Annotated in this window: 49 protein-coding genes (2 of these 49 cut by a window edge); 23 read left to right on the forward strand and 26 right to left on the reverse strand. The window is 68.3% G+C overall.

Features of this window, described 5'->3' with window-relative positions; all coding sequences use genetic code 11:
* The 7 genes from DAT35_RS42275 to DAT35_RS42305 form a co-directional block, all read right to left on the reverse strand.
* Positions 1–1,025, reverse strand: partial view of a beta-ketoacyl synthase N-terminal-like domain-containing protein gene (locus DAT35_RS42275; RefSeq protein WP_108075098.1) — the 5' portion only. 7 nt of this gene lie to the left of the window's left edge; only the first 1,025 of its 1,032 coding nucleotides appear in the window; its start codon is at positions 1,023–1,025; its stop codon lies beyond the left edge, outside the window.
* A 35-nt stretch (positions 1,026–1,060) separates the two neighbouring features.
* Complete coding sequence (locus DAT35_RS42280) at positions 1,061–2,092, reverse strand: DUF2169 domain-containing protein (protein WP_108074988.1); 1,032 nt, start codon at positions 2,090–2,092, stop codon at positions 1,061–1,063.
* A gap of 15 nt (positions 2,093–2,107) precedes the next feature.
* A complete protein-coding gene (locus tag DAT35_RS42285; protein WP_108074989.1) occupies positions 2,108–3,406 on the reverse strand; it encodes a TIGR02270 family protein in 1,299 nt (432 codons plus the stop codon).
* Positions 3,407–3,409: 3 nt separating this feature from the next.
* Complete coding sequence (locus DAT35_RS42290) at positions 3,410–3,940, reverse strand: DUF6484 domain-containing protein (protein WP_108074990.1); 531 nt, start codon at positions 3,938–3,940, stop codon at positions 3,410–3,412.
* A gap of 17 nt (positions 3,941–3,957) precedes the next feature.
* Positions 3,958–6,222 (reverse strand): type VI secretion system Vgr family protein, encoded by a 2,265-nt coding sequence (locus tag DAT35_RS42295; protein ID WP_108074991.1) that lies wholly within the window; start codon positions 6,220–6,222, stop codon positions 3,958–3,960.
* 153 nt (positions 6,223–6,375) lie between these two features.
* Positions 6,376–7,443, reverse strand: coding sequence for a C45 family peptidase (locus DAT35_RS42300; protein ID WP_108074992.1), 1,068 nt, complete (start codon positions 7,441–7,443; stop codon positions 6,376–6,378).
* Positions 7,444–7,506: 63 nt separating this feature from the next.
* On the reverse strand, positions 7,507–8,265 hold the full coding sequence (locus DAT35_RS42305) for a helix-turn-helix domain-containing protein (RefSeq protein WP_108074993.1): 759 nt from the start codon (positions 8,263–8,265) through the stop codon (positions 7,507–7,509).
* A 29-nt stretch (positions 8,266–8,294) separates the two neighbouring features.
* Here DAT35_RS42305 and DAT35_RS42310 point away from each other — a divergent pair, with 29 nt between their 5' ends.
* From DAT35_RS42310 to DAT35_RS42320, 3 genes are all read left to right on the forward strand, one after another.
* Complete coding sequence (locus DAT35_RS42310) at positions 8,295–9,101, forward strand: methylase (protein ID WP_108074994.1); 807 nt, start codon at positions 8,295–8,297, stop codon at positions 9,099–9,101.
* Positions 9,102–9,176: 75 nt separating this feature from the next.
* Positions 9,177–11,843 carry a TonB family protein gene (locus DAT35_RS42315; RefSeq protein WP_108074995.1) on the forward strand — a complete coding sequence of 889 codons (2,667 nt, stop codon included), beginning with the start codon at positions 9,177–9,179 and terminating at the stop codon, positions 11,841–11,843.
* A 3-nt stretch (positions 11,844–11,846) separates the two neighbouring features.
* Positions 11,847–12,761, forward strand: a complete 915-nt coding sequence (locus tag DAT35_RS42320) for a hypothetical protein (RefSeq protein ID WP_108074996.1) — start codon at positions 11,847–11,849, stop codon at positions 12,759–12,761.
* 10 nt (positions 12,762–12,771) lie between these two features.
* Here DAT35_RS42320 and DAT35_RS42325 read toward each other — a convergent pair whose 3' ends face one another.
* The 5 genes from DAT35_RS42325 to DAT35_RS42345 form a co-directional block, all read right to left on the reverse strand.
* Positions 12,772–14,115, reverse strand: coding sequence for a hypothetical protein (locus DAT35_RS42325; RefSeq protein WP_108074997.1), 1,344 nt, complete (start codon positions 14,113–14,115; stop codon positions 12,772–12,774).
* A 44-nt stretch (positions 14,116–14,159) separates the two neighbouring features.
* A complete protein-coding gene (locus DAT35_RS42330; RefSeq protein ID WP_199243166.1) occupies positions 14,160–14,888 on the reverse strand; it encodes a cysteine hydrolase family protein in 729 nt (242 codons plus the stop codon).
* Positions 14,889–15,007: 119 nt separating this feature from the next.
* On the reverse strand, positions 15,008–15,193 hold the full coding sequence (locus DAT35_RS42335) for a hypothetical protein (RefSeq protein WP_146210107.1): 186 nt from the start codon (positions 15,191–15,193) through the stop codon (positions 15,008–15,010).
* 117 nt (positions 15,194–15,310) lie between these two features.
* Complete coding sequence (locus DAT35_RS42340; RefSeq protein ID WP_108074999.1) at positions 15,311–16,411, reverse strand: glycerate kinase; 1,101 nt, start codon at positions 16,409–16,411, stop codon at positions 15,311–15,313.
* Positions 16,408–16,911, reverse strand: coding sequence for a YkgJ family cysteine cluster protein (locus DAT35_RS42345; RefSeq protein ID WP_108075000.1), 504 nt, complete (start codon positions 16,909–16,911; stop codon positions 16,408–16,410). The genes DAT35_RS42340 and DAT35_RS42345 overlap by 4 nt, the downstream gene beginning before the upstream one ends.
* A gap of 171 nt (positions 16,912–17,082) precedes the next feature.
* On the opposite strand from DAT35_RS42345, the gene DAT35_RS61970 reads away from it, so the two are divergent.
* Together DAT35_RS61970 and DAT35_RS42350 are read left to right on the forward strand one after the other, a co-directional pair.
* Entirely contained in the window at positions 17,083–17,211 is a 129-nt protein-coding gene (locus DAT35_RS61970) for a hypothetical protein (protein ID WP_255415245.1), read from the forward strand.
* 78 nt (positions 17,212–17,289) lie between these two features.
* On the forward strand, positions 17,290–18,996 hold the full coding sequence (locus DAT35_RS42350; protein WP_233262031.1) for an ATP-binding protein: 1,707 nt from the start codon (positions 17,290–17,292) through the stop codon (positions 18,994–18,996).
* A gap of 54 nt (positions 18,997–19,050) precedes the next feature.
* Here DAT35_RS42350 and DAT35_RS42355 read toward each other — a convergent pair whose 3' ends face one another.
* The gene (locus DAT35_RS42355; protein WP_108075002.1) at positions 19,051–20,340 is read right to left on the reverse strand and encodes a class I SAM-dependent rRNA methyltransferase; all 1,290 of its coding nucleotides are present in this window, start codon (positions 20,338–20,340) and stop codon (positions 19,051–19,053) included.
* 28 nt (positions 20,341–20,368) lie between these two features.
* On the opposite strand from DAT35_RS42355, the gene DAT35_RS42360 reads away from it, so the two are divergent.
* The gene (locus DAT35_RS42360) at positions 20,369–20,881 is read left to right on the forward strand and encodes a hypothetical protein (protein WP_108075100.1); all 513 of its coding nucleotides are present in this window, start codon (positions 20,369–20,371) and stop codon (positions 20,879–20,881) included.
* A 55-nt stretch (positions 20,882–20,936) separates the two neighbouring features.
* On the forward strand, positions 20,937–21,476 hold the full coding sequence (locus DAT35_RS42365) for an FxsA family protein (protein WP_108075003.1): 540 nt from the start codon (positions 20,937–20,939) through the stop codon (positions 21,474–21,476).
* A 21-nt stretch (positions 21,477–21,497) separates the two neighbouring features.
* On the opposite strand, the gene DAT35_RS42370 is transcribed toward DAT35_RS42365, so the two are convergent.
* Together DAT35_RS42370 and DAT35_RS42375 are read right to left on the reverse strand one after the other, a co-directional pair.
* Positions 21,498–22,205, reverse strand: a complete 708-nt coding sequence (locus DAT35_RS42370) for a hypothetical protein (protein WP_108075004.1) — start codon at positions 22,203–22,205, stop codon at positions 21,498–21,500.
* 38 nt (positions 22,206–22,243) lie between these two features.
* Positions 22,244–23,488 (reverse strand): serine hydrolase, encoded by a 1,245-nt coding sequence (locus DAT35_RS42375; protein ID WP_108075005.1) that lies wholly within the window; start codon positions 23,486–23,488, stop codon positions 22,244–22,246.
* 217 nt (positions 23,489–23,705) lie between these two features.
* Between DAT35_RS42375 and DAT35_RS42380 the strand changes: the two genes are divergently transcribed.
* From DAT35_RS42380 to DAT35_RS42395, 4 genes are all read left to right on the forward strand, one after another.
* A complete protein-coding gene (locus tag DAT35_RS42380; RefSeq protein ID WP_108075006.1) occupies positions 23,706–25,532 on the forward strand; it encodes a DUF4231 domain-containing protein in 1,827 nt (608 codons plus the stop codon).
* Positions 25,498–26,520 carry a toll/interleukin-1 receptor domain-containing protein gene (locus DAT35_RS42385; RefSeq protein ID WP_108075007.1) on the forward strand — a complete coding sequence of 341 codons (1,023 nt, stop codon included), beginning with the start codon at positions 25,498–25,500 and terminating at the stop codon, positions 26,518–26,520. The genes DAT35_RS42380 and DAT35_RS42385 overlap by 35 nt, the downstream gene beginning before the upstream one ends.
* Before the next feature lie 144 nt (positions 26,521–26,664).
* Positions 26,665–27,147: a heme-degrading domain-containing protein gene (locus tag DAT35_RS42390; protein WP_108075008.1), complete on the forward strand. Its 483-nt coding sequence runs from the start codon at positions 26,665–26,667 to the stop codon at positions 27,145–27,147.
* Between the two features lie 82 nt (positions 27,148–27,229).
* The gene (locus DAT35_RS42395) at positions 27,230–28,219 is read left to right on the forward strand and encodes a CPBP family intramembrane glutamic endopeptidase (RefSeq protein ID WP_108075009.1); all 990 of its coding nucleotides are present in this window, start codon (positions 27,230–27,232) and stop codon (positions 28,217–28,219) included.
* A 33-nt stretch (positions 28,220–28,252) separates the two neighbouring features.
* Here the strand turns inward: DAT35_RS42395 and DAT35_RS61345 are convergent, their stop codons facing one another.
* Positions 28,253–29,638 (reverse strand): FecR domain-containing protein, encoded by a 1,386-nt coding sequence (locus DAT35_RS61345; RefSeq protein ID WP_108075010.1) that lies wholly within the window; start codon positions 29,636–29,638, stop codon positions 28,253–28,255.
* Entirely contained in the window at positions 29,625–30,371 is a 747-nt protein-coding gene (locus DAT35_RS42405) for an RNA polymerase sigma factor (RefSeq protein WP_233262032.1), read from the reverse strand. The genes DAT35_RS61345 and DAT35_RS42405 overlap by 14 nt, the downstream gene beginning before the upstream one ends.
* Positions 30,372–30,586: 215 nt before the next feature.
* Between DAT35_RS42405 and DAT35_RS42410 the strand changes: the two genes are divergently transcribed.
* Complete coding sequence (locus tag DAT35_RS42410; RefSeq protein ID WP_108075011.1) at positions 30,587–31,393, forward strand: hypothetical protein; 807 nt, start codon at positions 30,587–30,589, stop codon at positions 31,391–31,393.
* Between the two features lie 9 nt (positions 31,394–31,402).
* On the opposite strand, the gene DAT35_RS42415 is transcribed toward DAT35_RS42410, so the two are convergent.
* On the reverse strand, positions 31,403–32,389 hold the full coding sequence (locus DAT35_RS42415) for a class I SAM-dependent methyltransferase (RefSeq protein WP_108075012.1): 987 nt from the start codon (positions 32,387–32,389) through the stop codon (positions 31,403–31,405).
* Between the two features lie 133 nt (positions 32,390–32,522).
* On the opposite strand from DAT35_RS42415, the gene DAT35_RS42420 reads away from it, so the two are divergent.
* A complete protein-coding gene (locus DAT35_RS42420) occupies positions 32,523–33,665 on the forward strand; it encodes a cystathionine gamma-synthase (protein WP_108075013.1) in 1,143 nt (380 codons plus the stop codon).
* Positions 33,666–33,779: 114 nt separating this feature from the next.
* On the opposite strand, the gene DAT35_RS42425 is transcribed toward DAT35_RS42420, so the two are convergent.
* The 3 genes from DAT35_RS42425 to DAT35_RS42435 form a co-directional block, all read right to left on the reverse strand.
* Positions 33,780–35,120: a hypothetical protein gene (locus DAT35_RS42425; protein WP_108075014.1), complete on the reverse strand. Its 1,341-nt coding sequence runs from the start codon at positions 35,118–35,120 to the stop codon at positions 33,780–33,782.
* Positions 35,117–37,366, reverse strand: coding sequence for a hypothetical protein (locus DAT35_RS42430; RefSeq protein WP_108075015.1), 2,250 nt, complete (start codon positions 37,364–37,366; stop codon positions 35,117–35,119). The genes DAT35_RS42425 and DAT35_RS42430 overlap by 4 nt, the downstream gene beginning before the upstream one ends.
* 74 nt (positions 37,367–37,440) lie before the next feature.
* Positions 37,441–37,755: a hypothetical protein gene (locus DAT35_RS42435; RefSeq protein WP_146210108.1), complete on the reverse strand. Its 315-nt coding sequence runs from the start codon at positions 37,753–37,755 to the stop codon at positions 37,441–37,443.
* A 226-nt stretch (positions 37,756–37,981) separates the two neighbouring features.
* Here DAT35_RS42435 and DAT35_RS42440 point away from each other — a divergent pair, with 226 nt between their 5' ends.
* From DAT35_RS42440 to DAT35_RS42455, 4 genes are all read left to right on the forward strand, one after another.
* Positions 37,982–38,674, forward strand: coding sequence for a YcnI family protein (locus tag DAT35_RS42440; protein ID WP_108075017.1), 693 nt, complete (start codon positions 37,982–37,984; stop codon positions 38,672–38,674).
* On the forward strand, positions 38,674–38,871 hold the full coding sequence (locus DAT35_RS42445) for a hypothetical protein (protein ID WP_108075018.1): 198 nt from the start codon (positions 38,674–38,676) through the stop codon (positions 38,869–38,871). The genes DAT35_RS42440 and DAT35_RS42445 overlap by 1 nt, the downstream gene beginning before the upstream one ends.
* A 26-nt stretch (positions 38,872–38,897) precedes the next feature.
* Positions 38,898–40,025 carry an MbnH family di-heme enzyme gene (locus DAT35_RS42450; protein ID WP_369946324.1) on the forward strand — a complete coding sequence of 376 codons (1,128 nt, stop codon included), beginning with the start codon at positions 38,898–38,900 and terminating at the stop codon, positions 40,023–40,025.
* Positions 40,026–40,175: 150 nt separating this feature from the next.
* A complete protein-coding gene (locus tag DAT35_RS42455) occupies positions 40,176–42,008 on the forward strand; it encodes a DNRLRE domain-containing protein (protein WP_233262033.1) in 1,833 nt (610 codons plus the stop codon).
* 18 nt (positions 42,009–42,026) lie between these two features.
* On the opposite strand, the gene DAT35_RS42460 is transcribed toward DAT35_RS42455, so the two are convergent.
* Positions 42,027–42,680, reverse strand: a complete 654-nt coding sequence (locus tag DAT35_RS42460; protein ID WP_233262040.1) for a DUF3575 domain-containing protein — start codon at positions 42,678–42,680, stop codon at positions 42,027–42,029.
* A 264-nt stretch (positions 42,681–42,944) separates the two neighbouring features.
* On the opposite strand from DAT35_RS42460, the gene DAT35_RS42465 reads away from it, so the two are divergent.
* A complete protein-coding gene (locus tag DAT35_RS42465; protein WP_108075022.1) occupies positions 42,945–43,400 on the forward strand; it encodes a VOC family protein in 456 nt (151 codons plus the stop codon).
* Positions 43,401–43,416: 16 nt separating this feature from the next.
* Here DAT35_RS42465 and DAT35_RS42470 read toward each other — a convergent pair whose 3' ends face one another.
* Together DAT35_RS42470 and DAT35_RS42475 are read right to left on the reverse strand one after the other, a co-directional pair.
* The gene (locus DAT35_RS42470; protein ID WP_108075023.1) at positions 43,417–44,985 is read right to left on the reverse strand and encodes a DUF4403 family protein; all 1,569 of its coding nucleotides are present in this window, start codon (positions 44,983–44,985) and stop codon (positions 43,417–43,419) included.
* Positions 44,986–45,145: 160 nt separating this feature from the next.
* Positions 45,146–46,510 (reverse strand): pyridoxal-phosphate dependent enzyme, encoded by a 1,365-nt coding sequence (locus DAT35_RS42475; RefSeq protein ID WP_108075024.1) that lies wholly within the window; start codon positions 46,508–46,510, stop codon positions 45,146–45,148.
* Between the two features lie 302 nt (positions 46,511–46,812).
* Between DAT35_RS42475 and DAT35_RS42480 the strand changes: the two genes are divergently transcribed.
* Positions 46,813–47,850, forward strand: a complete 1,038-nt coding sequence (locus DAT35_RS42480) for an aminoglycoside phosphotransferase family protein (protein WP_108075025.1) — start codon at positions 46,813–46,815, stop codon at positions 47,848–47,850.
* Positions 47,851–47,872: 22 nt separating this feature from the next.
* Positions 47,873–48,901 carry a sugar phosphate nucleotidyltransferase gene (locus tag DAT35_RS42485; RefSeq protein ID WP_108075026.1) on the forward strand — a complete coding sequence of 343 codons (1,029 nt, stop codon included), beginning with the start codon at positions 47,873–47,875 and terminating at the stop codon, positions 48,899–48,901.
* A gap of 3 nt (positions 48,902–48,904) precedes the next feature.
* On the opposite strand, the gene DAT35_RS42490 is transcribed toward DAT35_RS42485, so the two are convergent.
* A complete protein-coding gene (locus DAT35_RS42490; RefSeq protein WP_108075027.1) occupies positions 48,905–49,669 on the reverse strand; it encodes a Stp1/IreP family PP2C-type Ser/Thr phosphatase in 765 nt (254 codons plus the stop codon).
* Positions 49,670–49,793: 124 nt separating this feature from the next.
* On the reverse strand, positions 49,794–50,150 hold the full coding sequence (locus DAT35_RS42495) for a DUF192 domain-containing protein (protein WP_108075028.1): 357 nt from the start codon (positions 50,148–50,150) through the stop codon (positions 49,794–49,796).
* An 18-nt stretch (positions 50,151–50,168) separates the two neighbouring features.
* On the opposite strand from DAT35_RS42495, the gene DAT35_RS42500 reads away from it, so the two are divergent.
* From DAT35_RS42500 to DAT35_RS42510, 3 genes are all read left to right on the forward strand, one after another.
* Entirely contained in the window at positions 50,169–50,672 is a 504-nt protein-coding gene (locus DAT35_RS42500) for a tRNA (cytidine(34)-2'-O)-methyltransferase (protein ID WP_108075029.1), read from the forward strand.
* 34 nt (positions 50,673–50,706) lie between these two features.
* On the forward strand, positions 50,707–56,076 hold the full coding sequence (locus DAT35_RS42505; RefSeq protein WP_108075030.1) for a J domain-containing protein: 5,370 nt from the start codon (positions 50,707–50,709) through the stop codon (positions 56,074–56,076).
* Between the two features lie 261 nt (positions 56,077–56,337).
* Positions 56,338–56,340 carry the 5' end (the start) of a response regulator gene (locus DAT35_RS42510; protein WP_108075102.1) on the forward strand. Its footprint extends 2,733 nt past the window's final position, so the window shows 3 of its 2,736 coding nt (coding positions 1–3); it begins with the start codon at positions 56,338–56,340; its stop codon lies off the right edge, out of view.

Here is a 56,340-nt window from a genome sequence, read left to right on the forward strand (position 1 = left end):
GTTGCCGCCCGGAGCATCACTGCTGCCCGTTCCTCAAGATCAGATGAACACCATACCAGACAAGGTCCCTGCCGATACCCTTTGCTTATCCCTATCGATGCGAGCGCGAGCATCATCGGGCCTAGGGCCGCTCCTGGATCTCCGGTGAACTCAGCAGGGTGTTCGGTACGGTAATCGGCTTCGAAATGCTGTGAGTGCCGTATGTAGGCAACCCCCCACTCCTTCGTCCAGAAACTCTCACCATTGAGGCCCGAATACACGCAGCGGATTCGGGGGGGCTGCGGTGGCGCTCGTTCGAAGAGCACCCGGAAGGCTTGAGCAAGGCCTTCTCCAAGATAGGGTTTCCTGCTGTAGCGGTGTCCTGGCTCGCTGCCCGTACCCGCACTGGTGATGCGCGCGAGCGGTGTCCGCTTCTGCCGCTTCGCCTCTCCTCCCGTCCCCAAGAGGAGGAAGGCAGCGCCCTCACCGGGCACGAAGCCATCGGAGAGGCCATCCACTTTGAGCCGATCCTCCGAATCCAATGTGGCCAGGAGGTGGGCGTCGCAGTACGTGTCCACTCCGCCCACGAGCACCTGGGTGGTGCGGCCGGAGGCAAGCAATTCGAGTGCGCGCTCCACGGCTACCAGGCCCCCCGCGCGTCCCTGGCGGAAGAGTTGGCTCTGTTTTATCTCCAGCGTGACGTTGGCTTGTTGTGCCAGGTGCTCCAAGAAGGCCCCTCCCACGGAATCGCCCCAGGGCTGCGGCTCGGGGAGGGAAAGGAGGAGGGGCGGTGGTCTGTTACAGGTTTGGGTTGCTTCCTGCAGCGCCGTGGAGGCGAGCCGCAGCATTCGCTGATGGCGTACAGGCATCGATCTCATGCCACCGAGCAGGGCGTCATCGAGCGGCGAGAGGTGCTCTTCCTCGAGGAATGCCGCGAAAAGTCGAGCGAGTCGCTTGTCAAGGATGTGAGACTTTCTCACACGCGAGATGCCAGCCCGGATGGCGGAGGCTGTCGCTCCTGCCGTCAATCCCACGGGCGTCACCATGCCGACGCTCAGTACCTCGATGGGAGGCCAAGCTGTCATTCTTGCTCACCTGCTCCTTTGAGGGACTTCACTTGGAACAAGGCCTCTTCTACCTTCAACGAGCGCTTGTCACATTCGACCGCTCCCCGCCAGGTGAGGATCAGTCGTCTCTCCCCAGGCTCCAGGAGCACTGTCTCCATCCTCATGTGTGGCTGCGTCGGCCTGCGGGCGATGCGCACCGTGACGTCCAGCTCACAACGCGGCAGTGCAAAGCGCTGTGGGCCGTCTGGTGATAGGTTGATGAGTTCCACCAACTCGCCTCCCTTCAACCCCTTTGAGGCGCATAGGGGAGGGGGGGCCACCTGAAAGAACTCTGGCCGGAAGTCCAGTGGCAGGTACGGCGCGCGGCGCGCCTTCCATTGCTCATCGTAAGTTCCTGCATATGCCTTGCGCGGCATCCAGGCAGGGGCCACTGGCCCCCATCCGACAGGAGCGGGCGTATCCGAAATGCCGCCGATCAGATGCCGTGGATCCTCCAGATTGGGCAGTGCCTGCCCTACCATTTCCCGTGCGCTGCGCTTCCCGCGGAACCCCTGGCCAACCGGGTTGGAGGGTTCGGCGAGCACCTGCCCCCCCTCCAGTTCGTGCGTTCCGCCGAAGGCCCGTTCATAGACGAGTGGCATGGTGATGAAGGGCTCGGGTGCCGACGCAGTAGGGGATAGCAGTCCGCCACGCCAGGTACGATCACCAAAGACCTGCACCACTTGATGCAGGGGCCCCACCTTCACGGACACGAGGCAGGTTTCTACCGGACGACCTCGCGGTGCGTGGGCTTCGCCCACCACCACGACATCCGTTCCCGGCTTCAACAGGTGAGCCTCGTTCGCGTACTTCAGGCTGGAGGCTCCGGGCTCGCCCCAGTACTCGTCTGCCATGACCAGGGGACACTGTTTGCGCGCGATGGACAGGCGGTCTTGCCGTAGGTCGAACGTGGCTTTCACCACCACATACAACGTGTCCACCCCCTGCTCGTTCGGGAAAAGGAACATGCCGGGGGTGAAGGGGGTCTCGTTACGCGCCTGGAGCATGGGGGGCTTCTTGGCTCAAACGCTGAGTAGCCTGGCAAAGGGGAACGCCGAGGTACGTGTGCTCGCCCCCTTTGCCCGCTCCAAACCGGCTCGTTGCTGCCGGGTGAGGAGGCGTGTAGGGACGTGGCAGGTTCTCCGGCTACGGATGGCCAACTCCCGGGCATGCACATGTCGGCGTCGCATGGAGCCACGCTCTAGCGCAGTCATCAAAACCTCGCTGTGGAAGGGATATCCCATCAGATAGCGAGTCCTGCGCTCGAAGCGTCCTCGCGCCTCGCGCCACCACTCGGTGATGGCTTCCGGGTTGGGCCGAGGCAGCGCGTCCTCGGCCCTGGGGACCAGGTTGGCATCGAGGTCTTCTTGCTCCAGGGGGATGGGTTCCTCGGGAGGTTCCTGCTCGGGGAGCACGTACTGATCCTCCAGACGTAAGCCGGTAATGGCACTGAAGGCCTCTCCCGCCAGACGCGCGACCGCATCATCCGCCAGCCATGCCAGGCATGCGTCCGCGGCAACTGCCCACCCGCTGAATCCCAGGGCCCAGAGGGCATTCGCACGAAGCCGGGGCTCTTGAAGCAATTCCACCAGCAGTTCGACCTCTTTCTCCTCGCAGCCCATGGCCCACAGCACCATGGGCTCCCGGCCGTGGTCGTCACGAGCCGCGAGGACCTTCCGACACACTGTCCACGCATCCCTGACCCCCGCGACCAGTCCCGCCTCGATGGCCGCGTCACGAAGAGCGGGGATCGGGGATGTCAGTGCCTGCGACAGCAGGTTCCGGGGATTGCTTCTGGGGAGCGCGCGCAGGCCCTTGAGTGCCGCTGTTCGTATACGTGCGTTCTCGTGTGTGAGGAAGTCGGCCAGCATCGTGTCCGAAGCCTCCTCGCGTACCACCAGCACTTCCAGCACCGTCGCCAGGAGGTCAGGGTCGTCCGCTTTCAGCAATGGGAGTAGGGACTCACCCAATTCCCGCCCCGCGCAGAGCTCCAATGCTCGCTGGATGCTGGTGCGCTGGTCAGGGCTGGCGTCGCGCAGCAGTGCCTGGCACTTCTCCATCCCCGCGCTGGCCAGCAATGCGAAGGCTGCCGAGGACACCCGCGTCACCTCTTCAGATTCGAGCGATGGTCGCAGCAGGGCCTCGGCCACGGGGTTGCCACCTTCGACCAGTCCGTCCAGGTGAGCCAGCAGGCGCTCCTCCAACTCCGCGGTGTCCGACAGGTCGTAGTCTGGCGCTACGAGGGCGCGCTCCCACTGAGTCCACAGGAAGGAGGCTTCGTCCAGATGCTCCTCGCAGATGTCCATCATGACGCGTGACATGGTTCAGTTGAAATGAACGGAGCCACCCTTGATACGGTTGACGCCTTCGGAGTGTGTTTCGATGTAGGTCCCCTTGATGATGACCTTGCCATTGCGGCGCAGGGTGATGCTGGCCTGGCCGCACTGGAGGACGATCTCGTCCTTGCCCTCGATGACGACCTGCTTGCCGTCCACGTGGGCCTCCATTGGCTGCTGGGGCGCCGGAGTGGGCAGCGAGGCCTCCAGCACCGCGTCCGTCAGCGGAGTGGGGCTCTGCACCTGCTCCATGCCCACCACCAGGGGCAGGCGCGGATCCCCGTTCTCGAAGAGCAGCACCGCGCGCCGACGCGTCGCGATGGCATCCCGCAGCTCCTCGGGCTTGAGCGTGATGGTCCTCCGGGCCGTCAGCGGGCCCGCGCGGTTGCCGTCGTAGTCCACCAGGAAGTGGCCCTCGGCATCGCTGCCGATGAGCCAGCCCAGCCGAGTTCCCGAGATGGGTTCCTGCTCTCCTGGCTCCGGGTTGCTCGCCGCCGATGGATTCGTGGGGGATGTCATGGTGTTCCAGGTCCCTGCTAGTTCTCGGAGATCTTCGAGCCCTTGATGATGACGTCGCCGCTGGCGGTGATCTCGACCTTCGCGCCCTTGATGACCACGTCGCCGTTCTTCTTCACCTGGAGGGTCGCCGAGCCCACCTTGAGGGTGAACTGCTCCTGGGCCACCAGCGAAATCTCCTTGGCCGACAGCGTGTAGCTGTCCTTGACGGCGTGGTTGTGCTTGCCGCCCACGCTCACCAGCAGGTCCTTCTCCACCTTCAAGGTGCGGTTCTTGTCGACCTGCTCGGAGAGGTCTCCACCCACCTGGAGCGTGCGCGAGCCCTTGACCGTCTCGGACTTCTTCGCGCCCACCACCTCCACCTTGGCGCCGCCCACCTGCTCGGACTTGAGGCCGCCCACCATCTGGTTGAGCGCTCCGCCCACCGTCACGGCGTAGGCACCGCCCACGTTCAGCATCTTCCCGAGCCCCACCGTCTCCGAGGAGGCCATCGTCACCGACACGCTCTGGTTGCCGTTCACCGAGATGGCCTGGTCCCCCACCACGGCCTCGGTGTGATTGCCCGTCACCGTCGTCGAGCGATCCTTGACGACCTCCAGGCTCTGGTTGCCGTCGATGACGGAGTCGTCGTTCTTCTTCACCTCGAGCGACTGGTTGCCCTCGATGGTGCGGCTGCGGTCCTTCTTGACCAGCAGCGTCTCGTTGCCGCCCACCTGCTGCGTCTTGTCGTTCTCGACGACGATGTTGAAGTCCTTCTGGGCGTGCAGGAAGATCTCTTCCTCGCCCGCCGCGTCCTCGATGCGCAGCTCGTTGAAGCCGCCGTTGCCGGGGCTGGAGCTGGAGCGCAGCGTGCTCTGCGTCTTGTTGTCGGGCAGCGAGATGGGGGACGGGTTCTGGCCGTTGTAGACGCTGCCGGTGACGATGGGCCGGTCGGGGTCACCCTCGAGGAACTCGACCACCACTTCGTGCCCGATGCGCGGCAGGTACAGCGCGCCCCAGCCCGGTCCCGCCCAGGCCTGGCTCACGCGAATCCAGCACGAACTCTTGTCGTTGTTCTTGCCCTCGCGGTCCCAGTGGAACTGGACCTTGATGCGGCCGTGCGAGTCGGTGTGGATCTCCTCGCCCGGAGGACCCACGACGACGGCCGTCTGAGCTCCCGCGATGATCGGGCGGGACGTGGCGCGCGGCGGGCGGTAGGGCACCGACGCGGGGATGCAGAGGAACTCGTTGCGGTAGCCCTCCTGCTTGTCCTCCGAGGCCTGCCCGTAGGTGAGCACCTCCGGCTGGCTGCCCGAGTGTCTCACCGAGATGGGCAGGTACTTGCGGTTGAGCGCGGCCGACGGGTGCTCGTCCAGCTCGAAGGTGTGGCCCGCCAGCAGGCGCCGGCAGTTGCTGGCGCCGGTCACCAGCTCCGAGCGCGCACGCAGCTCCTCCATGCGCACCTTGGCCAGGCCCTTGCCCACGCCGGCATCCTCGAAACGGGCCGGGTAGTCATAGATTTCGAGCGCGGCCTCGCCCTCGTCGGCGGCGTTGTCGGTGGTGAGGTTCAGCGAGGGCCGGGTGAAGTCGAAGTCGCGCAGGGTGACGGCGCCGGGCTGCACCTCCAGCCGCGCGGCGAACTCGTGCACGGACTCCTGCTCCGCCACCATCTTGCTGCGCTCGCGGAAGACGAGCTTCGCCTCACCCGCCATGGCCGAGCACGTGAGCGAGGCGTCGTTGAGCACCAGCATGTGCCCGTCCTCGGTGTGCTCGAAGTAGTAGAAGATGCCCTCCTCCTCGAGCAGCCGGGACACGAAGTCGAGGTCGGACTCGCGGTACTGCACGCAGTAGTCGCGCTTGGCGTAGGCGCCATTGAGCGACAGCTTGTGCTCCACCGTGGCCTCGTTGAGGACCTTGTGGACGATGTCCGGGACGGTCATCTCCTGGAAGATGCGGCTCTTGCGGGTGTGCCGGAGCGTCCACAGTCGGGGCACCACCGTGACACGGTAGCGCTGGCGCTCGGGCCCCCGGTTGGCGTCCCAGCGCACCACGCGCGACACCATGCCGTTGAAGAAGCGCGCCGTCCCGTCCCCGAGCTGCACGGTCAGCAGCGCCTTCTGCCCCAGCAGTGCCTTCTCATCCACGTTCACGTCGGGCGGCGCCGCCAGGGTGACTTCGACGGAGTACGGCTGAGAGACCGTTTCGTCGGCCTCGAAGCCCACGACGGCCAGCTCGCCCATGGCGTGGGGACCGACCTGGAACTCGAACTCGGGCTGGTTGGCCTGGAGCGCAGCGGTCGCGATCATGGAGTCCCCCCTTACGGGTGTGTTTTGAATCCCTCCACTGTACCCCGTCTGAGGCCCCGTGAGCAGTGCTTCTTCCGGGAAGAAGTGCTGGGATGAAGTGTGGGAGGCCCGGAATCTTCGCGTCCGGGGGGATCGGCCCGGCCCCGCCACCGCTCAGAGGCGGAACTCGGTGAAGGGCTCCCGGCAGGCGGGCCCCGCCGCCACCCACATCGCGCGACGGGCAGGCGCCATCACCACCGTGGCCTTCGTCACCAGGGGCAGGGTTCCGGGCGCGGGCGGCGTGTCGTGCAGGCAGATGCGGCCCTCGGGCGTGCCGTGGTCCGCGAGCATCCGCATCACCGACTCGGGTGTGTGCTTCCCGTGACCGGCCGCCACCTGCTCCGCGATGCGCTCCTTGCGCTTGAAGGTGCAGGGCGACACCTGATGGGTGAAGTCCTGCTCGCGGAAGCGCTCGGATTGGTAGTGATTGGCGTGGACGAGGACGCCTCGCTCCGGGTTCAGCAGGACATGGTCGTTGTACGTGCTCTCGATGCCCACCACGCGCCCGTGCGCGTCCGCGAGGTGGTAGTAGCCGATGCCCCGCGCCGCCGTGACGAGCACTTCCAGCGCCGCGGAGAGGCTCGGCTGGCGCATCGCCTTCGGGAGGTACACGGACAGCGGCACCAGCGAGGGGCACGGCCGGGGCGCGACGAGCGTGAGGTTGGCGCAGTTGCCCACCCCGTCGCTGTTGAGGTGGTAGTACGGCGAGCCGGCCAGGCACAGCGAGAGCTGCTCGCGTCCGTCCGCGTGGCGGATCCTCAGCAGGTCCACCCGCGCGTCCGGGTTCCAGTCGATCGTCTGTCCGATGAGCGCCTGGCCATCCACGGTCGCCTCGCCCGTGAGGGCCAGCGAGGTGCACATGCCTCCGAGCTGCGCGTAGTTGACGGCCAGCTCCAACATGCACTGGAGCGCGAAGGACTCCTCGTAGGGCAGCCCGGCCCCCTCTGCCTGTCCCCGGATGAGCTCGAGCGCCTCCGCGTCGAAGGCGCGCACGTTGGCCTCCAGCTTCATCGCCGTGCGCACCGCGTCCTCCCGAGAGGCGCTCAGCGGGCCCGCGGACAGGGCGTGGAAGAAGGTCTCGGCCGAGGCGCGCAGGCTCTCACGGCACGTCTCTCCCCACTGCTGGCCCACCTGGCGCGGTGTTCCCTGGCACTCGGTGACCCGAACGGTGTGTGTCGTCATGGCGCGCAAGCTACGCCCCGGGTTCCTCCACCGCTTGAACGAATGCGACACGCGTGGGTAGCTTCAGGCCGGCCGGCGGAAGTCGCTCGGAGTCCGGCCCGTCAGCTCGCGGAACTCCCGTGTCATGTGCGCGTGGTCGGCATAGCCCACACGGTACGCCACCTCGGAGAGGGAGCGGGCGGGGTCCTCCCTGAGGGCGGACAGGGCCCCCTGGAGCCGCGCGACACGGGCGTACGTCCGGGGGGAGTAGCCCACGCGCTCCTTGAAGGCCCGCTGCAGCGTGCGCGTGCTGAGGTGGAGCGCCTCGGCCAACTCGCCCGGACTCGGCGTCTCCGGCCGGGCGAGCAGGTGGCGCAGCGCCCGGTCGAAGCTGTCACCCGGAGGCCAGGCCGCTCGCTCCAGGAGGGGAGTGAGCACCTGCCGCATCGGCTCCAGCGAGCCGGCGGCGAGCAACTGCTCCCCGAGCGCGTCCAGGGAGACTCCGCCAATCTCGCGCAACTCCACGGCGCTGTTGACCAGCTCGGCGGGGCTGGCATCCACGAGCCGGGGCATCGCTCCCGGGCGGCAGTGCACGACGAGGTATCCATGGCCGGCCCGCGTCGGGACGTGGAGGGTGCGCGTGAGGGGCCCGTAGAGGATGGCCCGGCATCGCCCGTCCGACAGCTCCAGGAGCAGGTCCACGTTCGCGTCGGGGACGACCTCGTGCTCCCACGTGATGGAGGCCTCGGGCGGCACCCAGAGCAGGAACTCCACGCGATCCGCCAGGGAGGCGGGGGCGGGCCCCTGCTGTGTCCACGGGAGAGGCGGGGTCGTGGCGGGCATGGGCCGAATATAGTCCCGGACCCGCCCCCATGACCTCCCTGGACCGGAAGACGCGCGGAAGGACCTCCCATCAACGCCTACAGGCGCTCGACGCGTACCTGGCCCACTCCGAGCGTGGGTTGCTGACACGTGGGGATGGGGCGTGGGCGCGGGCCGCCTTCGTGGACCTGGGTTTCGGCGAGCACCCGTGGACCACGCTCGAGAGCGCCCGGGCCTTCCGCGAGCTCAACCCCGGGCTTCCGGTGGTGGGCGTGGAGCTGGAGCCCCCGCGCGTGGAGTCCGCCAGGGAGCACGCCGATGCGCTCACCGACTTCCGGCAGGGAGGCTTCGAGCTGCCCCTGCGGCCCGGGGAGAGCGTGCGCCTCATCCGCGCCATGAACCTGTTGCGCGGCTACCGCCCCGAGGAGGTGCCCGCCATCCACCAGACGCTGGGCGGGGCGCTGCTCGAGGGCGGGCTGCTCGTCGAGGGCAGCACGGACACGCCCGGGGCCGTGCTGGTGGCGCACCTGCTCCGGCGCGTTCCGGAAGGGATCTCTCGCGAGGCCCTGCTCTTCCACACCGACTTCAGCCGCGGCTTCGCGCCCGTGCTCTTCCGCGACTGGATGCCCCGGGACTTCCGCCGCCGGGTGAAGCCCGGAGAGCCCATCCATGCCTTCTTCGCAGATTGGACGGCGGCGTGGCAGGAGGTGCGCGAGGCGGGACACGTGGAGCCTCCCGAGGCCTTCCGCCACTCCGTCCTCCGGCTGGCTGTCCGCATCGAGGGACTCGTCACGGACGCGTGGCTGCTCGAGCACGGCTATCTGCTCTGGAAGCCCCCAGGCGGCGTTTTCCGGTAGAGCTGGAGTCCTCGCCTCCCTTCGGCGAGGGCCGATAGAATTCCGGGTTTGGTCCGGCAAGGAAGTTCCCCTTAAATGCCCCCCACCGTGGCTCCGATCCGCTCCGTTCTCTGGTTGCTCGTCGTCGTCCTCTCCGTTTCCTCCGCGCGGGCGTGGGCCCAGGCCTATGACGGCGCGCGCCGTGAGGAGGTGGACGCTGGTGTCCACACCCCGGTGCTGACGAAGGCACCCGAGCTCGTCCACTTCGTGGAAGCCGTCTTCCCGCCGGAGGCCGCCGCCGCCGGCAAGACGGCCTCGGTGGAGATGCTCATCACCATCGACGAGAAGGGCCAGGTGTCCGACGCGCAGGTGGTGAAGCCCGTGGGCGATGGCTTCGACGAGGCGGCGCTCGCGGCGGTGCGCCAGTTCCAGTTCTCCCCGGCCGAGGTGGATGGTGCGCCGGCCCCCATTCAAATCCAGTACGTCTACAACTTCGTCCTCCAGCCGCCGAAGGTGGAGGAATCCGCCCCGCCGCCCCCGCCGCAGGCCACTCTCACCGGGCAGTTGCTGGCTCGCGGGAGCCGCTCGCGCGTGGACGGAGCCACAGTGCGCTGCGGGGACGATCCGGAGGCCCCCGAGGCGCTCTCGGACGCGGAGGGCCACTTCACCCTGAAGGTGACGCCGGGCGTGTGTGACGTGCGCGTGGTGGCCAACGACTACCACCTCTTCACGACGAAGGAGACGCTCGCTCCGGGCGAGACGACGGAGGTCATCTTCTACCTGCTGCCCAAGGCGCCGGGCTACGAGACGGTGGTGCGCGGCGTGCGCGAGAAGAAGGAGGTGGTGCGCCGCACCCTGGAGCGTCAGGAGTTGCAGAAGGTGCCGGGCACCTTCGGAGACCCCATCCGTGTCATCCAGAACCTGCCCGGCGTGGCGCGTGCTCCCTTCATCTCCGGCCAGCTCATCGTGCGCGGCGCGGCGCCGGACCAGACGCTCACCTACTTCGACGGCGTGCAGGTGCCGCTCCTCTACCACCTGGGCGGCGGGCCCTCGGTGCTCAACGCCGAGTTCATCGACAAGGTGGACTTCTACCCGGGCGGCTTCAGCTCGCGTTACGGCCGCGCGGTGGGCGGCGTGGTGGACGTGTCCACGCGCAAGGGCGCCTCCGACACACTGCACGGCTCGGCGAAGGTGGACCTGCTGGATTCGGGCTTCTTCCTCGAGGCCCCCGTCACCGACGGCATCTCCGTCGCCGGTGCCGCGAGGCGCTCGTACGTGGACGTGCTCCTGCCGCTCGTGCTGCCCGAGGACCCCGAGGGTGGCACGTTGCTCGTGCTGCCCCGCTACTGGGACTACCAGGTGCGCATGGACTTCGGCGCGAAGCGCGGCAGCGAGCCGGGCCCGGGCGGGCGCCACAGCGGGTACGTGATGGCCTTCGGCTCGGACGACCTGCTCAACGTGGTGGCCACCGGCGGCGGACGCAACCGCGACGTCACCGTGGACACGCGCACGCTCTTCCACCGCGTCACGGGCAACTGGACGTACCGGCTCGGCAACCTCACCTCGGTGTTCACCCCGTACGGGGGCTATGACCTGGCCCGCTTCGGTTTCGGTGAGACGAAGCTCGACGCGAACGTCTGGTCGCTCGGCGGGCGCGAGGACCTTTCGCTGGAGCTGACGTCCTGGCTCACCGCCCGCGCCGGTGCGGACGCGCGCTTCGAGCACACGGTGGCGGGCGGCAAGCTGCCCGTCCTCGGGGGCATCCAGTACCCGGCCTTCCCCGGCTCCGAGCCCAAGGCGGAGATGCAGGAGCTCAAGCGGGTGGCCAACGCCTTCGATGGCGGGCTCTATGGAGAGCTGGATCTCAAGTTCGGGCTGGTGACGCTGACGCCCGGCGTGCGCGCCACCTACGCCCGCATCTACGGCCAGGATCGCTTCGTCGCCGACCCCCGGTTGTGGGCGCGCTACCAGCCGACGGAGAGGACGGCCGTCAAGGGCAGCCTGGGTCTCTACAGCCAGCCGCCGAACACGTTCAACCTGGAGCCGGCGCCGCTGGGCAACCCCGCCCTCACCCACGAGCGCGCCTTCCAGACGAGCCTGGGCGTGGAGCAGCAGCTCACCGAGGCCCTCAGCGTGGACCTCACCGGCTACTACAACCGGCGCTACGACCTGGTCGTCTCTCCGGGCGAGACGGTGCAGAACGACGACGGCACGCTGACGCGCTACCAGTACGGCAATCGGGGGCTGGGGCGCGCCTACGGCATGGAGATCATGCTGCGGCACGCGGTGACGCGTAACTTCTTCGGCTGGATCGCCTACACCCTCAACCGCTCGGAGCAGCGGCGCGTGGGAGGCAACGACTACCGCCTGACCACCTGGGACCAGACGCACATCCTCACCGCGGTGGCCAGCTACCGGCTGCCGTATGGCTTCGAGCTGGGCGCCCGCATGCGCTACGTCACCGGCCGGCCCACCACGCCGCTGCAGCACGTCTTCGACATCTACAACGTGGATCGCAACGGCTTCTCCGGCTCGTACGGTGAGATCAACTCCATCCGCTACAAGCCCTTCCACCAACTGGACCTGCGGCTGGAGAAGAGCTGGCTCTTCCAGAGCTGGACACTCGCCGCCTACATCGACGTGCAGAACGTCTACAACGCCTCCAACGTGGAGGCGACCTTCACCGATTATCGGTTCCGCGAGCAGTTCGAGGTGCCCGGCATCCCGATCCTCCCGGTCCTCGGCATCAAGGGGAGCTTCTGAGTCATGCGCCACCTGTCCATCATCCTGGGCCTGCTGTTGGGCGCCGCCTGCGTGGGGTCCGAGGACACTCCGTCGAACGTGAAGGATCTGCGCGTGCTCTCCATCCGGACGGATCCTCCGGAGTTGTTCGCCGACACGTGCTCCACGGACCCGGCGTTGCTCGTGGATGCGCTCGTGCGCCCGGTACGTCTCACCGCGCTCATCCCGGACCCGGCGGGAGAGGGCCGGGACCTCGACTACACGTTGTGGGCGTGTGCCGACCCGGATGACGACACCTGCAAGGAGGATCGCGTGGAGCTGGCCCGCGGCGTCACCAAGGCCGGCGAGCTGGTCATCAACCTGTTCCCTGGCCCGGGCGCGGCACGGCTGGCCGATGGCACCTTCCTGGTGCAGAAGGTGCTCGAGAAGGACACGTACCGGGGCCTGGGTGGCGTGCGCCTGCCGCTGGTGCTGTGGGTGCGCGGCGGCAACGAGCAGGTCTACGCGCAGAAGCTGATGGTGTACGGCTGCCGCTTCTTCCCGGAGATGAAGCCCAACGAGCAGCCGGAACTGCCGGGCCTGCTGCTGGAGGGCCAGCCGTGGGGTGCGGAGGCGCCGCGCGAGCTGTCCGGCCCGGGGCCCTTCAAGCTGGAGCCCGCGGACTTCTCCGCGCTCGAGGAGCCGTACGTGGTGCCCTCCTTCGAGCTCAAGCCGGTGCAACTCCAGGAGTCCTGGAACCTGTCGTGGTACAGCACGCTGGGCAGGATCTCCCCGGACAACACGGGCGGGGCGGACCTGGGCGGCGGAGAGGGGAAGCACCACGTGGAGTGGCAGCCTCCGGCGTCGGCACAGGCCCAGGAGGTGCGCTTCTGGGTGGTGGTGCGCGATGGGCGCGGCGGCATGTCCTGGGTGACGCGGACGGTGAAGTACACGCCGTGAGCCCCCGCGCTCAGGGAGTCGCCGTCACCGAGAGCTCCTCGGGCTTCAGGGCCTCAGAGAAGAGGAGGAGCTTGCCGCCCTCGGCGGGCTGGAGCTTCAACGCCGTGGGCAGCAGCACCTCGCGCTCGGAGTAGAGCGGCGGCGGCGCGGAGGGCCAGGTGCCGCTCTCCGCGCGGTGCTCCTTCACCAGGGCCAGCGCGAGCAGCAGGTCCAATCGGGCCCGCTGCTTGTCCAGGCGCCCGGCGAAGAGCTCGTAATCCGGCCCGTCTCCTCGGAGGAACGGATTCCACGAGCGTTCAAAGGCCCGACCCAGTGTGACGAGCCGGGCGCTTCGCTGGGCAGGGGGAAGGTCGGCGACCGCGATGGCCTGGTCGTTGAGCTTCTGGGAGATGGGCCAGGCCTCCTGCATCAGCGCGCGCACGACGAGGGGCGGCATGTTCGTGGGAGTGATGTACGCCATGTATGCATTCACCTCGGTGGCCACGGCCCTGGCTCCCGCCGGGAGCGCGTCGAGCTGGTTCCGGTCGAGCGTCCAGCCCGCGGTGAGGAGCGGCATGTAGACGCGCTCATCCCGCAGGGCCGAGGAGAACGGAGCGAGACTCGCGCGGATGCGCCGCAGCGCCACCTGGGCGCGCCGCCGGGCCCCGGGAGTGGCGTGGTCGAGTGCCTCGGCGCACGGGAAGAACAGGAGGTCGTGGCCGGACGCGGAGACCATCGCGCCGATGAGCGCGTTGCCGTACCCCATGTCCCGTGCGAGCGCGAGCCCATCCAGGCAGCTCTCCAGCGCCGCATCGGCCTGACCCTGTTCCGTCTGGAAGCGCATCTCGAGCGCCGCGAGCTTGAGGATGTTCTGGATCGGCAACAAGGCCGTCCGCTGGTAGGGGTGCTTGGGGTCATCGAAGATACGGAGCCCCTCGGGCAGTCCTCCCACCGCGGCCCGGGAGGTCCGCAGCGTGCGTTGAACCAAGGACCGGCCCTTCTCGAGCGCCTCGCGGCACTCGCGGGGCAGCTCCGAGAGGGGACGCACTCCGTCGCGGACGTCCGAGCACGCCTCGCCCACCGCTTCCGAGGGCCTGGGCTGGGAGTCATAGAGGGCGATGAGCTCCGGCATCAGAGGCCCGAGTGCCTCGGCGAGTGTCCCGGACGTGGGCTCGTCGACATGGGAGGGCCGTGCGACATGTTCTGCGGCGGCGGTGCGCTCGCGGGCATCCGCGACCAGCACATCCGCGGCTTCGTGGGCCCGCTGCTCCAGCCGCCAGCGTGCGCCAAAGGCCACCAGCACCACCACCAAGATGCTGCTCACCACGATGATGCAGATGGTGCGGAGCTTGCTGGCCGCGCTCGGGGTCGTCATGCCCGGTATTGTGCGGACGTGGCGCCGCGGACCACAAGGCACGGTCAGCGGAGTTGTGTCCGCGGCTGAGCGGGAGCCGCGGGCAGGGCTCCGGCGTCCTCCACGATGGTGGCGAAGCGGTCCCCCAGCTCCGCGAGCGCGCTGGCTTGCACCCACTGGGCGGGGATGAAGCCTCCCTTTCCATCGGGCAGGTCCCTGGTGGCGGTGGCCCGGGCCACCACCGTGGTGCGGTAGCCCAGGTCGAGCGCGGCCCGTGCGGTGCTGCTGATGCACATGTGCGTGGCGAACCCCACCAGGACGAGCTCGGTGCGGCCGAGTTGCTTCAGCCGCTCGTGCAGCTCCGTCCCGGCGAACGAGTTGGGCAGCTGCTTGATGAGCACGGTCTCACCGGGCTCGGGCGTGAGCGCGGGGACGACGGCGGAGAAGGGGCCCTCGGGGTTGAACAACACCGACCCGGGCTTTCCATGGTGCACGATGTGGAAGACGGGCACGCCCCGCGCCTGGGCCCAGCGCCTCACCCGGGCGGCCTCGGCGATGGCCTCCTCGACTCCGGCCAGCGGCACCGAGCCCCGGACATACTCCTCCTGGGCGTCGATGATGACGAGCGCGGCCCGGCTGGGGTCGGCCACGTGGGGTGGGACTCCCGCGAAATCGAGCAGGCTGCGAGGCGCGGGCCGCACGGTGCCGAGGCAGGCGGTCGTCGCGAGCATCGAGAGCGGGAGGAGATTCCTCCAGGGAATGTGGAGCGCGGCGGAGGGGAACGGGCGGAACATGGTGGCGGACTCCTCGTGAAGCGTGACGCCTGAAGAAGTAACGCCGGCCCGGGCTGCGTTGAATCGGGTTCTCCGCCGAGTGAGCCTGCGTTTTTGCAGGGTCGGCCCACCTCGTGGCTTCACTTCGCCGCGGGCTGACCGGCGGGCATGCAGCGGCTGCCGAGCGCATCTTCCACGCACTGCTCTTGAGAGAGGCACTCGCCCCGGCAGGGGAGGGGATCGCAATAGCCCGTCTGGGTGTTGCACGTGGTTCCAGGCAGGCAGGTGGCGTAGCAGCCGCCCTGGGCCCGAGAGACGGCGGACATGGCGACTCCCCAGAGGAGGGCGCCACCTGCTCCATTGCTGCAGCCACCGGCCGCGAGCGAGAGGAGGCTCACGGCAATCATTCCCAAGCGAAGGCGGAGGTTCATGGTGGCCCCAGTCTACTTCTGACGGGAGGCCCACCAGATACCCGCATGCCGCAAGGCCTCGGCATAGGAGACACCCGGTGGCGCCAGCGCGGACACCGTGACCACCTCGTCGAAGAGGGAGCCGCCTGTTTCCGCGTCGGGAGCGACCATGCCCGCGAACATCACCGAGCGCCTGCCGAGCGCCCGCGCTTCCCGGGCCAGGGAGCCGGGGCCCTTGCCGAGTGCCGTCTGCCGATCGAAGCGTCCCTCGCCGGTGAGCACGGCCTCGGCGGCGGCGAGCCGCTCGGACAGGCGGAGCGTCCGGGCCACCAGCTCGTAGCCGGAGACGATCTTTCCTCCAGCCAGGGCCGCGAGCCCGTAGCCGAAGCCTCCGGCCGCGCCCGCGCCCGGCGTCTGAGCGACTTCGGGCGAGACGACTTCGGCGAGCCGGGCCAGGGCGGATTCCAGCTCGGCCACGGCGCTCGCGTCCGCGCCCTTCTGCGGCCCGAAGAGGCGCGAGGCTCCATCGGGTCCGAGCAGCGGCGCGGTGACGTCCGTGGCCACCAGCAACTCCACCTGGGAGAGCCGCGGGTGCCGTCCGCTCGCGTCCACCCGTGCGAGCCGTTTCAGCGCGGCCCCGCCAGGAGGAAGGGGCACACCGTGTGTGTCGAGGAACCGGAACCCGAGCGCCGCGAGGGCCCCAGTTCCCCCGTCATTGGTGGCGCTTCCTCCGAGCCCGATGATGAGCCGTTCACATCCGCGGTCCAGTGCCTCGCGCATCAGCTCGCCGGTGCCGGAGGTAGAGGTGCGCAAGGGGGCTCGCTCGCTCTGCGTGAGCAGGGACAGCCCGGAGGCCGCGGCCATCTCGATGACCGCCGTGCGCCCCGAGTCCAGCAGCCCGTAGGCCGCCCGCACGGGAGTACCGAGCGGACCCTGAACGGTGCACGTCACCCGCTCGCCTCCCAGACCCGCGAGCAGCGCGTCCACGGTGCCCGGCCCTCCATCCGCGAGCGGAGCCACGTCCAGCTCCACCCCGGGCGCTCCCTGGCGCAACCCCTCGGCCAGGGCGGTGGCGGCCTCGGCGGCGGTGAGCGTCCCCTTGAACTCCTGTGGCGCGACGAGCCAGCGACTCACGGCTTGGGCTCGGTGGGCTCCTGCCCGGAGGAGGCCTCCGCGTGCCACTCGAGGATGGGCCGGGGGCCGGTCAACGACGGCAGGATGCGCTCGGAGACGCGCTCCAGGCGGAGCAACAGGGCGCTCACCGTGTCCGCGGGCTGGCGGGCCGGGCCGCGGATGCGCTCGCAGAAGAAGGTGCGGCAGCCGAACGGGCGCTCCGCGTACACGGTGCAGCGCTTCCCCGCCGCGTCCAGGTAGGGACAGCCTCCGTCCTCCCTCGGGGGTGGCAGCGGATGGTGGCGCGTCAGGAGCAGCCACTCGGGGTACCAGAGCCAGGGTTGACGCTTTGTCTTCGAGAGCTGGCAGCACTCGCCGCTCGCCGGGCACGAGAAGGGCGCATACGCCGCATCCGCCTGCCGGTAGATGGCGCGCAGTTCCTGGAGGGCGCGCGCCTCCTCGCGGGCGCTCACGGCCGTGGGGGCCTCGTCGATGTCGTCGTCCCAATCCGGGGAGTGCATGGGTTGTGTGTTCGGTCAAAGGCTGCAGTGGAGAAGAGCTTACCCGCCATGGGCCCGCCATGCCGCGCGGATCCCGTGGTCCGAGGCGACCATCCAGGCGGCCCTGGACACGAGGGCCCATCAGGCCAGGGGCCGGCACACCAGGTCCTCGCGCGTCTCGTCCAGTGACGCGTGAGCACCTATGGGTACGGAGCGCTGGCCGAGGTGTGTGCCGGGTTGCGGGGGCTCGAGCCGCTGGAGCAGGGGAGGGATTGGCTCGAGCGCTTCATGCAGTGCGATGTGGGGTGGCCGGATTCTTGAGGGCTGTGCTCCTCCAGCAATGGCTGTGGCCCTGCGCGCATTATATCTCCTGAATCACGCACGAGCGGCGATATGGACATGGCTGAGTTGCAGATCTCCGGCGAGATGGTCACGAAATGGCAGGAAATCGTCAATCTGCTCGCCGAGATCATGCACGTGCCTGCCGCGTTGATCATGAAGTTCGATCCGCCCGAGCTCGTCGTCTTCGTCGCCAGCGAGTCGAAGGGCAACCCGTACGAGCGCAACGAAACGACCTGCAACCTCACGGGGCTCTACTGCGAGACGGTGATGCGCACTCGCCTGCCGCTCCTGGTCCCCGACGCCCTCGCGGACGAACGCTGGATGTCGAACCCGGACGTCGAGCGGGGAATGATTTCCTATTTTGGTTTACCGATTCTCTGGCCCAGTGGGGAGGTCTTCGGGACGATCTGCGTGCTCGACGACAAGAGGAATGCCTACAGCGAGCTGTACTCTCGGCTCCTGGTGCAGTTCCGCGACGTGGTCCAGGCCGACCTGCGATCGCTCTTGCTCCATGCCGTCCGCCTGGCCGAGGAGACCCGGGCCAAGGCGTGCCTCGAAGTGCAGGTGGCCGAGCGCACGGCCGCGCTCACCCGGGCGAACGCACAGCTCCAGCGTGACATCGTCGAGCGCAAGCGTGCGGAGGAGTCCCTGCGTGCGAGTCAGAGATTGCTACAGGCCGTGATCGACAACTCGATTGCCATCATCTTCGTCAAGGATGCGCAGGGGCGTTATCTGCTCGTGAATCGCCATTTCGAGCAGTTGCGCCGCGTCTCCCGGGAGGCCGCCGTCGGCAAGAGTGACAAGGAACTCTTCCCCAGCGAGTGCGCCCGCGCCGCTCTCCTGCTCGACCAGCAGGTGTTCGCCACCGGTGGAGCCCTGGAGACGGAGGAGGCCCTGCTGCAGGACGACGGCTCCCACACGTACCTCACCCTCGAATTCCCTCTGCGTGACGATTCCGGTGCGTCCTATGCGGTGTGTGGCATTTCGACGGATATCACGGAGCGCAAGAGAATCGAGGAGGCGCGCGTCCGCCTTCTCGATCAGGAGCAACGCGCCCGCGCTGCTGCCGAATCGGCGATCCAGCTGCGGGACGATTTCCTGGCCATCGCCTCCCACGAGCTCTACACCCCCATTGCCAGTCAGAAGCTCGCATTGCAGAGCCTGTTGCGCGAGGCGGGCAAGGGCCCGTCGGGGCCGCCCAGGCTGCTCTCCCGGGCCGAGGCGCAATGCAGGCGGCTCGAGAGGCTGGTGGAGGAATTGCTCGACGTCAGCACGATACAGGCCGGTAGGCTCTCGCTTCACCTCGAGAAGGTCGACCTCGTGGCGCTCGCCCAGGACGTCGCGGGGCGCTTCGAGGGGGAACTCATGCAGGCCCGGAGCCCTTTGCTCTGGCGCATCGAAGGACCCGTGGTGGGCACCTGGGATGGGGATCACCTGGACCAGGTCGTCACCAACCTCCTCATGAATGCCATCAAATACGGGGCGGGCAAGCCGATCGAGATTGGCGTCATGGCCCGGGAGGGGATGGCCAGGCTGGTCGTCGCCGATCAGGGCATCGGCATCGCGCCGGATCGGTTGCCGCATATCTTCGAGCGCTTCGAGCGTGGCGTCTCGGTGAAGAGCTACGGCGGCCTGGGTCTCGGGCTGTACATCGCCCTCCAGATTGTCGATGCGCACGGCGGCTCGATCAGGGTCGAGAGCACGCCCGGGAGGGGCTCGATCTTCACGGTCGAGCTCCCCTGCGGGCCTTCGCTGGCGGCATAGGTCCCCGGCGCCTCGGTCGTCGTCAGACGGCCCCGGCCCTGGATGCAGTGTCGCTCAGAGCACGCGGAGCACGAAACACTTCAGGTAGCGCGTCTCGCGCAGGCTCAGCAGCACCGGGTGGTCCTTGCCCGCGCCACGCTTCTCGATGATCTGCACCCGCCGCTTCGCGTCCGCCGCCGCCGAGGCCAGCATGTCCTCGAACATCTGCTCGTCGATGTGGTACGTGCAGCTCGCGGAGATGAGGTAGCCGCCCGGCCGCAACAGCTGCATGGCGCGCAGGTTGATCTCCTTGTACCCGCGCAGTGCTCCCTCGATGGCGTCCTTGTTCTTTGCGAACGACGGCGGGTCCAACACGATGGTGTCGAAGCGCCGGCCCTCGTCCACCGCGTCGCGCAGGAAGTCGAAGGCGTTGGCCACCACCACGTCCACGTTGGTGAGCTTGTTGGACGCCGCGTTCTCGCGCAGTTGCGCCGCCGCCTGGTCGGAGATCTCCACCGCGGTCACAGTCTTGGCCCGCGTCGCGAGCTGCAGCGCGAAGCCGCCCACGTACGAGAAGCAGTCCAGCGCCTCGCCGAAGGCGTACTGCGACGCCATGACGTGGTTCTCCCGCTGGTCCAGGAACGCGCCTGTCTTCTGGCCCTCGAGCAGGTCAGCGCGCACGCGCACCAGCCCCTCGTCATAGGCCACGGGCCCGGGCAGCGTGCCGTACAGCACACCCTTCTCCTGGGGCAGACCCTCCAGCGCGCGCACGCCCACGTCCGAGCGGTTGACGATGGCGCGTGGCTTGAACAGCTCCACCAGCAGGTCGACGATGAGCTGCTTGCGCTGCTCGGTGCCCGGGATGAGGAACTGGACGCTCAGTGTGTCGCCGTAGCGGTCCACCACGAGACCGGGCAGCAGGTCCGCCTCGCCGTGTACCACACGGTAGGTGTTCTCACCGGGGAGGGCGCGCCGACGCATCGCGTCCGCCTGGGCCAGGCGCTGGCGGAAGAAGTCCGCGTCCACCAGCGCGTCCTCGTAGGAGAGCCAGCGCAGGGAGATCTTCGAGTGCTTCGAATAGAAGGCCTTGCCCAGGAACCAGCCGCGGCCGTCCACCACGCGCACCACCTCGCCTCCCTGCAGGGCGGGGTCGCCGTTGAGGTCGGCGCGGTAGATCCACGGGTGACCGCCCTGCCAGCGCTCGACGCCGCGGCGGATGATCGAGACCTGGGGCAGCCCGTCGGGGCCGATTTCCGGGGCGAGCCGGTCCGGTGCGGGCACCTCCGGGCGGTGCTGGGGGCGCTTGCGGCCGGCGGGGGCTCCGGGGCGGCGGTCGTGACGAGGTCCTGAGGTTGGCTTGGGCATGGCTTTAGCGGCGTATACTCCAACCCGCGTGAGATACGACCTGCTCCTTCAATCCATGGTCCCCGGTACACCTTTCGACAGCGACCGGGTGGAGGCCCTCCTGGAAACCCGGGGGGCGAAGGTACAGCCCGGGGGTGGGCGTGCCTGGCTGCTGGAGAACGGCTCGGTGGAGATCCACCCGCTGCGCGAGGGCGGCCAGTGGGTGGCCACCGAGGTGCGAGTGCCGCTGATGGACCGGACGGAGCTCGTGCGAGAGGTGGTCCCCAAGCTGGCGGAGCTGGCCAAGGAGGCTGGGGTCCGGTTCTTCGACCCGCAGCTCGGGCGCGAGCTCTCCGCCCACGATGACGGCATGGTGGCGGACCAGTACCAGCGCACCGCGCACTACGCGGGGGAGATGATGGGGCTGGCGTCGGCCATGCCCATCAGCACTACCGAGAGCGAGGGGTTTCAGCCCACGACGAAGATCGTATTCGGCGTCATCGGCTTCTTCACCCTGCTGTACCTGCTGGTTGACTGGATCAACGGCCAGCTCGGCGGTTGAGCTTCACGAGTCCTTCGTCCGAGCGTTGGCGGCCGCTGGGCATTACGTTCGGCAGGTGTTCAAGTACCTCTTCCTCGCGTTCGTGGTCGTCCCGTTCGTCGACCTATACCTGCTGCTGGCCATCGGCCGGGAGGTCGGCCTCTGGCCTACGGTGGGCCTGGTGCTGGCCTCGGGCCTGTTCGGTTCCTTCCTGGCCCGGAAGGAGGGCGTGCGCGTCCTCCGCCGCTGGCAGGAGTCGGTGGCTCAGGGCCTGGTGCCCCAGGAGGGACTCCTGAGTGGGGTGCTCGTCCTCGCGGGAGGCGTGCTGCTGGTGATACCGGGCGTGCTCACCGACGTTGCCGGCCTCGTGCTGCTGTTTCCTCCGACACGCCGGCTCGTGGCCCGGATGGTCCGCCGGAGGCTCGAGCGCGGCATGGCGGAGGGCTCGGTGCGCGTCACCACCTTCCAGTCGGGTCCGTTCCCAGGGGGTCCATTCGAGACGCCCCAGGAGGACGAGCCCTTTGCCCCCCGTCCCTCGTGGCCTCGCCTCGAGCGCCGGCCAGGGGACGAAGTCGACGCCGAGTTCACCGAGGAGGACGGGCCCGGGCGCGGATAGGGCGCCTCCCCCGCCGGCAGCTCAGAAGATCCGCTGAACCTCGCGTACCAGGACCGTCATCTTGCCCGCGCAGATGTCGTTCAGGCGATGGCAGTCGAGCTCGCGGGTCTCCTGTAGCTCCAGCGTCTCGTCCAGGAGGGGCTCCTTCCGAGCGCTCCAGAGCCGCAGGTGGACGTGCTCATCGTCGGTCCAGGAGACCTGAACCCGCAGCGACAGGCGCTTGCCTTGGTGCTCGAAATCCACCGACGACAGCTCCACGGGCGCGAGCGTGTACGCCCCGGTCACGGTGGGGAGCTGGAGGAGGAGCTGCACCGGACGTTGGTGCTCCTCGGCCGTTTTGAGCTGCAGCGTGTGCTGGCCGGTGATGCGCAGACCCATGAAGTCCAGGGTCGGCGGGTGCTCGTCGGCCATGGGCTTCAGGACGGGTTGCTTCCGATTGCCCTCGACGAAGGCGATGGCGCCCTTGGGCGTGCGGACGTAGCCGGTGCAGCGTTCCTTGGAGGAGCAGTCGAGGGTGAGGCGCCAGTCGGCCCCCGCATCGGGACAATCCTTGGGCACCTCCAGCTGACCCTGGGCCTTCGGGGTGAGGATGAGGCTCTGGGTGGTCCGGGTGCGGCAGACGAAGTCCACGTCCACCGCGAGTGCGATGACCTCGACCGGAGACTCCTTGCTGGCCGGGGTCCCATCCGCGGCGAGCACCAGGGCGAGGACAGAGAGGGCGGAGAGCATGGCCCGGGTCTATCACGGGACGTGGGCGCGTCCTTTTTTCACCGGCTCGGGTCGACGATCGCCTGGTAGACGAGCTGACGCAGCTGTGAGCGGAGAGGGTAGGTGCTTGATGGGAGCAACTGGGTCATGAACACGACGGACAGCTCCTCGGCCGGGTCGACCCAGAACGAGGTACTCGCCATGCCGCCCCAGTGGTATTCGCCCACGCTCGTCGGCGTGCGGTAGGCGACCGGATCGATGACCACGCCGAAGCCGAGCCCGAACCCGACGCCGTCGTACCGCGTCTCGGCGAACAACGGCCGGCCGTAGGCGGTGAGGTCCACCCCCCCGGGCAGGTGGTTGCGGGTCATGTAGCGGACGGTCCTCGGGGAGAGCAGCCGCGTGCCCTCGAGCTCGCCGCCGTTCAAGAGCATCCAGGTGAAGCGCGTGTAGTCGCGCGTCGTCGACACCAGTCCGCCGCCGCCCGACAGCCATGTCGGAGGCGACAGGATCCGCTTGCCGAGCACGTCGTTGCGGATGGGCCGGGTGGGTCCGGGGGCGAGCGAGTACAGCGCGGCCAGTCGATGCTGCCGGTCCTCGGGGCACCAGAACGCGGTCTCCGTCATCCCGAGCGGGCCGAAGATGCGCTCGGCGAAGAAGGCATCGAGCGGCTGTCCGGACACGACCTCGACGAGCCGGCCGAGGACGTCCGTGGCCACCGAGTAGTTCCACTCCGCGCCGGGCTGGAAGGTGAGCGGGAGCTTCCCCCACGCGCGGACACACGCGGCGAGGTCGAAACCCTCCGGCGCGCCGAGGTCGAAGCCGTGGAGCCGGTGGAGCTCATCGGTGACGTGGACCCGGTGGAAGCCGTAGGTCAACCCCGCGGTGTGCGTGAGCAGGTGCCACACGCGGATGGGCTCCGTCGCGGGCACGGTGACCGGCCGGGTCGCGGGACCTCCGACGTAGACGCGCGGCTCGGCGAACTCGGGCAACCACCGGCTGACGGGATCGGAGAGCTCGAACGCTCCTTCCTCCCACAGCATCATCGCCGCGACGGAGGTGATGGGCTTCGTCATGGAGTAGATGCGCCAGAGGGTGTCCGTCTCGACGGCGCGGTTGGCCTCCTTGTCGGCGAGCCCGTACGACGTCAGGTGGGCGACCTTGCCGCGGCGCGAGACCATCACCTGCCAGCCCGCGAGCCGCCCGTCGTCGACGTACCGGCGGAAGTGCGTGTCGATGCGCCGCAGCCGCTGCGCGTCCAGGCCGACCTCGCCCGGGTCGACGTTGATGCCGAAGTCCGCCATGTGTTGATGCTCCTCGAGGTGCGGTTGCGGGTGCCGCAAGGTACCAGCAAAACCCGGGTTCGGGACCGAGGGTTCACGGGTCCGGCAATCGGAGGGGGGCGCTCCCGGCGGCCAATACGGGGGACCTGCCTTGTCGCCTCGGTCACCGCACGGGCGGCCATGGTGGGGAGGGAGCCGGCAGGCGTTGCGCGCGAGTCATGGAGAAATTAAGCGGCACATGCGCATCCCTGTCCTCCATGGAAAACCAGTCGAGCGGCCCGCCTCCGGGGAGATCCACTTCCCCAATGGCAATCGGGCCCGGTGGGTGGGCGTTCCCACCGATGCGGACCCGGAAGCCGTCCTCCAGGCCCTGCGGCTTCCCCGGCCGCAGGCGTTGCTCCTGCTTCTTGGGGGCGCGGACGAGATGGATCCGGCCATCGGCACACGCCTGCGGCAACTCATCAGCCGGGGTCTCGCACAAGCCGCCGACGAGGCGGATGCGCTCATCCTGGATGGAGGTACCCACGCGGGCGTCATGGCCCTGATGGGGCAGGGCGTAGCCGACCGTGGGCACCACCCCCTGCTCGTGGGCGTTGCTCCCTCTGGACGGGTCGCATTCCCCGCCGCTGTCCCTGATGGGCAGGCGGAGTCGCAGGCGGAGTTGGATCCCAATCACTCCCATTTCGTGCTGGTCGATGGCAACAACTGGGGGGGCGAGACACAGATGATGTTCCGTCTCGCTTCGGTCTACGCGCACGACATTCCCATCCTGGTCGTCGTCGTCAACGGCGGTAGCATTGCCCGGGAGGAGGTGCTTCGAGCAGTACGGCGCCGCTGGCCCATTGTGGTCCTGCAGGGGAGCGGCCGGCTGGCGGATGAGCTGACCGTGTCGCTCCAGGCCCCCGAGCAGGATGTGGCCGATCCGGTGATGGCGGAGATCATCGCCGACGGGAACCTGCACCTCTTTCCCATCGACGGCTCCCCCGAGGCCTTCGCGCGGCTCGTCCTCCACCACCTTGGCACGAGGACGTCCCTGCACGTGGCCTGGCAGCGCTTCGCCACCTACGATGCCAATGCCAACCGCGAGCAGGCTTTCTTCCGGCGCCTCCAGTTCTGGATCTTCTTCCTGGGAATCCTGAGCACGGCCCTGGCCCTGGTCCTGACGTATGTCAATACCATCCTGGACCCGGGAGGGGACTCCGTTGCGCGGCTCATCCTCCATACCGCGGTCGTCATGACGGCGGCCGCCGTCACCGCGCTGCTGGCCGCGTCGAGCCGGTTCAAGGCTGGCAGCAAGTGGATCTTCCTGCGCGCCACCGCGGAGGCGCTCAAGCGGGAGATCTACCGGTATCGGGCGGGTCTTGCCTTCAAGCGGTTGGATGAAACCCATGAGCGGAAGTTCGTGGAGCAGATGCGGCGCATCAGTTCGCAGATGCTGCGGACCGAGTCTGGTAGCGCGGTGCTGCGCTCCTATCAGGGCCCGCTTCCACCTCCGAAAGGTGCCGCGTCGGAGGATGATGGCTTCAGCCCGCTGACTCCCGCCCGGTACATCCACTTCCGGGTGGACGACCAACTGGACTTCTATCGCCGGCGGGTGGACGAGCTCGCCCGGCGGAACGTGGCGCTCCAATGGGTCATCATCGTCTTCGGGGCGGGGGGGACCGTACTGGCAGCCCTCCCGGACCAGCTCGCGGCGCTCTGGGTGCCGCTGACCACCGCGGTGGTGATGGCGCTGACCGCCTACTTCGGCTACCAGCAGTCGGAGAGCAAGATCCTCAAGTATCAGCAGGCCGCGACCGACCTGGAGAACCTCAAGACGTGGTGGTGCACCCTCTCGCTCGAGGAGCACGAGGATCCGCGGAACTTCGAAGCACTCGTCGAGGGCGTGGAGGCCATCCTCCAGAGCGAGCTCACCGGCTGGGTCCAGGAGATGAAGGAGGCCCTCGTGCGGGTCGATACGCGGAACGAGCGTGAGGCGCGGAGGCGCGGCGCAAAGCCGCAATCACCTGACAAGGGCGGAGGGGCTGCGCATGGCGGAGAAGAGGATATTCGTCAGCTATCGTAGAGAGGACAGCCCTGGCCATGCGGGACGACTCTATGACCATCTCGTGAATCACTTCGGGCAGGAGCGGGTCTTCCGAGACATCGAAGCCATCGCGATCGGTGAGGATTTCGTCGAGGCCATCCAGCACGCCATCAGCTCGTGCGACATCCTCATCGCCGTCATCGGGACTCAGTGGAGCACCATCAAGGATGCGAAGGGGCGGCGCCGGCTCGATGACCCGGAGGACTTCGTCCGGCTGGAGATCGCAGCGGCCCTGGAGCGGAACATCCGGGTGATTCCCGCCCTGGTCCAGGGCGCGACCATGGTGAGCGCGGAGGACCTTCCTCCAGATCTCGTCAAACTGGTGCGGCGCAACGCAGTGGAGATCAGCGACATCCGATTCCAGTTCGACGTGGACCGGCTGATTGCGGCCATCGAGTACGTCTGGAGGGAAGAGGACAGGATGCGCGAGCCTCCGCAGCAGCCATTTCCATCGCAGGTCCATGGCAGGCAGGCGTCCGAACCGCAGTACCGCGGGTCCACCGGCCATGGCTATGGCCCCGAGCCTCCGACAAAGTCTTTCGAAGAGGCGCCCCGAGTCAAACCGCCTCGAGAGGACCAGCCCGAGGAGCCCAGTCCGCCGGTGCAGCCCCGCGAGCCCGCCCCAAGCCCTGGGGCAATGGGGCGCAAGAAATACTGGCTCCTCCCCATTGTCGCTCTGGCGTTATCCCTCCTCAATCTGTTCTTGTGCTCTTCGTTCTTCCCTTTCCTTGCCAATTATTTGGCCTGGTTTGGGGCACCAATCGTATTGGGCCTCTTCCCTCTCTTGACGGGAATAATTGCTCTCGTCCTGTCGATGAGGGTGGGGTCGTCAGTCGCGAAAGACGGCAGCGGGGCCGTGAATAAACACTGGCTGAAGTGGGCACGGCTGGCGAGCCTTGCCTCCATCAGCGGAACCCTCATCGCTGTCCTGTGTATGATGCCTGTAATAATGTCACGGATGACCTAGTGATAAGCTCGCATCCGTTGCTCCCTGGTGCCATCCCCTGACAGAGCAGCGCCAGGGTGACCACGGGGCGGAACAGAGCGAGCCTCAACGCCGACCACTCCTCGCGGTGCCGTTGGCCGTATCATGGAGGCCCCAGGAGGAATCGTGTCCGGAGCTCTCGAACAGTTGCTGGCGCAGGAGTCCGAGTTGCAGTTCGACCAGTTGAGCCATGAGGAGGCGCTCGCGCTGGGCTTGAAGCTGCTGGAGCGGGCCCGGCGGGACCAGCTCCCCGTGGTGATTGACGTCACCCTCGCGGGACTCACCGTCCTGCACTGTGCCCTCCCCGGTAGCCGCCCCGACAACCACGACTGGGTACGGCGCAAGAAGAACACCGTGAACCGGTTCTGGCACAGCACGTACTACATGGGCCGCTACTACGCCGCCAAGGGAACGAGCCTGACGGACAAGCCTCACATCGACCCGGCCGAGTACACGGACCACGGTGGAGGTTTTCCCTTACTGGTGCGGGGCACTGGCTGCGTCGGGAGCATCACCATGTCGGGGCTCGCGCAAGAGGAGGACCACTCGCGGGTGGTGGAGGTGCTGCGCGAATGGCTGGGGCAGCGTGCGCAGACGGCAGGGCGCTGAGTCGCGAGTGAGCTCGCGCCAGAGTGCCGCTCAGGGAGTCCGTTGCGTCCCGGCTCGTCGCAGGGGAGACTCGCCCCCCCTCATGGACAGCCGGAAAGACACCCTGTGGTTCATCTGCATCGCACTGCCGCTCAGCTGGCTCGTCGGCTGGCTGTGGTTGAAGGACGAGCGGCTCGTGTTCCTCCTCCGGGTGTTGATGTGCGTCCCGGCGGTGGTGGGGATGGGGTGCGCGTGGGTCTTCCGGCGCGAGCCTCCGCGAGCGATGGGTTTGAAGTTCCCGGGGCTGAAGTTCTGGGCCTTGGGGCTGCTGTTGCCCTTCGCGTACGTGGCGGTGGAGGTGGCGCTGGCGTACGCGGTGCGCCTGGTGTCGGGGCGCCCGGACTTCATCACCTTCCAGCCCGAGTCCCTGCGAGGACCCTTCGGGCTGCGCGGTCTGGTGGTGGTACCCGCCGTGCTGGGGCTGGTGGTGGCGGGGTCCCTGACCTGGCTCCTGGTGGCGGTGGCGTACAGCCGCGGCTGGCCGGACCGCGTGCGCGAGCGTCTTCCCAGCTCCTGGAGCTTCGTGCCCCACCTCTTTCCCATCGCGCTGTGGGTGCCCTCGTTCTACGTGGGCGGGCTGCCCGGCGAGCTGGCCGAGGAGGTGGGCTGGCGCGGCTACCTCGTGCGCCGGTGGATGGACCGGCCCGCGGTGGCGGCGGCCATCACCATGCCGGTGTGGGCCGCCTTCCACCTGCCCATCGTCTTCTCCTCCACCCAGCGCGGGCACGTGCTCCAGAACATCTCGTTCCTGGCCTCCATCGCCGTGGCCGCGGTGGTGTTCGCCGCGCTGTACATGGCGAGCCGCTCGGTCTGGCCCTGCGCGCTGTTCCACCTGAGCTGGAACGTCTTCAACCCCATGTTGCTCGGCGACGTGTACGCGGGGCGCCCCGGTCTCTTCGGCGGCGAGGTGTGGATCTTCAACGGCGAGGGGGTCTTCGGCCTCGTGCTCAACGGGCTGCTCGCGGTGTGGTTCTTCCGGCGCTGGATGCGTGCCCCCTCCGCGCAGCCTGTCCCGGCGGTGCAGGCCGGGTGAGTCAGCGGCCGTGAAGGCCGTGGGACGCCAGCCTCACGGCCCCAGCGCGCCGCGCGCCTCCTCGGACCAGCGGCCCTGGGGGAACTCCTTCAGGTAGAGGCGGTACTCGGCCTCGGCCTGGGTGGGGGCGGAGCGGGTCTGGTAGCAGCGGGCGCGCAGGTAGCGGGCCTCCTCTCGGGACGCGGGCACCCTGCTCTGCTCGGCGATCTCCCCGAGCCCCTCCTGGAAGCTCTCGCACAGGCGGGTGCTCACCGCCGAGCGCGCATGCGCGAGGAAGCGTTCCTCCACCACGCGTAGCACCGGCAAGAGCGGCCATGCCTGCTCGGGAGCGCGCGTGCTCTCCTCTCCCGCGGGGGACGGAGGCGCGGGCATGGGCAGCACGGCGTTCTTCGCTCCGGGGACGAGGGCGGACCTCATCGCGGAAGCCCGCGGGTCTGTCTCGGGCGCCTGCGAGGGCGTGGGCTTCTTCACGGGCATGGGCGCCGGGGCCGGGGGCCGGGCGGTGCTGGCGGTCTTCACCCGGACTCCGAGCGCCTCGAAGGCCCGCTGGTCCTGGGCCGAGAGCGGCCGCCGCCGCCACGCGTGCTCGCTGGCCCGGAGCTCCACGCGCTGGCCCGCGGTGGCGAAGGAGGACGGCTGGTCCTCGGCCTCCACGCGCACCTTGCCCTCGAGCACCGAGACGGCGGGCCCCTGGGGCGTTCGCTCCACGGAGAAGACGGTGCCCACCACGAAGACGCGCAGGCCATCCGCCTCCACGACGAAGCCGCGCCGCTCGGCGTGCGAGGCCTGCACCGCGATGCGTCCCCGCGTCACCCGCAAGTGCACGTCATCCGCCGCGATGCGGGAGAGCACCACCTCCGAGTCGGCCGACACCTGCATGAGGCTCGCGTCGGGCAGCCGCAGCCGGGTGCTTCCCCGGGCGGGCGTCCTCACGGCGCTGCCAGCCTTCAGCCCGGCGCCCTCCTGGAGCGTCCGCTCCGCGCCGTCGGCCTCCAGCACCGACGCGGTCGCCTCGCCCTCTACCTGAGTCGTGGAAGCAGGGGCGGTCGTCTCCGCCGGTTGCGCCACCACCGTCTCCTCCACGGGGCGGGGCGTTGGACCGGGTCGCAGCAGCACCAACGCGAGCACCGCGGCGCAGGCTCCCATCGCGGCCAGCATCCACGGCCAGCGCGGCCGGTGCTCGAGCCGGGCGAAGCGCTGGGTGGCCATCGTCAGGACGCGGTCATCCACCTCCGCCCAGCGCACCTCGGGGGGCTGTTCGCGAGCCACCCGCAGCAGGGCCCTCGACTCCCGCACCTCCGCGAGCCGTTGCGCGCACGAGTCGCAACCCGCGACGTGGGCCTCCACCCGGGCGCGGGCCTCCGCGTCCAGCTCTCCCGAGACCAGCGCCCACAGGGCCTCCACCTCATGGCGAGCCATGGGGGCCTCCGGTGCGAGGGGGGTGGACCAGTCGCTGCATGGCCTCGTTGAACTCCAGTCGCGCGTGGTGGAGCCGGCTGCGCACGGTGTTGGGCGAGCTTCCCACGGCGAGGGCGATCTCGTCCGGGCTCATGCCGCACAGCTCGTAATAGACGAAGACGATGCGCTTCTTGGGCTTGAGCCGCTCCAGCGCCGCCTCCACCAGCCTCGCCGCCTGGCGCCGGGCCGCCGCGCGCTCCGGGTCCTCCCCCGGGTGGACGGACTCGGGAGGCTCCGCGAAGGGGTCCTCCGGCCGGCGTCTCCTCCACCTCAAGTGGGACAGGGCCACATTGGCACATACCCGGTAGAAGAAGGTCCGGAAGCGCGACTCGCCGCGGAAGCCCTTGAGCGCCGTGAGCAGCCGCAGGTAGGTCTCCTGGAGGAGGTCCTCCAGCTCGGTGCGGTTGCCCACCAGGTGGCGCAGGGTCCGGGCCGCGTCGGCGCGGGTGAGCTGGTAGAGCCGGTCGAAGGCGGTGAGGTCTCCCTCCCGCACGCGCTGCACGAGCGCCAGGAGTTGGCCCTCGTCCGCCGGGGGCGCCGCGGCGGAGGTCCCGTCACGGGGGGCGGCGCCTGGCGGCATCTCCGCTGGACGGACTCCGTACGTGGTCACCTGACGCGCCCCCTGGAACGAGAACCGGGCGAAGTCCCCTCCGAGGAAGTCCGCCGCGGGCATGAGAATGGTTCGGGTGAGCACGTTACCTCTCCGTGCCCTGTGTCGCCTCGGTGACACGAACTGATCAAAAAGAATTCTGATGGAACGACAAAACGGATTCCCCGTTCGTCCAGAATGAGTCGTGGCGCCCGAATCCGCATGGTGCCGGGAAATTCTTTGATCAATTTCCCGGGCACCGGCAACCAAGCGCTCCGAACCCCCGGGGCCCAAGGCCGGCCCGCCTCATGGAGTGCTCCATGCCGAACGTTCTCCCCCGTAGCGCTTCCCAGCTACTTCCCCTGCTCGCGCTCGCCGTTGGTCTCGTGTCCGGATGCATCATCACCGAGCGGGGCCACGGTGACTGGTGCGAGGACACGCACCACTCCTGCGTCGACACCACCGACTGTCACTCCAACCAGTACTGCATGCGGGGGATGTGTGAGGACCTTCCCCTGGACGCGACGGTCTGTAGCTCCTCGAGGGACTGTGTCTCCGGCGAGACCTGCATCAACGGGGTGTGCAACCGCGGGTGCTCGCGTGACTCGGACTGCCGCGCTGGCTCCTACTGCGACGGCTACTACTGCCGCGTGAAGTCGGGCACCTATGACGGTGGGACGAAGCCGCCGACGGACGGTGGGACGAAGCCGCCGGCGGACGGTGGTACCTGCCCTCGGCCTCCTCCTCCGACGGATGCGGGCACCCCGGGCGCTTGCGTGCGCAACACGGATTGCGCCTCGGGCAGCTACTGCATCAACGGCGCGTGCGTCCGCGGCTGCGCCTACGACTCGGATTGTGCCTCCACGGAGACGTGCTCGAGCGGCCTGTGCCGTCCGCGCCCGGCGTCCACGTGCACCAGCGCCGCGCAGTGCACCGACGGCAAGGACTGCGTGGACGGCGAGTGCCGGGCGTCCTGCTCCTCCAGCACCACGTGCCCCAGCGGCTCCACCTGCAAGATTGGCTACTGCATGCCGTCGACCACCCCGGGCGGCAGCGGTCAGTCGTGCGCCGTCAACTGCGACTGCCCCTCGGGTGAGCGCTGCGTGGAGGGGACCTGCCAGCTGTAGTCCCGCGGCTCAGCGGCGTGCGGCGCGAGGAGCCACCATGCGCCAGCAGCGGTGGATCTCCTTGCGCTGGAAGTCCTCGGGGATGGAGCCGGGCGTGAGCTCCTCCACCCCCTCGTAGCCGCGGACGGCGGAGTCCTTCAGCTCGAAGCCCAGGAAGTTGGTGGAGAAGTAGAGGACTCCGCCGGGGGACAGCAGCTCCCGGATACCTTCCAGCATCCGCACGTGGTCGCGCTGCACGTTGAAGGAGCCCTGCATCTTCTTCGAGGTGGAGAAGGACGGCGGATCGCACACGATGAGCTCGAAGGTCTCCTCGGGCGAGGCGCGCTGGGCCTGCACCCAGGCCATGGCATCCGCGCGCAGCAGGGTGTGGCGCGGGTCCGACAGCCCGTTGAGCGCGAGATTCTCCTCGGCCCAGTCGAGGTAGGTGTTGGACAGGTCCACACTGAGGGTGCGTGCGGCCCCGCCCGCGGCGGCGTACACGGTGAAGGCGCCCGTGTAGCAGAAGAGGTTGAGGAAGCGCTTTCCCCTGGCCTCGTCACGCACCCGGGCGCGCGTGACGCGGTGGTCCATGAAGAGGCCGGTGTCCAGGTAGTCGCCGAGGTTCACCCAGAACTTCAGCCCCTGCTCCTCCACCACGAGGCGCTCGGTGCCCTCGCCCACCCGGCCGTATTGCGAGCGGCCCCAGGGCTGGGGCAGGTGCGTCTTCACGTGGATGTGCTCCGGGGGCACCTCCAGCACGGCCGTCACCGCCGCCAGCACCTCCGTGCGCTGCTCCTCCAGGCTCTTGAGCGCCCGCCGGCGCGGGTACTCCACCAGGTGCACCCGGTCCCCGTAGAGGTCCACCGCGTAGGAGTACTCGGGGACGTCCCGGTCGTACACGCGGAAGGCGGTGAGCCCCCGGGATTTGGCCCACTTGCGGAAATGCCGCACGTTCTTGCGCAGGCGGTTCTCGAACATCCCCACCGCCGCTCCCGAGTCCTGGTCCCCTGTCGTCATGACTGCCCTGTCCTCTCCCGTACGAACGCCGCCCCCTCTTCTCCGAGTCCCCGCCGCCCGGCAAGCTTTCCGGACGTGCGGCCCGACGCGGCGGATACTCCCGAGGGGCAGGGGAGTGTGATAGGCCCCCGCCATGCGCTTCGACACCCTCGCCATCCATGCCGGCCAGGAGCCGGATCCCACCACTGGCGCCATCATGACGCCGGTCTACCTGACCTCCACCTACGTCCAGGCGGGCCCCGGGGAGCACAAGGGCTACGAATACAGCCGGACGCAGAACCCCACCCGCAACGCGCTCCAGGACTGCCTGGCGGCCCTCGAGGGAGCGAAGCATGGACTTGCCTTCGCCTCGGGTCTGGCCGGCACGGACATGCTGATGCACATGCTGGAGGCGGGGGACCACGTCGTCGTGTCGGATGACGTGTACGGCGGCACCTTCCGCATCTTCGACAAGGTCTTCAAGCGCCAGGGCTTGAGCTTCTCCTTCGTGGACCTGTCCCAGCCGGAGAACTTCGAGAAGGCCATCACCCCGAAGACGAAGATGGTGTGGGTGGAGTCCCCCACCAACCCGATGCTCAAGCTCATCGACCTGGCCCGCATCGCGGAGACGGCGAAGAAGCGGGGCATCCTGTCGGTGTGCGACAACACCTTCATGACCCCGTACTTCCAGCGCCCGCTGGAGCTGGGGTTCGACGTGGTGACGCACTCGACCACCAAGTACATCAACGGGCACAGTGACGTGGTGGGCGGCTTCGTGTGCACCAGCAACGAGGAGCTCGCGCAGAAGATGTACTTCCTGCAGAACGCGGTGGGCGGCGTGCCGGGCCCCATGGACTGCTTCCTGGTGCTGCGTGGCGTGAAGACGCTCGGCGTGCGCATGGAGCGCCACGCGCAGAACGCGATGAAGGTGGCCCAGTACCTGGCCACGCACCCCAAGGTGCAGAAGGTCACCTACCCGGGCCTGGAGAGCCACCCGCAGCACGCGCTCGCCCGCAAGCAGATGAAGGGCTTCGGCGGCATGATGACCTTCGACATCAAGGGCGGCCTGGAGTCGGCGCGGAAGTTCCTCAAGACGGTGAAGATCTTCGCCTGCGCCGAGTCGCTCGGTGGCGTCGAGTCCCTCATCGAGCACCCGGCCATCATGACGCACGCCTCGGTGCCGAAGGAGACGCGCGAGGTGCTGGGCATCTCTGACGGGCTCATCCGTCTCTCGGTGGGCATCGAGGACGCGCAGGACCTCATCGACGACCTGAAGCACGCGCTCGACGTGGCGTAGGCCCATCCCAGCTTCCTCCGCCCGGACGTGCTCGGGCGGAGTCGAAGGGGGACAGGAACCCGGGCAGCGTGCGGTGGAACTCGGCACGCTTCTCGAGGTTCAGCCCCAGGAGTTTCAGCCGCGGTGTCGCTCGGCGGTGCGGTAGAGCTGGGTGAGGGAATGGTCCAGCAGCGACTGGCACGAGCGCATGTAGTGGTGCGCCCGGACGAAGGGAAACCAGACGCGGGAGCCCACGAGCACCTGTGCCTCCTCGAGCTTCTGGCGCGGTATCCACGTTCCTCCGAGGTTGCGCACCAGCACCTCGCCCAGGTACGCGCCAATGGCGGGCACCGCGTGCGCGTCGATGCGCTGCCGCTCGAAGACCCTCGGGAACTCTTCGCGCCAGAACTGGTAGTCCACATCCGTGAGTGACTCAGGTGTCTCTTTGAAGACGGAGGGCACCTTCGTGTGCAGCAGGGCCACGAGGTGCTCGGCGAGGTAGCTGTAATGCTCGCGAGTACGCTCCGGGTCGGCCACATCTGGAGGGAGGGCGGAGTCGGCGGGGCGCCACTCCTCGGGCTCGGGCGGGCGGTACGCGTTGAGCTCGGTGATCTTCCGCTGGCGCTCGTGGCTTGCGATGCGGTCCACCACACGAGAGAGGAACGGGGCCACGTCGGGGTGGAAGTGGGGCTCCACGAGAGCGAGCATGGAACTGCGTTCGCGCAGGGTGCGCAGCACGGTGTCGTAGTCCAGGTCCGGCCGGAGGTGGCAGTGGGCGCGGGCCTGGGCAAGGCGCGCCTCCTCGCTGGCGAAGTCTGCGGCGGTGGGCCTGGTCACCAGGAGGACGGAGCCGTTGGGGAGTTCCTCTACCCGCCAGGCCGGCGTGGACAGCATGCGCTCGCGGCCGACGCTCTCCACCAGCTTCGGGCCGAAGACGTTGAGCCAGAACACCTCGTAGATTTTGTCGAAACCGTCCCGAATGGAGGTCTGCTGATCTCGGCCGAAGCGAGGAGAGCCTGCCAACTCCGCGTCATCACTGCTGTGGGCTTGGATGTGTGCGACCGGGTAGCGGGAGGCCCAGGCGCGCACCATCTCCACGAACTTGCGGCAGCGCTCCGTCTCCGCGAAGGAGGAGAGCGGCTTCACTTTGACTGTGAGGTTCAGCTCGGGCGGAAGAGGTGGGAGTGAATGCCAGAGAGACATGTCCAATACGGGCCACTTCGTTCGATAGAGCCCGATGGACGTGGTTCGTTCGCCACGCGCCTCCTCCAGGGACTTCCAGACGGCGGCGCGGGAGTATTTGCGTTGTCGTTTGCCTTTGACGACGTCCGGCATCCACCCATCGGCGTACTCCTCCAGCGCCTGAAGAAGGGGCTCCAGCTCGCTCTCCCGTGCTGCCTGTGGATTGAATGCACCGTCGAAAGAAAGACGAAGGCAGTCCTCGTCCCTCGAACCATGAAATTCCAGCACCTTCATTGAAACAGCACCTCTACTCCTGGAACTTCTTTCTGAGTTTTACCCACGGCCGCATCCAAGTCTCCTGAGATCTTGGGCTTGAGCGCGTCCCCCTCGTAGACGAGGCGGACCCGCTGGACGGGCACCTCGTTGCCTCCGCGGAGAAGGGGCTGGAGGGCGTCCCGGCGAATATCCAGCGTCCCGCCATACTTTTGTAGCGCTTCCCTCGCGTCCGCAATCATCTGCGCTGTGAGCGCCGTCTCTCCCAATTCAGACAGGTCGCGGCTCTTGAAGCTGAACGTCTCCACGCGTCGTGGCCGTCCGGCGAGCTCGCCCTCTTCGATGATGAGCACATCCGCGAAGCGCAGGCCGGTGCCTGGCTTCCATATGCCCACATTCGTTTCAATGCGGGGCTCGACGAAGTCTCCGAGGAAGCGGCGCTGTGCCCGAGGCAACTGCGCGTCAGCCTCGAGCAACTCCATCATGGCGCGTTCGAAGGCCAGCCCCCGGGCGAACCACCCCCGCATCTGTTCATAGGCATCCCACGGCAGGGGGCCCTTGGCGGCCTTGCCCTCCTTCACTTCTCCGAGGCGCTTCTCGTAGTAGTCGACGTACTCGAGCCAGCGTGGGTTGTCCCAGGCCTCGGGCGGCGGGGCGTCGAGCGAGGGCCGTTGCTTCTCCAGCACGCCCACGTCCTTGGGCAGGCGCGGGCCAGTGGACTCGAGCTCCACCACAGAGAGTCTGGCTTCCACCACCTCTGGGGTGAGGCCCGCCTTCTCGTCTACCAGCGAGGCCAGGCTGCCAGGGCGCTCCGCGCCACGCACCTCCTTGGGGGTGAGGCGTGCGGTTTCGTCCGCCACGGCGGCTGCCTGCCCGGCGCCTGTCCTCGCACCACTCCTCACGTGTGAGGAGCCCGCGGTCCCGGGCCTCGCCCTGGACATCAGCGGCCGTGCCTTGGCCACATCCCCCCGAGCCTCGTACAGCGCCAGCGCGGCATCCGCCCCGCCCACGGCGACGAAACGGCCCGCTTCCCGGCTGGCTTGTAGGTACCGGGCAAGCTCCCTCAGGCCCTCCACGCCCAGCAGCCCTTCCAACTGTCGCGCCGTCTCCTTGAGGGCTCGCAGACGCAGCTCCATCGCCTCGAGTCCGGTGAGCAGGTGCAGCCCCATCCCCGGTGCGCCTCGAGCCTCGGAGAGGTAGCGCATGCCCTTGCCACCCGCGTAGAGGGCCACCAACAGCGCCGCTGGCGCCAGCTCGCGCGTGGCCTGCTCGTACTTGCCCTGCGTCAGCGAGTACGCCCCATGACCCGTGCTGGCCAGCAGCCCGTAGAAACCCAGCGGCACGCCGAAGGTGAGGTGGTCGAAGCTGCCCAGCAACACGTTGCCCGGTGAGAAGTGCTGCTCCGCCCATCTCATCTCCGCCTCGTGGAGGGCCTTCTGGTAGCTCGGCGGCAGTTGGTCTTGGAGGGTGGAGAAGGCGAAGGCCGCCGCGTCACCGCTCATCGGAGCGCTGGAGAGCGCGTCCCTGCCAGCTCGGGCAAGGCCTCGGCCCACGTCCCGCACTTCGAAGTCCCGGTCCCGGCGGGCGGTGGGTTTCAGGCCCCGCTTCTCCAGTGCCGTCTGGAATGCGGGCAGCAACTCGAGCGTTTCCTCCAGTCGCTTGTCCTGGGCGAGGAAGAAGAGAATCTCCCTCAAGTCGTCGTCATGGGCCGAGTCGACGATGTAGAGGGCGAGCACCCCGGCTCGAATGGCGCCATAGTGCTCGGAGGCATCCACGAGGAGCGAGGTGCGCTTGCGGTTGAGGAGGCGGGCGGCATCCTCGCGCAGTGTGCCCTGGGCGCCGAGCCGCACGGCACGCCAGTCGTCCAACGCTTCCACCAGGCGGGGCATGTCCACGCGCTCCTGCAGCGCGAGGAATTCCGCGGGCGAGGTGCACGTGCGGAAGGGGGCGAAGAGTGCCTCCCTGTCGCCGGAGGAGAAGTCGGGCCAGCCCGGGGGCACGGTGACTCCTCCGCAGGAGGGTGGGGCGACGTCCGAGCCCAACCCCCGGGCGCTCTGGCGGCGGTAGAGCCGCTTCTGCTCCCCCGGTTCGGTGGAGGAGAGAGAGGAGGGGGCCTCAAGCGGAAGCGTACCGGCCGCCGTCTCTCGCAAGGCAGTCATGGTGGGCGGGTAGCCGGAGGTGCTTCCGCCGGGTTGCGGCGCCAGCGTGACGCAGCCGGTGGTGAGGAGTGTGGCCCCCAGCAGCAGGACCCACAGAGTGGAAGCCATCAGAACCTCCAAGCCTGAACGTCTCGAGCCTACCCGTGGGCAGTGGGCCATCACGTCATGGCGACGCCGCGAGTTCACTTCGGAAGGCCGCACCGGATCCAGGTGAGAAGGGTGACCCGCTCCTCGAGCGTCATGGAGACTCCGGCATCGGCGGGCGGCATGGAACAGTCGCGCAGGTTGCTCCGAATCGAGTCCTGCCAGTCCGCGACATGCCCATAGTCAGCCAGTGACCAGGGTCCTCCCGGAGCGCCGGAGTGGCAGGTGACGCACCGCTGCTCGAAGATCGGCGCCACGTCCGCGTAGAGCGGCGCGGGGTCCGGACAGCTGCTGGGGGCTGGTACGGAGCACGTGGCTGGCTGCTCGGGGCCCGTCCCACTGTCTGGAAGCACGGACCCTGCATCTGGCTCGTTCCCTGGTGGGGCGGGCGAGGGGGCTCCACACGCCATCACCAGGAGGCAGCCGCCGATGAACGCCCATGAGATGACACTCCTCGTTCTGTCGCACATGTGAGCCGAGCCTCGTTCGCGGAAGGAATCCAACGCGTGCGACAATTCGCCTCATTGGCACGGGCACGTCAACTCGCAGAATGCACGCGAACTTCGATGAGGGTATCGCATGAATAGGACGGTCGTCGCTCTGCTGGCCGGAACGGGAATCCTCCTGTCGCCGGCAATCGCCAGCGCACACATCTCGGTGGCCTCGGGCCCGGGCTTCGCCAATACAACGCAGGAAATCGTCTTCGGTGTGGGACACGGCTGTGCGGGGGCCGACACCTACGCCGTGAGAATCGAGATTCCCGCGGGGGTGACGTCGGTGCGGCCCGAGCGGAGTGACTTTGGCAAGGTCTCCGTCGAGAAGAACGCGGCGGGGGATGTCACCGCCGTGGTCTGGCAGAAGCCCGATCAGGAACTGCTCGAGGGCGACATCGGCTATTACAAGCTCGCGGTCCGGTTCAAGGTTCCCAACCAGCCGTTCTCCACCCTGTACTTCCCGACCCATCAAACCTGCAAGGCGAGCGACGGGACCATCTCCACCACCGACTGGGTCGGCACGCCGACGAGTGGGGCAGGGGTGGAGCCCGCGCCAGCGCTGAACATCGTGCCGGCGAGGAAGGCGGGTTGGAACAAGTTCATGGTGCCGAGCGCGATCTCTGATCTCAGCGTCTACTTCGGCGACGCGCAGATTGTGTGGAAGGGGACCGCGGCGTACAGCCCCAACCCGGCCACCATGGAGATGGTGAAGGCGACCTCGGGCGTCACGGAGCTCACGGAGCTGCAGGCCAACGTCGAAGTCTGGGTGAAGTACTGATGCGGCGCGCGCGGATGAAGGCCCGGTGGCTGTGGCCCCTCGTTGCGCTGGTGGTGGCTTCGTGCAAGGACGATCCGCCGCCTCCCGCGCCACCAGTGGACAGCCTGACCGCGTGCGTGGAGCAACCCACCGCACTCCAGACTCCCCCTTCAGGGCAGCTTCCCTGTGAGCTGCTGCCTCCCGGGTTCTCGCGGTAGCAGCGGCCAGGCCTGGAGGAGCAGGCGTGAGACGGGGAGTCCTCCGGACAGGATTCGTGGGGTGGCTGCTGCTGGCTGGGGGATGCGGCAACGTGAACCCGGCGCCGTATGAGTGGAAGCTGCCCCTCGGGTTCCCCGACCCGGCGGTACCCGAGGACAACCCCATGAGCACCGCCAAGGTGGAGCTGGGGCGGCGCCTCTTCTACGACAAGCGGCTGTCGGCCAACGGCACCCAGTCCTGCGCGAGCTGCCACCGTCAGGAGTACGCCTTCACCGATGGACGCACGACGGCGCTGGGCTCCACGGGCGAGCACCACCGGCGCAACTCCATGTCCCTGGCCAACGTGGCCTATGCCGCCAGCCTCACCTGGGCAGACCCGGTCGTGCCGGATCTCGAAGCCCAGGCCCTGGTGCCCCTCTTCGGAACTCACCCCGTGGAGCTGGGCATGGCGGGCCAGGAGACGTTGCTGCTTCAACGCCTCTCCGAGGATGCCCGGTATCCGAAGCTCTTCGCCCAGGCCTTTCCCGAGCAGAGGCAGCCGGTGTCCATGGCCTCGGTGGTGCGCGCGATCGCGGCCTTCGAGCGCACGCTCCTCTCGGGTGGCTCGCCCTATGACCGGTACACCTACGGTGACGAGGTGGATGCCCTGTCCCCCTCGGCCATGCGGGGGATGAAGCTCTTCTTCTCCCAGCGCCTGGGGTGCCTCCATTGCCACCGGGGCTTCGCCTTCAGTGACTCCGTGAAGCACAAGCTGATGGCGTTCCCGGAGGTGACCTTCCACAACACCAACCTCTACAACGTGGATGGGCACGGCGCCTATCCAGCCACGGACCAGGGGTTGGCGGAGTTCACCGGCAAGCCGGAGGACATGGGGCGCTTCCGCTCGCCCACCCTGCGCAACGTCGCCGTGACCGCGCCGTACATGCACGACGGCTCCATTGCCACGCTCTCCGAGGTGCTCGACCACTATGCCGCCGGCGGCCGGGCCTGTGCTCAGGGATCCGGGCCCAGCCCCTACCAGAGCGAGTTCATCCAGGGCTTCACCCTCACGGCCGAGGAGAAGCAGGACCTGCTCTCCTTCTTGGAGTCGCTGACCGATACGAAGTTCCTCACCGATCCGCGCTTCTCGGATCCGTTCGCCTCCACTCCTTGAGGAACGAGACAAAACAGGAAAACTGATTTATAAGGACATCCCTGAGCCGTGTCCCTCCCATGCCCGAGGCCTTCGTCTGTCGGGCCGGGAAGGACAATCCATCACAGGGTGGCTGGAGCAACTCGGCCGCCAGACGCGAGGGAAGACGCCATGGGCAATCGCCGACGATATGAAGTGCTCGGGGTGAGGGGCGGACACGTGGCACTCGCGGGTCTGGCCGCCACGCTCGTCGCATGCGGGGTGGATGCAGGGGGGCCGGAGGTGCAACCGGTCGAGACTCAGAGGGCCCTCACGACCCTGACGCCGTCGGAGGACTCCTACGTCCACGAGAGCAATGCCGCATCCAATTACGGCTCGAACACGTTGCTGGCCATCAAGAACGATCCGGGCGCGAGCCGTCATGCCTACGTGAAGTTCAATCTGGGCGGCGCCACGGGCGTGACGAGCGCCGTGTTGAGGGTGTACGGCAGCGCCTCGTCGAACACGACGCTGTCTGCCTACGAGACGGCGGACAACTGGACCGAGTCGGCCATCACCTGGACCAACAAGCCGGCCGTGGGAAGTCTGGCGGGCAGCGTGCCCATCAACACGACGGCGAAGTATTACGACATCGACGTGACGTCCTACGTGAACGCCCAGGCGAGCGCGGACGGAACGGTCTCGTTCGTGCTGCAGGAGAGCGTGGGGAAGTACACCACGCTGAACAGCAGCGAGAACGCCGCGAACCCACCGCAGCTGGAGATCACCGCCAGCGGCGGCTCGAGCGGAGACACCCAGGCCCCCTCGGTGCCCGCGAGCCTGACGGCCACCGCGGTGTCCAGCAGTCAGATCAACCTGAGCTGGAGCGCGGCGACGGACAACGTCGGTGTGACGGGCTATGACCTCTACCGGAATGGGGCGTTCCTGAAGAACGTCACCAGCACCTCGACAAGCGACACCGGACTGACGGCGGCGACCCCCTACAGCTACCAGGTCATCGCCAGGGACGCGGCGGGCAATGCCTCCAGTGGCAGCAACACGGCCACTACGACCACGAGTGGCGGCGGCACGGCCTCCTGCACGAATGCACTGGATACGACCGCCAAGATCCAGGATGCCATGAAGAATGCATCGCCGGGCGCGACCCTTCTCATTGCCCCGGGCACCTATACCGGAGACCGGGCGACCAGCGGGGATACGGGGTCAGGACTCTTCTATTCGGGCAAGAGTGGCACCGCTTCCAGCCCGATCGTCATGAAGAGCTGCGACCCCGCCAACCCGGCCACCCTTCGAGGCGTTGCGGTCAACGATGGCTCCTACGGCATCCATCTGACCGGAGACTATTGGGAGCTCCGTGACCTCATCATCACCAACGCGCAGAAGGGAATCGTCGTCGACAACGGAAACCACAACCTGCTGAGCAACGTCGAGGTTCATCACATCGGGGACGAAGGCGTCCATTTCCGCGACGGCAGCTCCTACAACACGCTGGAGAACTCGAAGATCCACGACACGGGCAACTACCAGCCCGAATACGGTGAGGGCGCCTATGTCGGCTCGGATTCCAGCTCGGCGTATGAGCACGTCGTCATCGGCAATGTCATTCGTTATACGAACTTCGACGGTGGCATCACGGCGGAGCACATCGACATCAAGGAAGGCGCGGACGGGACCCTCGTGGAGCACTGCACCTTCAACGGCACGGGAATCTCCGGAGCCAACAGCGCCGACAGCTTCGTGGACGTCAAGGGCGTCAACTCCATCATCCGCTACAACGAGGGCTACCGGAACGGCAATGCCAAGGTCGTGGATGCCTTCCAGGTCCGCACGCACGGTACGGCCTATGCCACGGGCGTGAACAACAGCTTCTATGGCAACACCGTCAATCTGGATGATGTGCCGGGCTACGTGGTCTACGCGACGAGCGCGGCCACGGGCACGACCGCGCACGACGATGTCAGGATTGGCGGCGGGAACCTCTACAACAGCAACGTGAACAAATGAGGTCCTCCGGGGCTCCGCTCAGAACCTGAAGACTGCCGCGAGCCGGACGAAGGGCCGCACCGCTTCCGTCTCCTCGACGACTGGCTCGCTTCTGTCGCCGGCCAACAGACACGGTGTGAAGAGGATACATTCCGGGGTGAGGGTGTGCGGAGCCCTGGTCTCGCTCCGCGTCAGGCTGATGTCGGCGCCCGCGGCGAGCGACACGAGCCACCTCTCTCCGAGCTTCTGGGCGTAGCCCAGGTGCCCGCCGAAGGACAGCTGGCTCCCGCTCGTCCATTCATTACGTTCGAAGAGCGTGCCCTCCGCCTGCATGCCCAGGAAGATGCCCTGGAACGACTCGTCGCCCAGATAGAGACGGCTGCCGGCCTGGATTCCCACGGCCTTCATCCCCACGCTGAGGTGACCGCCTCCGAACACCGTGAAGTGTGGCGTCCAGTAGTGCTCGATGTCCACGGTGAGGGCCGGCGCTTCGGGCGTGGTTGTATCCACCGAGAACGAATGGCTGTGCATGCCGAAGGTGAGTGCGGTGTGCGAGTGGTTCGACCCGGTGGCTTCGGACAACGCGGACTCCGCGGAAGCTTCCTCACTCGGGGTTTCTTCCTGGGCGAGTGCCAGGACAGGGGCGGTGAGGAGGCCGGCGAAGACGAAGAATCGAGAGGCGTTCAGATGCATGGTGCCCACGGCCCTGTTCAAGAGGTGTGCCGCGGGCAAACCCCTGGAAGAACAGGGTCTCGTTGTGCCGGTGTGCACCCGGCTGCACTCGTGTGAAGGAGGCGCCCTGCACGGGGGCACGGCGAGCACCGCCAGCGTCTCCACGCCGGTAGCACTTGATACGTCCACCACCACTCGTCCACCTCAGCAGGCCCTTGTCCCGGACGATCGCACCGCACAGTCTCGCCGCCCCCGCAAGGAGCGGGGCTTTACCCAGGAGCCTCCATGGCCAAGGCGATTCCCGACGGATACCACTCCCTGACGCCGTACCTCGCGCTGAGCAACGCCTCGAAGGCGATCGAGTTCTACAAGGCGGCGCTCGGCGCGACCGAGCTGTACCGGCTCCCGATGCCGAACGGAAAGGTTGCTCACGCGGAGCTGCAGATCGGCAACTCGCGGCTCATGGTGTCGGACGAGATGCCCGAGTGGGGCAACAAGAGCGCGAAGGGCTATGGCGGCACGCCGGTGGGGCTCTGTATCTACACGGAGAACGTGGAAGCGCTCGCCGACCGCTTCGTGAAGGCCGGCGGCAAGGTCGTGCGGCCGCTGGAGAACCAGTTCTACGGCGACCGCTCCGGCCAGTTCGAGGATCCCGAGGGCTACAAGTGGACGCTCGCGCAGCACGTCGAGGACGTGTCGCCCGAGGAGATGCAGCGCCGCATGGCGAAGATGGGCGGGTAGCGCTCCCGCCCTCGCGCTACTTCTTGCAGGGCAGGTACAGCCCGAGCTGCGCATCTACCTCCACGTAGATGCGCAGGAATCCCGGGTGCGGATAGACGCCCGTCACCTCGGTGCGCAACACCTGGCCCCGTACGCAGCCCAGGTCCTCCGAGAAGGACAGCTCGGTGGACATCTTGTCCTTCACCGCCGCGAGCCGCTCGGAGACATCCACCCGGAGCGCCTGCCGCGCCTGCTCGCGGATGGACTGGTAGTCCATGGCGAACTTGAGCTTCACCAGCTCGCTGGCCGTGCCCGGAGTGATCTCCAGGTCCGGGACGGAGAGCTGGTTGTCGATGACGTGCGGATGGCCGGCGAAGAAGATCTCCCCGCCCACGCCGATGGAGTAGTCGCCCACCTTCGCTCTGCCCCCCAGGTTCATCTTGATGACCACCGTGTCATCCGAGGGGTAGACCTGGGGGTTCTCCATGTAGAGCTCGGGGTGGGACGCGGAGAAGTACATGCGGCCCTTCATGGAGGACTCGAGCGCCTTGGAGAGCTCCTCGTAGCGGGCGGCCACCGGGATGACGACCTTGAAGGGGCCGGAGGGCAGGGTGGACACGTTCTGCAGCAGCGGCATCGTCACCTGCGTGGCCAGGGTGCCCGCGTCCACGCCCGTGCCGCCGTCGTTGCTCGTGGGGCCGGCGGTGGACGTGGCGTACTGCGCGCCACCGTCCGGGCGCGTGGTGCCACCATCCGCGGCGCCCGCGTGGTCGCTGGCGAACTGGGTGCTGCCCGTGGCGCTGGCCTGCTGGGCACCTCCATCCGAGCCCGGGGTGCCACCGTCGTTGCTCGTGGGGCTGATGAGGCTGGCCACCGGGGTGCAGGGCAGTGTCACCGAGGGCATCACGACGATGCCGAGGTCCTTCTCGAAGCCATCGGCGAGCACGGTGGGCGAGGCCTCGAGGTTGGTCACCTTGAGCTCGGCGCAGGCCACCTGGTCGCCCACGGGAATCTCGATGGGGCGGGCGAGCCGGGAGAAGGCGCTGGCCATCAGCGGGCGCACGTCGAAGCGGAACTCGTCGAGCGTCTTGCCGACAACCTCCTTCAGCTTGCCCTCGATGGCGCGGTTGACGCCGTCCACCGGCCCGGAGGCCACCACCTGCACCTCGGTGGACTGCAGGAGCGCCTTGAAGTCCGCCGTCATGACGGGCTCGCCCGCGATGGTGACGGTGATGGGCAGCTCCCGCTCGCCGAGCATGTTGAAGCGGCCGTGGACGGTGACGCCCACCAAGACGCGGCCGCGGTCGAACTTGAGCGTCACCGGCTCGCGGGTCCACGTGTAGTGGAGCGTCTGCCCGCCGAAGAGCTGGGCATCGCCCTCGCCCGAGCGGGGCAGGCTCTCGGCCAGCTTCTTGGTGAGGGCCTCCCGGAAGATGGTGGCGTGGATGACGATGCGCGAGGGCGGCGGATCCGACACCGGGCGGCCGCCATTGGCGGCGGGCGGCGGCGGCTGGAGCTTCTGCGACTCGATGCGAGGGCCGCCGCAGGACAGGAGGGTCAGGGACGCGAGGAGCGCGGAGAACGGACGGAAGCGCGAGGAAGGCATGGTGGGCTGACGCACCGCGGGTGCGGGCCCTGGAGCATATCCCAACCCCGGGAGAGTAAGGGGCGTGGGGGGCGGCGCGCAGAAGAAAGCCCCGCGACACCTGAGGGTGTCCGGGGCCTGCTTCACAGCTCTGGCGCGGGGTGGGCCTGGAGCCCGGCCACTACGCCGTGGTGCGGTGCATGTACTCGATCAGGTCGATCTTCGTCACGATGGCGACGACCTTCTCGCCCTCCTTCACCACCGCGACCTTGTCCTGGTTGAACACCTCGCGCAGCCGGTTGAGGCTCGTCTCCGGAGCGACGACGCCCTGCAGGGGCGCCACGATGCTGTCGATGGTGTCCGCGAACTTCACCTTGTTCGCCACCAGCGCGTTGAGCAGGTCGTACTCGTGGATCATCCCCACGGCGCGGCCGTCCTCGTTGAGCACCGGCATCTGGCTGATGCCGCGGTTGCGCATCGTCTCCACCACGTGGTCCACGCGCTCGCCCTTGCGCGCGGTGACCACCTCGCGCTTGCCGTTGAGCAGGTCGCGCACCGTGCCCGCGCCCTTCTCCTCCAGGAAGCCGTTGTCGCGCATCCACTCGTCCGAGTGGAACTTGCTGATGTAGCTCATGCCCGTGTCGGGCAGGACGACGACGATCGTCTTCCCTTTGCCGACCTCCTTGGCCAGCTGCACCGCCACGTGCACCGCCGCGCCCGCCGAGCCGCCCGCGAAGATGCCCTCCTCGCGCGCCAGCCGCCGCGCCGCCACGAAGCTCTGGCGGTCATCCACCTGCCGGATGTCGTCCACCACCTTGAAGTCCATGGCACCGCACAGCATGTCCTCGCCGATGCCCTCGACCTTGTACACGTGCGGCTCGGTCAGCTTGCCCGTCTTGAAGTAGCCCTCGTACACCGAGCCCTCCGGGTCCACGCCCACGTTCTTCAGGCCCGGAATCTTCTCCTTGAGGAACTTGCCCGCGCCGCTCATCGTGCCGCCCGTGCCCAGGCCCGACACGAAGTAGTCGATCTTCCCGTCCGTCTGCTCGAAGATCTCCGGACCCGTCAGCTTGTAGTGCGCCTCGATGTTGTCCGGGTTGTGGTACTGGTTGAGCATGAACGCGCCCGGGGTCTCCCGGAAGATGCGCTTGGCCGTCTCGTAGTAGCTGCGCGGATCCTCCGCCGGCACGTTCGTCGGCGTCACCACCACCTGCGCGCCCAGCGCCTTCAGGCGGTTGATCTTCTCCAGCGACATCTTGTCCGGCATCGTGAAGATGCACTTGTAGCCCTTCACCGCCGCCGCCAGCGCCACGCCCATGCCCGTGTTGCCCGACGTGTTCTCCACGATGGTGCCGCCGGGCTTGAGCTTCCCCTCCCGCTCGGCCTTCTCGATGATGTAGAGCGCCATGCGGTCCTTGATGGACGCGCCGGGGTTCATGAACTCGCACTTGACCAGCACGGTCGCGTCATTGGGCCCGACCAGGCGGTTGAGCTTGACCAGCGGCGTGTGGCCGATTGCGGAGAGAATGGTGTCGTGGATTTCCATCGGGAACTCTCGTAGGGGGTAAGGACCGGCGCGTTTCTTATAATGCCCCGGTGGTGGCGGTCGACCTCGGTCGTCTACTCGCCCCCATCTCCATTGAACATGTCCGCCGCTTCGCGTCCTTCCGACACACTGCGGCGAAACCACGGGGCTGAGGGCAGCGAGCGGCCACCCGGGCCCTGGCCCCGCATGTCGGGGACACGACCGGTCGTGAAATTCTCCTGAACTGGAGCTTTGACCCGCTCCCCCCGCACTCCCATACTCGCGCGTCTCCTCTCTCAAACCCCCAGGAGAAGCGTTCACCTATGGAAATCGAGGCCGCGCTGCGCGACCAGGTGGGGAAGGCCATCGGCCGCCCCGTGTCCCAGGCCCCCATCAAGAAGCTCAAGGGTGATGCGAGCAACCGCTCGTATTACCGCGTGGGCACCGCCCCCGAGAGTTGGGTGGTGATGGTGATGCCGCTGGACGCCTCGAAGAAGAGCGAGGAGGCCTCCAAGGGCGAGCCCCCCAAGGAGCTGCCCTTCGTCAACGTGCACCGCTACCTGGCGAAGCTGGGCATCCGCGTGCCGAGGATCCTCCGCTACGACGAGCCCGCGGGGATGATGGTGCTGGAGGACCTGAGCGACGTCACCTTCGAGGCGGCGCTCGAGGGCGGCAGGAACAACCAGGCCCTGTACACCCGCGCTGTGGACCTGCTGGCCCGCCTGCGTGCCCAGGCCGAGCGTCACCAGGATTCGGACTGCCTGGCCTTCACGCGCGCCTTCGACGAGGACCTGTACGACTGGGAGCTCCACCACTTCCGCGAGTGGGGCCTCGAGGTGTGGAGCGGCAAGAAGCCCACCGAGGCCGAGCGCGCCGAGCTGGACCGGACGTTCCGCGACATCGCGAAGCAGCTGGCCGCGGCGCCGAGGGGCTTCACCCACCGCGACTACCAGAGCCGCAACATCATGATGAAGGACGGCGAGCTGGTGGTCATCGACTTCCAGGACGCGCTCCAGGGCCCGCGCCAATACGACCTGGTGGCGCTGCTGCGCGACAGCTACGTGGAGCTGGACCGCGACTTCGTGGACACGATGCTCGACCGTTACATCGCCACGTTCGCCGAGCTGACGGGTGAGCGGATTGAACCGAAGTCCTTCAAGGCCTTCTTCGATCTGCTCACCATCCAGCGCAAGCTGAAGGACGCGGGCCGCTTCGAGTTCATCAACCGCGTGAAGGGCAACCCGGGCTTCCTGGTGTCCATCCCCGCGTCGCTGCGCTACGTGCGAGATGCGTTCAAGCGGCGGCCGGAGATGGGCGGGCTGCAGAAGCTGGTGGCGAAGTACGTCCCCGAGTTGAGCTGACAGGAGAGGGGAGGGGCCGCACATGAAGGCGATGGTCCTCTGCGCGGGGCTGGGTACGCGCCTGCGTCCGTTCACCGAGCGCTGGCCGAAGCCAGCCATGCCGTTCCTCGGGCAGCCCCTCTTCCGTTACCACCTGGCGGTGCTGCGGGCCGCGGGAGTGCAGGGGGTGGGCATCAATACCCACCACCTGCCGGAGGTGATGGCATCCACCGCTCGCGCCGAGTGCGCCCGCGTGGGTCTGCCGCTGCACGTGGTGCACGAGCCCGTCATCCAGGGCACCGGCGGCGGCATCCGGGGGTTGAGGGACTTCCTCTCGGGTGACGACTTCATCGTCTTCAACGGCGACATCCTGTTCCCCGTGGACCTGCGTCCCGTGGTGGCGGCGCACCGGGCCTCGGGCGCGGCGGCCACCATGGTGCTGCTGCCCATGCCCGAGAACGAGAAGTACGCCGCCGTGGAGATGGACGCGCGGCAGCACGTGCGGCGCATCGCGAAGTTCGGGCCCGGGGGCGAGGGGCTCTCGCCCTGGCACTTCACGGGCGTGCACGTCATGTCCCCGCGCGTCTTCGACTTCATGTCCCCCGAGGGCCCCGAGGACATCAACCGCGATGTCTACGTGCGGATGATGGAGGCGGGCCTCACGGTGCGCGGCGAGGTGGTGCGCTCGTACTGGTCCGACCTGGGCACGCCCTCGCGCTACCTGTCCACCGTGCGCGATGTGTTGTCCGGGCAGGTGCCGCTGGAGGGTTTGGGCGCGGACTCGCCCTTCGCCTCGGCGCCTCAAGGACAGGGGAATTACTGGGCACATCCCACGGCTCGCGTGGGTGGGGCTCAGGTCACGGGGCCGGCGTACTTCGACGCGGGATGCTCCCTGGCGGAGGGGGCTCGCATCGGCGCCTCGGTATCCGTGGGTGCTCAGGTCCGCGTGGGCACGGGTGCTCGGTTGGAGCGCTGCGCCGTGCTCGAGGGGACCGAGGTGACCCCCGGGGAGGAACTGGTCGAAGTGGTGGCCTGGGGGGCACACCGGGTGCCCGCGCCGCTCACTCCGTAGCGGTCAGTTGGCGTGGTAGCGCGCCAGCACGCAGGTGACGTTGTCGTTGCCGCCCGCCGCGTTCGCCAGATCGATGAGCTGCGAGCACGCCTTGTCCAGCTCCGGCGTGCGCGCGAGAATCTCCTGCATCTGCGGGTCCGTCACCATGCCCGACAGGCCGTCCGAGCACAGCAGGAAGATGTCGCCCTGCTGCGGCTCCACCTTCGCCACGTCCACCTGCACCAGCTCCTTCATCCCCAGTGCCCGGACGATGACGTTCTTGTGCGGGAAGTTCTCGATCTCCTCCGGCGTGAGCTTCTTCGCCTTGAGGTAGTCGTTGAGCAGCGAGTGGTCCTCGGTGATCTGCTTCAGCACGCCCTGGCGGAAGAAGTACACGCGGCTGTCCCCCACGTGCCCCACGTACGCCGAGTCCTGGGCGAAGTGCACCGAGACGATCGTCGTCCCCATGCCCTTGTACTTCGAGTCCGAGCTGGCCTTCTCGAAGATGCTCTTGTTCGCCAGCTTGATGCCCGTGGCCAGCCGGTTCTCGTCGTAGTTGCGCGACTTCTCCATCTTGAACGGCCAGGTGGCGTCCTGGTCGCGCGACGTCATCCGGAAGAACTCGGCCAGCTCGTCCACGGCGATCTTCGAGGCGATCTCCCCGGACGAGTGACCTCCCATCCCGTCGGCGACACAGCACAGGTTCTCGTCGGTCAGAATGAGGTAGTTGTCCTCATTGTGGTTCCGCTTCATCCCGACGTGGGTGTGGCCAGCAACCTCGATGCGCATGCTCGGGGAGTCTCCGACGTGTCCAGGAAGTGCCGTGGACGGTGGGGCAGGTTAACAAAGCGTCGCGAAGGGGGTCAAAACCCCAGGGGCTCGGAAGGTTGTCCTCTTCACTCCCCTCCGGGGTTCACGGTATCTGCTCGAACACGAGCCGGTCGCCTTCCTGGCTGCCGCTCGCCTGGAGCGTCCCCGCGGGCAGCTCCAGCACCGATTTCGCTTGGAAGTACATCGACGTCGTCCTCCAGGGCGGCAGGGCCACGAACTGCTTGACGATGACCCCCTCCGGGTCGAGGAAGGCCACGTCGATGGGGATGCGCATGAAAAAAGTGTGGATGGAGTTGCACGGCTGGATGTGCAGCCCCTCCCCGAAGGCCAGCGAGCGCCGGCCCATCAGTCCCACGAAACGGTCCACGAAGCTCGTGGCCCTCTCGGCTCGGTCCGCCAGCAGGCGGTCTCGCGTCACATTGTTCACCCTCAGGCGCATGTCGTGCTTTCTACTCCAATGCTCCAGCCCCTGGCGCGCCCCTTTCACCTCGTCCTCGTCTCCCCCCAGATTCCCCCCAACACCGGCAACATCGCCCGGCTGTGCGCCGTCACCGGCTGCCGCCTCATCCTCGTGGAGCCCCTGGGCTTCTCCATCGACGACCGCCACCTCAAGCGCGCCGGGCTCGACTACTGGGACAACGTCTTCCTGAAGCTCTACCCGGACTACGACGCCTACCTGGCCGAGTGGCCCTCGGCCAGGCGCTGGCTCTTCTCCGCTCGCGCCGCTACATCCCTGTATGCCGCCCCCTTCGAGGAGGGAGACCACCTGGTCTTCGGCTCGGAGACGCGGGGGCTGCCCCCGGACATCATCGCCGGGGGCTCGGGGACCGCCGTCACCATCCCCATGCTGCCCGAGCGTCGCAGCCTGAACCTGTCCACCGCCGTGGGCATCGCCACCTACGAGGCCCTGCGGCAGGTGCAGTTCGGCGCGGCAGCCGGGCGGGCGGGCTCGCCAAGTTGAGAGGAAGGGCGGACGGACTACACTGGGAGGCCGCATGCCCCCCTCGCAGGTCGCTGAGACGCTGTACTCCGCCCACAAGTCCCGTGCCACCGGCCGGCTCACGTTGAGCGCCGGCGGGCGTGAATCGCTCCTGTTCCTCCAGGGTGGAGACCTGGTGGGGACTCGGCTCGGCTTCGGGTTCCAGACGCCGGTGCAGGCGCTGATGCAGGCCGGACGCCTCAACGCCGGGCTGCTGGATGCGCTGTGGGCCCGGGAGAGCGCGGGCTCGCCGGACGAGGACGTGCTGGAGGAACTCGGGGTGGCGCCGGAGGTGGTGGCGGAGCAGCAGGTGCTCGCCGAGGTGCGGCGGTTGAGCCAGCTCGCCGAGCGCGCCGCTTTCGAGGCGGGCGGGGTGGAGGAGATGTTCCGCCCCATCGCCGGGACCCGGGTTGTGCGCGCCGCCCTCGAGCCCGCGGGCACCGAGGCCCCCGAGCCACGCATGTACCGGTGCACGGACGCGGGCGCGTGTACCCAGTGGGTGGCCAGTGCGGAGGAGATGGCCCTCCTGTTGAAGCTGGCGGACTTCGAGCGGCTGGAGGGACTGACTCCCGCCCAGGAGGTGCTGCTCCACCTCCTCGAGCGCGAGGGGTTCGTCGAGTCGCTGTCCCTCGCGGCGTGGGAGGCTCGCGAGCAGGCCCGGCGGGAGGAAGAGGCTCGGCTGGCGGAGGAGGCGCGACTGGCCGAAGAGGCTCGCCTCGCGGAAGAAGCTCGGCTGGCGGAGGAGGCGCGACTGGCCGAAGAGGCTCGCCTCGCGGAAGAAGCTCGGCTGGCGGAGGAGGCACGGCGTCGGGCGGAGGAGGAGGCTCGGCTGGCGGAAGAGGCGCGACTGGCCGAAGAGGCTCGCCTCGCGGAAGAAGCTCGGCTGGCGGAGGAGGCACGACTGGCCGAAGAGGCTCGCCTCGCGGAAGAAGCTCGGCTGGCGGAGGAGGCACGGCGTCGGGCGGAGGAGGCGCGGCTGGCCGAAGAGGCTCGGCTGGCGGAAGAGGCGCGACTGGCCGAAGAGGCTCGGCGTAGGGCGGAGGAGGAGGCTCGGCTCGCCGAGGAGGCGCGACGCGCGGAAGAAGCTCGGCTTGCCGAAGAGGCACGACGCGCGGAAGAAGCTCGGCTTGCCGAGGAAGCCAGGCTCGCGGAAGAGGCGCGGCGTCGAGCTGAGGAAGAGGCGCGGCTCGCGGAAGAAGCCCGCTTGGCAGAAGAGGCGCGACTGGCCGAAGAGGCTCGGCGTAGGGCGGAGGAGGAGGCTCGGCTCGCAGAAGAGGCGCGTCGCGCGGAAGAAGCTCGGCTTGCCGAAGAGGCACGACGCGCGGAAGAAGCTCGGCTTGCCGAAGAGGCGCGACTGGCCGAAGAGGCGCGGCGTAGGGCGGAGGAGGAGGCTCGGCTCGCGGAAGAGGCGCGACTGGCTGAGGAAGCCAGACTCGCGGAAGAGGCACGTCTAGCTGAAGAGGCTCGGCGTAGGGCGGAGGAAGAGGCTCGGCTCGCAGAAGAGGCGCGACTGGCTGAAGAGGCCCGGCTTGCCGAAGAGGTTCGGCTCGCGGAAGAGGCGCGACTGGCCGAAGAGGCGCGGCGTAGGGCGGAGGAAGAGGCTCGGCTGGCCGAGGAGGCTCGGCTGGCCGAGGAGGCGCGTCGCGCGGAAGAGGCACGACTGGCTGAAGAGGCCCGGCTTGCAGAAGAGGCTCGGTTGGTCGAAGAGGCACGCCTAGCTGAAGAGGCACGCCTAGCTGAAGAGGCACGCCTAGCTGAAGAGGCACGCCTAGCTGAAGAGGCACGCCTAGCTGAAGAGGCACGCCTCGCGGAAGAGGCTCGCCTCGCGGAAGAGGCTCGCCTCGCGGAAGAGGCTCGCCTCGCGGAAGAGGCTCGCCTCGCGGAAGAGGCTCGCCTCGCGGAAGAGGCTCGCCTCGCGGAAGAGGCTCGCCTCGCGGAAGAGGCGCGACTGGCCGAAGCGGCTCGGCTCGCAGAAGAGGCGCGACTGGCCGAAGAGGCTCGCCTCGCAGAAGAGGCTCGCCTCGCGGAAGAGGCTCGCCTCGCGGAAGAGGCTCGCCTCGCGGAAGAAGCTCGGCTTGCCGAAGAGGCTCGCCTCGCGGAAGAGGCTCGCCTCGCGGAAGAGGCGCGACTGGCCGAAGCGGCTCGGCTCGCAGAAGAGGCTCGCCTCGCGGAAGAGGCTCGCCTCGCAGAAGAGGCTCGCCTCGCGGAAGAGGCTCGCCTCGCGGAAGAGGCTCGCCTCGCGGAAGAAGCTCGGCTTGCCGAAGAGGCGCGGCTGGCTGAAGAGGCGCGACGTCGGGCAGAGGAAGAGGCCCGCCTCGCAGAAGAGGCGCGGTTGGCCGAGGAGGCGCGGTTGGCTGAAGAGGCCCGGCTGGCCGAAGAGGCCCAGCGCCGGGCAGAGGAGGAGGCTCGCCTCGCGGAAGAAGCCCGACTGGCTGAAGAGGCGCGACTGGCCGAAGAGGCGCGGCGTCAGGCGGAGGAAGAGGCGCGGCTGGCCGAGGCGGCGCGCCTTGCAGAAGAGGCTCGGCGTCGAGCGGAGGAAGAGGCGCGACTGGCTGAGGAGGCCCGGCTCGCGGAAGAGGCTCGGCTCGCGGAAGAGGCCCGGCTCGCGGAAGAGGCTCGGCTCGCGGAAGAGGCTCGGCTCGCGGAAGAGGCTCGGCTCGCAGAAGAGGCCCGGCTCGCAGAAGAGGCGCGACTGGCTGAGGAGGCCCGGCTCGCGGAAGAGGCGCGACTGGCTGAGGAGGCTCAGCGTCGGGCGGAGGAAGAAGCCCGGCTCGCAGAAGAGGCTCGATTGGCCGAAGAGGCCCGCTTGGCGGAAGAGGCGCGACTGGCCGAGGAGGCACGTCTCGCGGAAGAGGCCAGGCTCGCCGAGGAAGCCCGTCGCGCCGAGGAGGAGGCTCGTCGGATCGCGCAGGAAGAGGCTCGCCTTGCGGAGGAGGCACGGCTCGCCGAAGAAGCACGGCTGGCGGAAGAGGCGCGCCGGCTCGCGGAGGAAGAAGCGCGTCGCGCTGAGGATGCTCGACTGGCTGAAGAGGCCCGGTTGGCCGAGGAGGCTCGGCTGGCCGAAGCGGCACGCCTCGCGGAAGAGGCGCGCCTCGCCGAGGAAGCTAGGCGTCTGGCGGAAGAAGAAGCTCGCCGTGCTGAGGAGGTTCGACTCGCCGAAGAGGCTCGGTTGGTGGAGGAGGCTCGACGCGCCGAAGAGGCTCGACGTGCCAAGGCCGCGCGCCTCGCGGAGGAGCAGCGCCTCGCGGAGCAGCGCCGCCTCTCCGAGGTCTCCCAGTTGTCGGATGTGGCTTTCCTCACCGAGTCGGCCGAGCTACAGGAAGGTGAGTTGATCCTCACCGCGTCGCCGAGCGAGCCCCCGGCGCCCGCGCGCTCTCCCGAAATCGGTTACCTCTCCGGTGCTCCCTCTGTCCCCTCTGCGACGGGCACGAAGCCCGGTCCCCAGCCCCAGGTCGAGGCCTCGCTCTCCGACGTGGTGCCCACTTCCGAGGTCTGGTTCGACTCCTTCCCGACCGAGCCGGATCTGGACACTCGCGCCGGTGAGCTGGAACTGGTCAGGAGTCCGGTCAGCGGGATATTTCCCGTGCTGGAGGACACGGACGCACTCCGCGTTGCGCGCGAGCAGGCCAATGCCGCACAGCTACAGGACATGCAGGAGGCTCAGCGGCGGGCTGCGTCCGCTCCTCCTGAGTCATGGCTTATCGGAGAGTCCGTTCCTTCCACCGCGCCGCATGCCGCTGCTCCGGGGACCGCTCCGCATGCCGCTGCTCCCGCTCCGCAGGTGTCGGCGAGCAGGACGGAAGCCGATCTGGATTTCTGGACCGAGCTCGATGCTCCCGAGCCGCCCGCGCCTGTTGTCTCCGCGCCCGTGGTTCCCGCTCCAGCAATACCGCCTCCGGCCACGCGCCACCCGGCCGTCGCGCCTGCTCAGGCCGCCGTCCCACCGGGTCTCCGCTCGCCCGCAGCGAGTGCGCCGGCTGCCGTTCCACCGGGTCTCCGCTCGCCCGCGGCGGGTGCGCCGGCCGCCGTTCCACCGGGTCTCCGTTCGCCCGCGGCGAGTGCGCCGGCTGCCGTTCCACCGGGTCTCCGCCCGCCCGCGGCGAGTGCACCTGTTCCCGTGGTCAGCGCGCCGGCTCCAGCGGCTGCCGCCCCTCCGAACCTGCTCGCCCGCGGCAATGCCCCGTCCGCACCTCCCATGCAGCCGCTCCGGCTGGGACCGGACGCACCTCGAGCCACGGGCGACGACGACCTCTGGCGCATCGTCTCCTTCGACAACGCTGGCTCCGGCGAGGCTCCCGGCGACATCAACGCCTCCTTCGAGGCCGCGCTGCAGCAGGTCGATGCCCACCTGGAATCGCTCGTGCGCGCGGAGGTTCCCCAGGCGGCTCCTGTCGTGGCAGCGCCCCAGCCCCCGGCGGCGCCCGCGCCTTCTCCGGCCACCGTGGCCACTTCGGTCCAGAGTGCCGATGCCAACGCTCCCGAGGCGTGGGACGATCTGTCCTTCGAGGAGGACGACCTGTCGGATGAGCCCTCCGACGAGGAGTCGAAGGTCCGCCGCCAGCGCCTGCTCCAGCGTGCCGCGCAGCTCGGGTCCCGTCCCGCCGCGCCGGCCGCGCCCTCGGCTCCTTCGCCATCCCCGGGTGCTCCGGCTCCGCCCAGCCCCGAGGAGCAGCTCGCCCAGGCCATCGAGAAGCGCTACTCCGACGTGCAGGAGAAGCGCGACCACTTCACCACGCTCGGTCTTCCCATCGGCCCGGACGTGAAGCGGGAGCAGGTGAAGACCGCGTTCCTCGGGCTCGCCAAGCGCTTCCACCCGGATCGCCTGCCTCCGGCGCTCTCCGAGCTCGCGCCCAAGATGAGCACCGTCTTCGAGGCCATCCGCGAGGCCTACGAGGTCCTCTACGACGACACGAAGCGCACGGCCTACCTCCAGGAGTTGCGCTCCAAGGGCTCGCAGCAGGGGAGCACCCGGGCTTTCGGGCTCGCGGCGGGTGATCTCTTCAAGATGGGCGAGGTCTTCTTCCGCAAGCGGGACTTCGTGTCCGCGGCGGAGCATTTCGAGCGCGCCTACGAGGCGGAGCCCAAGGCGGTGTACCTCGCCGCCCGGGCGTGGGCCATCTACATGGATCCCCAGCGCAAGGCCGAGGTCCCCAAGACGAAGCAGATGATGGCCGAGGCGCTCAAGCTGGACCCCAACTGTGATCGGGCGCACTACCAGCTCGGGGTGATCGCCCGCGTCGAGGGCGACATGGGCCGTGCCGAGCGCCACTTCCGCGAGGCGGTGCGCACCAACCCCAAGCACCTCGAGGCCAACCAGGAGCTGCGCCTCATCGAGATGCGCAAGAAGAAAGAGCCCCCCAACAAGAAGGGTGGCCTCTTCGGCTGAGCGTTGTCCGGGGCAGCGCCTCCTTTCTGCTCCCAGCAGTTGCGGTGTGGACGGGCCGGGAGCTTCCAGGAAGGACAGGCCGCTCGGCAGGGTCCCGGGCGGGGGTCCCGCGCCTGCTGCTACAGGTGCCCGGCTCCCTGTATGCCGGGCGGGTTCCCAGTCCCCTCGACCATTGACATGCCTGGAGAGCGGGCATGATCATCCGGCCTTCTCCGCGCCGGACCCCCACTCTCGTCCGTCCGCAGCGAAAGGCATTTGAACGTG

The organism is Vitiosangium sp. GDMCC 1.1324, assembly GCF_003044305.1.
Lineage (GTDB): Bacteria > Myxococcota > Myxococcia > Myxococcales > Myxococcaceae > Archangium.

What these genes read in the sequence shown, in the direction of transcription:
- DAT35_RS42440 (WP_108075017.1), top strand. Translation starts at nt 37,982, where the DNA reads ATGAATAGGACGGTCGTCGCTCTGCTGGCCGGAACGGGAATCCTCCTG.
- DAT35_RS42395 (WP_108075009.1), top strand. Translation starts at nt 27,230, where the DNA reads ATGGACAGCCGGAAAGACACCCTGTGGTTCATCTGCATCGCACTGCCG.
- DAT35_RS42355 (WP_108075002.1), bottom strand. Translation starts at nt 20,340, where the DNA reads ATGCCCAAGCCAACCTCAGGACCTCGTCACGACCGCCGCCCCGGAGCC.
- DAT35_RS61345 (WP_108075010.1), bottom strand. Translation starts at nt 29,638, where the DNA reads ATGGCTCGCCATGAGGTGGAGGCCCTGTGGGCGCTGGTCTCGGGAGAG.
- DAT35_RS42500 (WP_108075029.1), top strand. Translation starts at nt 50,169, where the DNA reads ATGCTCCAGCCCCTGGCGCGCCCCTTTCACCTCGTCCTCGTCTCCCCC.
- DAT35_RS42330 (WP_199243166.1), bottom strand. Translation starts at nt 14,888, where the DNA reads ATGTTCCGCCCGTTCCCCTCCGCCGCGCTCCACATTCCCTGGAGGAAT.
- DAT35_RS42475 (WP_108075024.1), bottom strand. Translation starts at nt 46,510, where the DNA reads ATGGAAATCCACGACACCATTCTCTCCGCAATCGGCCACACGCCGCTG.
- DAT35_RS42370 (WP_108075004.1), bottom strand. Translation starts at nt 22,205, where the DNA reads ATGCTCTCCGCCCTCTCTGTCCTCGCCCTGGTGCTCGCCGCGGATGGG.
- DAT35_RS42455 (WP_233262033.1), top strand. Translation starts at nt 40,176, where the DNA reads ATGGGCAATCGCCGACGATATGAAGTGCTCGGGGTGAGGGGCGGACAC.
- DAT35_RS42480 (WP_108075025.1), top strand. Translation starts at nt 46,813, where the DNA reads ATGGAAATCGAGGCCGCGCTGCGCGACCAGGTGGGGAAGGCCATCGGC.
- DAT35_RS42300 (WP_108074992.1), bottom strand. Translation starts at nt 7,443, where the DNA reads ATGACGACACACACCGTTCGGGTCACCGAGTGCCAGGGAACACCGCGC.
- DAT35_RS42485 (WP_108075026.1), top strand. Translation starts at nt 47,873, where the DNA reads ATGAAGGCGATGGTCCTCTGCGCGGGGCTGGGTACGCGCCTGCGTCCG.
- DAT35_RS42445 (WP_108075018.1), top strand. Translation starts at nt 38,674, where the DNA reads ATGCGGCGCGCGCGGATGAAGGCCCGGTGGCTGTGGCCCCTCGTTGCG.
- DAT35_RS42380 (WP_108075006.1), top strand. Translation starts at nt 23,706, where the DNA reads ATGCGCATCCCTGTCCTCCATGGAAAACCAGTCGAGCGGCCCGCCTCC.
- DAT35_RS42325 (WP_108074997.1), bottom strand. Translation starts at nt 14,115, where the DNA reads ATGACGACCCCGAGCGCGGCCAGCAAGCTCCGCACCATCTGCATCATC.
- DAT35_RS42470 (WP_108075023.1), bottom strand. Translation starts at nt 44,985, where the DNA reads ATGCCTTCCTCGCGCTTCCGTCCGTTCTCCGCGCTCCTCGCGTCCCTG.
- DAT35_RS42460 (WP_233262040.1), bottom strand. Translation starts at nt 42,680, where the DNA reads ATGCATCTGAACGCCTCTCGATTCTTCGTCTTCGCCGGCCTCCTCACC.
- DAT35_RS42290 (WP_108074990.1), bottom strand. Translation starts at nt 3,940, where the DNA reads ATGACATCCCCCACGAATCCATCGGCGGCGAGCAACCCGGAGCCAGGA.
- DAT35_RS42495 (WP_108075028.1), bottom strand. Translation starts at nt 50,150, where the DNA reads ATGCGCCTGAGGGTGAACAATGTGACGCGAGACCGCCTGCTGGCGGAC.
- DAT35_RS42280 (WP_108074988.1), bottom strand. Translation starts at nt 2,092, where the DNA reads ATGCTCCAGGCGCGTAACGAGACCCCCTTCACCCCCGGCATGTTCCTT.
- DAT35_RS42335 (WP_146210107.1), bottom strand. Translation starts at nt 15,193, where the DNA reads ATGTCCGCCGTCTCTCGGGCCCAGGGCGGCTGCTACGCCACCTGCCTG.
- DAT35_RS42345 (WP_108075000.1), bottom strand. Translation starts at nt 16,911, where the DNA reads ATGCACTCCCCGGATTGGGACGACGACATCGACGAGGCCCCCACGGCC.
- DAT35_RS42410 (WP_108075011.1), top strand. Translation starts at nt 30,587, where the DNA reads ATGCCGAACGTTCTCCCCCGTAGCGCTTCCCAGCTACTTCCCCTGCTC.
- DAT35_RS42315 (WP_108074995.1), top strand. Translation starts at nt 9,177, where the DNA reads ATGCCCCCCACCGTGGCTCCGATCCGCTCCGTTCTCTGGTTGCTCGTC.
- DAT35_RS42295 (WP_108074991.1), bottom strand. Translation starts at nt 6,222, where the DNA reads ATGATCGCGACCGCTGCGCTCCAGGCCAACCAGCCCGAGTTCGAGTTC.
- DAT35_RS42310 (WP_108074994.1), top strand. Translation starts at nt 8,295, where the DNA reads ATGACCTCCCTGGACCGGAAGACGCGCGGAAGGACCTCCCATCAACGC.
- DAT35_RS42285 (WP_108074989.1), bottom strand. Translation starts at nt 3,406, where the DNA reads ATGTCACGCGTCATGATGGACATCTGCGAGGAGCATCTGGACGAAGCC.
- DAT35_RS42490 (WP_108075027.1), bottom strand. Translation starts at nt 49,669, where the DNA reads ATGCGCATCGAGGTTGCTGGCCACACCCACGTCGGGATGAAGCGGAAC.
- DAT35_RS42350 (WP_233262031.1), top strand. Translation starts at nt 17,290, where the DNA reads ATGGCTGAGTTGCAGATCTCCGGCGAGATGGTCACGAAATGGCAGGAA.
- DAT35_RS42425 (WP_108075014.1), bottom strand. Translation starts at nt 35,120, where the DNA reads ATGAAGGTGCTGGAATTTCATGGTTCGAGGGACGAGGACTGCCTTCGT.
- DAT35_RS42420 (WP_108075013.1), top strand. Translation starts at nt 32,523, where the DNA reads ATGCGCTTCGACACCCTCGCCATCCATGCCGGCCAGGAGCCGGATCCC.
- DAT35_RS42430 (WP_108075015.1), bottom strand. Translation starts at nt 37,366, where the DNA reads ATGGCTTCCACTCTGTGGGTCCTGCTGCTGGGGGCCACACTCCTCACC.
- DAT35_RS42305 (WP_108074993.1), bottom strand. Translation starts at nt 8,265, where the DNA reads ATGCCCGCCACGACCCCGCCTCTCCCGTGGACACAGCAGGGGCCCGCC.
- DAT35_RS42505 (WP_108075030.1), top strand. Translation starts at nt 50,707, where the DNA reads ATGCCCCCCTCGCAGGTCGCTGAGACGCTGTACTCCGCCCACAAGTCC.
- DAT35_RS42385 (WP_108075007.1), top strand. Translation starts at nt 25,498, where the DNA reads ATGGCGGAGAAGAGGATATTCGTCAGCTATCGTAGAGAGGACAGCCCT.
- DAT35_RS42375 (WP_108075005.1), bottom strand. Translation starts at nt 23,488, where the DNA reads ATGGCGGACTTCGGCATCAACGTCGACCCGGGCGAGGTCGGCCTGGAC.
- DAT35_RS42415 (WP_108075012.1), bottom strand. Translation starts at nt 32,389, where the DNA reads ATGACGACAGGGGACCAGGACTCGGGAGCGGCGGTGGGGATGTTCGAG.
- DAT35_RS42465 (WP_108075022.1), top strand. Translation starts at nt 42,945, where the DNA reads ATGGCCAAGGCGATTCCCGACGGATACCACTCCCTGACGCCGTACCTC.
- DAT35_RS42320 (WP_108074996.1), top strand. Translation starts at nt 11,847, where the DNA reads ATGCGCCACCTGTCCATCATCCTGGGCCTGCTGTTGGGCGCCGCCTGC.